This is a genomic window from Azospirillum sp. CT11-132 (assembly GCF_047302835.1).
Taxonomy (GTDB): Bacteria; Pseudomonadota; Alphaproteobacteria; order Azospirillales; family Azospirillaceae; genus Azospirillum.
The window spans coordinates 315,343-370,446 of the sequence record NZ_JBGLZA010000006.1 but is presented as its reverse complement, the minus strand read 5'-3'; the positions used below and the strand labels follow the sequence as shown (position 1 = coordinate 370,446).

The 55,104-nt window shown below is 68.0% G+C and carries 52 protein-coding genes (2 of these 52 cut by a window edge); 25 read left to right on the top strand and 27 right to left on the bottom strand.

Annotated features, from left to right (window positions below):
- The 3 genes in view from ACCD06_RS25540 to ACCD06_RS25530 are tightly spaced (at most 33 nt apart) and all read right to left on the bottom strand, a layout consistent with a single transcriptional unit that may run on beyond the window.
- On the bottom strand, positions 1 to 444 hold the 5' portion of the coding sequence (locus ACCD06_RS25540; RefSeq protein ID WP_413344436.1) for an ABC transporter ATP-binding protein. Its footprint begins 321 nt before the window's first position; only the first 444 of its 765 coding nucleotides appear in the window; its start codon is at positions 442 to 444; its stop codon lies off the left edge, out of view.
- 33 nt (positions 445 to 477) lie between these two features.
- A complete protein-coding gene (locus tag ACCD06_RS25535) occupies positions 478 to 1,455 on the bottom strand; it encodes a YVTN family beta-propeller repeat protein (protein WP_413344434.1) in 978 nt (325 codons plus the stop codon).
- The gene (locus ACCD06_RS25530; protein WP_413344432.1) at positions 1,452 to 2,672 is read right to left on the bottom strand and encodes an ABC transporter substrate-binding protein; all 1,221 of its coding nucleotides are present in this window, start codon (positions 2,670 to 2,672) and stop codon (positions 1,452 to 1,454) included. The genes ACCD06_RS25535 and ACCD06_RS25530 overlap by 4 nt, the downstream gene beginning before the upstream one ends.
- Positions 2,673 to 2,871: 199 nt before the next feature.
- On the opposite strand from ACCD06_RS25530, the gene ACCD06_RS25525 reads away from it, so the two are divergent.
- The 6 genes from ACCD06_RS25525 to ACCD06_RS25500 all read left to right on the top strand — a co-directional run bounded on the left by ACCD06_RS25525 (position 2,872) and on the right by ACCD06_RS25500 (position 8,798).
- Complete coding sequence (locus ACCD06_RS25525; RefSeq protein ID WP_413344428.1) at positions 2,872 to 3,750, top strand: transporter substrate-binding domain-containing protein; 879 nt, start codon at positions 2,872 to 2,874, stop codon at positions 3,748 to 3,750.
- A gap of 38 nt (positions 3,751 to 3,788) precedes the next feature.
- A complete protein-coding gene (locus tag ACCD06_RS25520; RefSeq protein ID WP_413344426.1) occupies positions 3,789 to 4,670 on the top strand; it encodes a quinoprotein dehydrogenase-associated SoxYZ-like carrier in 882 nt (293 codons plus the stop codon).
- On the top strand, positions 4,667 to 5,632 hold the full coding sequence (locus ACCD06_RS25515; RefSeq protein WP_413344424.1) for a quinoprotein relay system zinc metallohydrolase 1: 966 nt from the start codon (positions 4,667 to 4,669) through the stop codon (positions 5,630 to 5,632). Before ACCD06_RS25520 ends, ACCD06_RS25515 begins: the two co-directional genes overlap by 4 nt.
- Positions 5,633 to 5,883: 251 nt before the next feature.
- On the top strand, positions 5,884 to 7,650 hold the full coding sequence (locus tag ACCD06_RS25510) for a methanol/ethanol family PQQ-dependent dehydrogenase (protein ID WP_413344422.1): 1,767 nt from the start codon (positions 5,884 to 5,886) through the stop codon (positions 7,648 to 7,650).
- Between the two features lie 204 nt (positions 7,651 to 7,854).
- Complete coding sequence (pedF, locus tag ACCD06_RS25505) at positions 7,855 to 8,283, top strand: cytochrome c-550 PedF (RefSeq protein ID WP_109156155.1); 429 nt, start codon at positions 7,855 to 7,857, stop codon at positions 8,281 to 8,283.
- A gap of 56 nt (positions 8,284 to 8,339) precedes the next feature.
- On the top strand, positions 8,340 to 8,798 hold the full coding sequence (locus ACCD06_RS25500) for a cache domain-containing protein (RefSeq protein ID WP_109156154.1): 459 nt from the start codon (positions 8,340 to 8,342) through the stop codon (positions 8,796 to 8,798).
- Between the two features lie 148 nt (positions 8,799 to 8,946).
- Here ACCD06_RS25500 and ACCD06_RS25495 read toward each other — a convergent pair whose 3' ends face one another.
- Entirely contained in the window at positions 8,947 to 10,743 is a 1,797-nt protein-coding gene (locus ACCD06_RS25495) for a tetratricopeptide repeat protein (RefSeq protein ID WP_413344420.1), read from the bottom strand.
- Between the two features lie 244 nt (positions 10,744 to 10,987).
- On the opposite strand from ACCD06_RS25495, the gene ACCD06_RS25490 reads away from it, so the two are divergent.
- The 4 genes from ACCD06_RS25490 to ACCD06_RS25475 all read left to right on the top strand — a co-directional run bounded on the left by ACCD06_RS25490 (position 10,988) and on the right by ACCD06_RS25475 (position 14,691).
- The gene (locus ACCD06_RS25490) at positions 10,988 to 11,989 is read left to right on the top strand and encodes a L,D-transpeptidase (RefSeq protein ID WP_413344418.1); all 1,002 of its coding nucleotides are present in this window, start codon (positions 10,988 to 10,990) and stop codon (positions 11,987 to 11,989) included.
- A gap of 101 nt (positions 11,990 to 12,090) precedes the next feature.
- On the top strand, positions 12,091 to 12,960 hold the full coding sequence (locus ACCD06_RS25485; protein ID WP_109156151.1) for a branched-chain amino acid ABC transporter permease: 870 nt from the start codon (positions 12,091 to 12,093) through the stop codon (positions 12,958 to 12,960).
- A complete protein-coding gene (locus ACCD06_RS25480) occupies positions 12,957 to 13,961 on the top strand; it encodes a branched-chain amino acid ABC transporter permease (RefSeq protein WP_136703864.1) in 1,005 nt (334 codons plus the stop codon). The genes ACCD06_RS25485 and ACCD06_RS25480 overlap by 4 nt, the downstream gene beginning before the upstream one ends.
- Position 13,962: 1 nt before the next feature.
- Positions 13,963 to 14,691 carry an ABC transporter ATP-binding protein gene (locus ACCD06_RS25475; protein ID WP_109156149.1) on the top strand — a complete coding sequence of 243 codons (729 nt, stop codon included), beginning with the start codon at positions 13,963 to 13,965 and terminating at the stop codon, positions 14,689 to 14,691.
- A gap of 12 nt (positions 14,692 to 14,703) precedes the next feature.
- On the opposite strand, the gene ACCD06_RS25470 is transcribed toward ACCD06_RS25475, so the two are convergent.
- The 4 genes from ACCD06_RS25470 to ACCD06_RS25455 all read right to left on the bottom strand — a co-directional run bounded on the left by ACCD06_RS25470 (position 14,704) and on the right by ACCD06_RS25455 (position 19,007).
- Positions 14,704 to 15,474, bottom strand: coding sequence for a family 16 glycosylhydrolase (locus tag ACCD06_RS25470; RefSeq protein WP_413344415.1), 771 nt, complete (start codon positions 15,472 to 15,474; stop codon positions 14,704 to 14,706).
- 192 nt (positions 15,475 to 15,666) lie between these two features.
- Complete coding sequence (gene rodA / locus ACCD06_RS25465) at positions 15,667 to 16,833, bottom strand: rod shape-determining protein RodA (RefSeq protein WP_109156147.1); 1,167 nt, start codon at positions 16,831 to 16,833, stop codon at positions 15,667 to 15,669.
- A gap of 194 nt (positions 16,834 to 17,027) precedes the next feature.
- Entirely contained in the window at positions 17,028 to 18,221 is a 1,194-nt protein-coding gene (locus tag ACCD06_RS25460) for a GGDEF domain-containing protein (RefSeq protein ID WP_413344413.1), read from the bottom strand.
- Between the two features lie 156 nt (positions 18,222 to 18,377).
- Positions 18,378 to 19,007, bottom strand: coding sequence for a TetR/AcrR family transcriptional regulator (locus ACCD06_RS25455; RefSeq protein ID WP_247871247.1), 630 nt, complete (start codon positions 19,005 to 19,007; stop codon positions 18,378 to 18,380).
- 253 nt (positions 19,008 to 19,260) lie between these two features.
- Between ACCD06_RS25455 and ACCD06_RS25450 the strand changes: the two genes are divergently transcribed.
- The 3 genes from ACCD06_RS25450 (at position 19,261) to ACCD06_RS25440 (ending at position 22,702) form a co-directional block, all read left to right on the top strand.
- Positions 19,261 to 20,370, top strand: coding sequence for an HlyD family secretion protein (locus tag ACCD06_RS25450; protein ID WP_413344410.1), 1,110 nt, complete (start codon positions 19,261 to 19,263; stop codon positions 20,368 to 20,370).
- Positions 20,371 to 20,519: 149 nt separating this feature from the next.
- Positions 20,520 to 22,073 (top strand): DHA2 family efflux MFS transporter permease subunit, encoded by a 1,554-nt coding sequence (locus ACCD06_RS25445; protein WP_413344408.1) that lies wholly within the window; start codon positions 20,520 to 20,522, stop codon positions 22,071 to 22,073.
- 104 nt (positions 22,074 to 22,177) lie between these two features.
- Entirely contained in the window at positions 22,178 to 22,702 is a 525-nt protein-coding gene (locus tag ACCD06_RS25440; protein ID WP_085083701.1) for a hypothetical protein, read from the top strand.
- A 46-nt stretch (positions 22,703 to 22,748) separates the two neighbouring features.
- Here the strand turns inward: ACCD06_RS25440 and ACCD06_RS25435 are convergent, their stop codons facing one another.
- Both ACCD06_RS25435 and ACCD06_RS25430 read right to left on the bottom strand, forming a co-directional pair.
- Positions 22,749 to 23,963, bottom strand: a complete 1,215-nt coding sequence (locus ACCD06_RS25435) for an E22 family MetX-like putative esterase (protein ID WP_413344406.1) — start codon at positions 23,961 to 23,963, stop codon at positions 22,749 to 22,751.
- 138 nt (positions 23,964 to 24,101) lie between these two features.
- Positions 24,102 to 24,422: a heavy metal-binding domain-containing protein gene (locus tag ACCD06_RS25430; RefSeq protein WP_109086333.1), complete on the bottom strand. Its 321-nt coding sequence runs from the start codon at positions 24,420 to 24,422 to the stop codon at positions 24,102 to 24,104.
- Positions 24,423 to 24,583: 161 nt separating this feature from the next.
- On the opposite strand from ACCD06_RS25430, the gene ACCD06_RS25425 reads away from it, so the two are divergent.
- From ACCD06_RS25425 to ACCD06_RS25400, 6 genes are all read left to right on the top strand, one after another.
- On the top strand, positions 24,584 to 25,219 hold the full coding sequence (locus ACCD06_RS25425) for a hypothetical protein (RefSeq protein WP_109156141.1): 636 nt from the start codon (positions 24,584 to 24,586) through the stop codon (positions 25,217 to 25,219).
- A 290-nt stretch (positions 25,220 to 25,509) separates the two neighbouring features.
- Entirely contained in the window at positions 25,510 to 26,484 is a 975-nt protein-coding gene (locus tag ACCD06_RS25420) for a YqaJ viral recombinase family protein (RefSeq protein WP_413344403.1), read from the top strand.
- Entirely contained in the window at positions 26,472 to 27,341 is an 870-nt protein-coding gene (locus ACCD06_RS25415; protein ID WP_413344401.1) for a hypothetical protein, read from the top strand. Before ACCD06_RS25420 ends, ACCD06_RS25415 begins: the two co-directional genes overlap by 13 nt.
- A gap of 75 nt (positions 27,342 to 27,416) precedes the next feature.
- Positions 27,417 to 27,692, top strand: coding sequence for a hypothetical protein (locus ACCD06_RS25410; protein ID WP_413344399.1), 276 nt, complete (start codon positions 27,417 to 27,419; stop codon positions 27,690 to 27,692).
- 33 nt (positions 27,693 to 27,725) lie between these two features.
- Positions 27,726 to 27,986: a hypothetical protein gene (locus ACCD06_RS25405; RefSeq protein ID WP_085083685.1), complete on the top strand. Its 261-nt coding sequence runs from the start codon at positions 27,726 to 27,728 to the stop codon at positions 27,984 to 27,986.
- A gap of 134 nt (positions 27,987 to 28,120) precedes the next feature.
- Complete coding sequence (locus ACCD06_RS25400; RefSeq protein ID WP_413344397.1) at positions 28,121 to 28,756, top strand: LysE family translocator; 636 nt, start codon at positions 28,121 to 28,123, stop codon at positions 28,754 to 28,756.
- 129 nt (positions 28,757 to 28,885) lie between these two features.
- Here ACCD06_RS25400 and ACCD06_RS25395 read toward each other — a convergent pair whose 3' ends face one another.
- The 5 genes from ACCD06_RS25395 to ACCD06_RS25375 form a co-directional block, all read right to left on the bottom strand.
- On the bottom strand, positions 28,886 to 31,237 hold the full coding sequence (locus ACCD06_RS25395) for a Tex family protein (protein WP_413344394.1): 2,352 nt from the start codon (positions 31,235 to 31,237) through the stop codon (positions 28,886 to 28,888).
- Between the two features lie 373 nt (positions 31,238 to 31,610).
- On the bottom strand, positions 31,611 to 32,057 hold the full coding sequence (locus tag ACCD06_RS25390) for a periplasmic heavy metal sensor (protein ID WP_413344391.1): 447 nt from the start codon (positions 32,055 to 32,057) through the stop codon (positions 31,611 to 31,613).
- On the bottom strand, positions 32,054 to 32,482 hold the full coding sequence (locus ACCD06_RS25385) for a hypothetical protein (protein ID WP_413344389.1): 429 nt from the start codon (positions 32,480 to 32,482) through the stop codon (positions 32,054 to 32,056). Before ACCD06_RS25385 ends, ACCD06_RS25390 begins: the two co-directional genes overlap by 4 nt.
- On the bottom strand, positions 32,479 to 33,033 hold the full coding sequence (locus ACCD06_RS25380) for a sigma-70 family RNA polymerase sigma factor (protein ID WP_246458084.1): 555 nt from the start codon (positions 33,031 to 33,033) through the stop codon (positions 32,479 to 32,481). Before ACCD06_RS25380 ends, ACCD06_RS25385 begins: the two co-directional genes overlap by 4 nt.
- A 455-nt stretch (positions 33,034 to 33,488) precedes the next feature.
- Complete coding sequence (locus ACCD06_RS25375) at positions 33,489 to 34,463, bottom strand: NAD(P)H-dependent flavin oxidoreductase (protein WP_413344386.1); 975 nt, start codon at positions 34,461 to 34,463, stop codon at positions 33,489 to 33,491.
- 411 nt (positions 34,464 to 34,874) lie between these two features.
- On the opposite strand from ACCD06_RS25375, the gene ACCD06_RS25370 reads away from it, so the two are divergent.
- From ACCD06_RS25370 to ACCD06_RS25355, 4 genes are read left to right on the top strand one after another with little or no spacing between them, the layout of a single operon-like run.
- A complete protein-coding gene (locus ACCD06_RS25370) occupies positions 34,875 to 37,094 on the top strand; it encodes an ATP-binding protein (RefSeq protein ID WP_413344384.1) in 2,220 nt (739 codons plus the stop codon).
- Between the two features lie 4 nt (positions 37,095 to 37,098).
- Positions 37,099 to 37,572, top strand: a complete 474-nt coding sequence (locus tag ACCD06_RS25365) for a response regulator (RefSeq protein ID WP_109156130.1) — start codon at positions 37,099 to 37,101, stop codon at positions 37,570 to 37,572.
- Entirely contained in the window at positions 37,542 to 39,119 is a 1,578-nt protein-coding gene (locus ACCD06_RS25360; protein ID WP_413344382.1) for a sensor histidine kinase, read from the top strand. The genes ACCD06_RS25365 and ACCD06_RS25360 overlap by 31 nt, the downstream gene beginning before the upstream one ends.
- A complete protein-coding gene (locus ACCD06_RS25355; protein ID WP_109154978.1) occupies positions 39,116 to 39,484 on the top strand; it encodes a response regulator in 369 nt (122 codons plus the stop codon). Before ACCD06_RS25360 ends, ACCD06_RS25355 begins: the two co-directional genes overlap by 4 nt.
- On the opposite strand, the gene ACCD06_RS25350 is transcribed toward ACCD06_RS25355, so the two are convergent.
- The gene (locus ACCD06_RS25350; RefSeq protein WP_413344379.1) at positions 39,450 to 39,917 is read right to left on the bottom strand and encodes a PAS domain-containing protein; all 468 of its coding nucleotides are present in this window, start codon (positions 39,915 to 39,917) and stop codon (positions 39,450 to 39,452) included. The two genes, ACCD06_RS25355 and ACCD06_RS25350, sit on opposite strands and share 35 nt — an antisense overlap.
- A 322-nt stretch (positions 39,918 to 40,239) precedes the next feature.
- Here ACCD06_RS25350 and kdgT point away from each other — a divergent pair, with 322 nt between their 5' ends.
- Entirely contained in the window at positions 40,240 to 41,259 is a 1,020-nt protein-coding gene (kdgT, locus tag ACCD06_RS25345) for a 2-keto-3-deoxygluconate transporter (RefSeq protein ID WP_413344377.1), read from the top strand.
- A 64-nt stretch (positions 41,260 to 41,323) separates the two neighbouring features.
- Here kdgT and ACCD06_RS25340 read toward each other — a convergent pair whose 3' ends face one another.
- From ACCD06_RS25340 to ACCD06_RS25305, 8 genes are all read right to left on the bottom strand, one after another.
- Positions 41,324 to 41,851, bottom strand: coding sequence for a copper chaperone PCu(A)C (locus ACCD06_RS25340; protein WP_109156129.1), 528 nt, complete (start codon positions 41,849 to 41,851; stop codon positions 41,324 to 41,326).
- Between the two features lie 183 nt (positions 41,852 to 42,034).
- Positions 42,035 to 42,424: a DUF2946 family protein gene (locus ACCD06_RS25335; RefSeq protein WP_413344375.1), complete on the bottom strand. Its 390-nt coding sequence runs from the start codon at positions 42,422 to 42,424 to the stop codon at positions 42,035 to 42,037.
- Positions 42,425 to 42,587: 163 nt separating this feature from the next.
- Positions 42,588 to 43,265 (bottom strand): ABC transporter ATP-binding protein, encoded by a 678-nt coding sequence (locus tag ACCD06_RS25330; protein WP_247871242.1) that lies wholly within the window; start codon positions 43,263 to 43,265, stop codon positions 42,588 to 42,590.
- A gap of 34 nt (positions 43,266 to 43,299) precedes the next feature.
- Entirely contained in the window at positions 43,300 to 44,040 is a 741-nt protein-coding gene (locus ACCD06_RS25325; RefSeq protein WP_413344372.1) for an ABC transporter permease, read from the bottom strand.
- Between the two features lie 18 nt (positions 44,041 to 44,058).
- Positions 44,059 to 45,054, bottom strand: coding sequence for an ABC transporter substrate-binding protein (locus ACCD06_RS25320; RefSeq protein ID WP_413344370.1), 996 nt, complete (start codon positions 45,052 to 45,054; stop codon positions 44,059 to 44,061).
- 124 nt (positions 45,055 to 45,178) lie between these two features.
- A complete protein-coding gene (locus ACCD06_RS25315) occupies positions 45,179 to 45,883 on the bottom strand; it encodes an ABC transporter ATP-binding protein (RefSeq protein ID WP_109156125.1) in 705 nt (234 codons plus the stop codon).
- Between the two features lie 42 nt (positions 45,884 to 45,925).
- Complete coding sequence (locus ACCD06_RS25310; protein WP_413344367.1) at positions 45,926 to 46,663, bottom strand: sulfite exporter TauE/SafE family protein; 738 nt, start codon at positions 46,661 to 46,663, stop codon at positions 45,926 to 45,928.
- Positions 46,664 to 46,667: 4 nt separating this feature from the next.
- Complete coding sequence (locus tag ACCD06_RS25305; RefSeq protein WP_413344365.1) at positions 46,668 to 48,293, bottom strand: acyl-CoA synthetase; 1,626 nt, start codon at positions 48,291 to 48,293, stop codon at positions 46,668 to 46,670.
- A 180-nt stretch (positions 48,294 to 48,473) separates the two neighbouring features.
- Between ACCD06_RS25305 and ACCD06_RS25300 the strand changes: the two genes are divergently transcribed.
- Positions 48,474 to 48,983, top strand: a complete 510-nt coding sequence (locus ACCD06_RS25300; RefSeq protein ID WP_109154987.1) for an RT0821/Lpp0805 family surface protein — start codon at positions 48,474 to 48,476, stop codon at positions 48,981 to 48,983.
- A gap of 12 nt (positions 48,984 to 48,995) precedes the next feature.
- Here ACCD06_RS25300 and pseG read toward each other — a convergent pair whose 3' ends face one another.
- From pseG to ACCD06_RS25285, 3 genes are all read right to left on the bottom strand, one after another.
- The gene (pseG, locus tag ACCD06_RS25295; protein ID WP_413344362.1) at positions 48,996 to 50,090 is read right to left on the bottom strand and encodes a UDP-2,4-diacetamido-2,4,6-trideoxy-beta-L-altropyranose hydrolase; all 1,095 of its coding nucleotides are present in this window, start codon (positions 50,088 to 50,090) and stop codon (positions 48,996 to 48,998) included.
- A 172-nt stretch (positions 50,091 to 50,262) separates the two neighbouring features.
- Complete coding sequence (locus ACCD06_RS25290; protein WP_109156121.1) at positions 50,263 to 50,988, bottom strand: nucleotidyltransferase family protein; 726 nt, start codon at positions 50,986 to 50,988, stop codon at positions 50,263 to 50,265.
- A gap of 192 nt (positions 50,989 to 51,180) precedes the next feature.
- Positions 51,181 to 55,104, bottom strand: the 3' portion of a protein-coding gene (locus ACCD06_RS25285) for a tetratricopeptide repeat protein (protein ID WP_413344360.1). The gene runs 102 nt beyond the window's last position; only the last 3,924 of its 4,026 coding nucleotides appear in the window; its start codon lies beyond the right edge, outside the window; the stop codon is at positions 51,181 to 51,183.

Genomic DNA, 55,104 nt, shown 5'->3' with positions numbered 1-55,104 from the left:
GATCTCCACCCGCCGCCGATGGCCGCCGTTCAGCGCGCGGACCTTTTCCGTCCGCCGTTCGAACAGGGACAGGCGCGTGAGTTCCGCTTCGATCCGGCGGTCGGCCTCGCGCCGGCCGATGCCGTGCAGGGCCGCGAAATAGCGGAGATTCTGCACCACCGTCAGGTCGAGGTCGAGGGTCGGCTGCTGGAACACCACACCCAGATGGGCCAGTGCGTCGCCCGGTGCCTGCGCGATGTCGTGGCCGTGGATGCGCACCCGTCCGGCGGTCGGCCGCAGCAGGCCGGTGGCGAGTGCGAACAGCGTGCTCTTGCCTGCGCCGTTGGGGCCGAGCAGGCAGGTGAAGGCGCCGGGCATCACGCGGAAGCCGACATCCTCCAGCGCGAGGCGGTTTCCGCCATAGCTGTGGCGCAGTCCTTCGACCTCCAGTGCCGGCACCGTCATTCCACCGTTCCTCTCTGCCTCAGCCCTTCAGGGTCAACCCTTGACCGCCACGCCCCAGGGATAGCGGCCGACCTTGACCGTCTTCGTCACCTTCAGGCCGTCGACATCGATCACCGACACGTCGCCGCTGACCCCATTGGTGGTGTAGAGCGTCTTCTGGTCCGGCGTCAGCGCCAGCTGCCAGACGCGGCGGCCGACCAGCAGGTAATCCTTCACCTCGAAGGTCTTGGCGTCCACCACCGCGACATGGTTGGCGGGCCCGAGCGCCACGAAGGCATAGCGGCCGTCGTCGGTCAGCTTGACGCCCACCGGCTGGATGCGGTCCTTGGCGACGCCCTTGATGTGGAAATCGACGACCTTCGTGACCTTGCGGGTGCCGGTGTCGATGACGCTGACGGTGCCGCCGATCTCCGACGAAACCCACAGCTGCGACCCGTCCTTGGTGAACTGGGCGTAGCGCGGGCGGGGGCCGACCAGCGTGTTGTCGACCACCTCGCGCTTTTCCATGTCGATCCAGTGGACCATGCTGGTCGTCTCGGAGGTGTTGACGCCCCAGCGGCCGTCGGGGCTGACGTCCATCCCCTCCGGCTCCACCCCGACATCGACCTGGAAGGCGACCTTGCGTGTCGGCACGTCGACCACGGTGACGATGTTGCTGTCCTCGTTGGCGATGATCAGGCTCTTGCCGTCAGGGCTGAGGGCGAACTGTTCGGGGTCCTCGCCGGAGGGCAGGTTGTTGACGATCTTCTTGCTGGCGAGGTCGAGGACCTGCACCGCGTGGTCGTCGCTGGCGCAGATGAACAGCTGGGTGCCGTCCTTCGACAGGGTGATGCCGCGCGGGCGCTTGCCGACCTTGATCGTGTCGGTGACCGCCATCGTCTTGCCGTCGATCACCGAGAGGGTGTTGTCCTTCTCGTTCGACACATAGATGATCTGGGCCGAGGCGGCGGTCGCCAAGGTGGCAGCGACCAGGGCGGCTAAGGATATGCCGGTGAAGCGGGCGGCGGTCATGGCGTGGTCTTTCCTCGCGACTTGCAAAGCGTTTCCGGTTGGTCGTAGCCCAGGCTGTCCAGTTCGGTGCGCGGGTGCAGGAAACCCTCCTGCGGCGACACCGACACCACGGAGCGGTCGGCCGCCAGCAGCACCGGCTGGCGCAACTGCCCATCCCAGGGCCGCAGGCTGAGCGGTGCGCCGCGGAAGGCCGACATGGTGAAGTCGGGCGACTGGATGAAGGCGATCAGGCGGTCGGGATCGGCCGAGCGGGTACGGGCGGCGGCCTCGCCCACCACGCGGACGGCGGTCCAGTCATTGTGGTCGCGCGCGGTCATCGGGCGCTTGGCAGCCGCCTTGAAGCGGGATTGCAGCTGTGCCGCCCCCCATTGTTCGTGGGTGCGGTGCCAGACGGTGGGGACCAGCCCCTGGGTGCCAGCGACCGGGCGCGGATCGGCGGTGCGGTAGGACAGATAGTCGCCGAACTCCCCGACCTCGTCGGCGACGACCAGCACGTCGTAGGCCTTGGTCTGGGTGAAGACCGGGATTTCGGATTCGGCGGTGCGGTTGACGTCGCTTTCGGCGGTCCATTCCTTCTCCGCCACGATCTGGGCGCCGAAGCGCTTGGCGGTGCGGCGGATCGCGTCGGCGTACAGCTTGTCCTCCGGCCGGCGGCCGGTGACCAGGAACCAGCGCGGCCAGCGCTTCTTCACCAGATATTGGCCGAGAGCGTCGGCCAGCATCGCCCGGCTGGGAGCCACATGGACGAGGTTCGCGGCGCAGGCGCTGCCGCGCAGGGCGTCGTCGGGCGCATTGGCGTTCAGCAGCAGCAGGTTGCGGGCCTCCGGCAGCTTCGACAGGGCTTCCACCGTGGCGCCGGGGGCGTCGACGATGACGAAGCGGTCGCCGCGGCCGGCCAGCTCGCGCAGGGCCGCGGCGGCATCGCCGTCCGGCGGCACCTCCACGCTGTCGAGCAGGAAGGTCTGCTTGAGGAACTTGCCGGTCGTGTTGTTGTCGGCGATGGCGAGATTCGCGCCGGCAAGCCCGTCGTCGGCCGCCGGCTCGTCGGGGTTGGAGACGGAGGGTGGCGGTTCCGGCGTCTGCGACAGCAGGCCGATGCGGATCTCGCCGACAGTCTGGGCTGTGGCACCGGCGCCCGGCGTCCCGGCGAGCAGGACGACGGCGAGGGCGGCCAGCGATGCGCTGCGGAGAAGGCCGGAAAGGCGGGACTTGGTCATCATATCCGTCGGAACGCTAACTGTTTGGTGTGCAGCCTATCGGGCGAACCCGTACGGCGGAATGCGACTATGGAAGGATGGACAGGCAACGGCAGGGGCGGGACCCCGTCTTGTACGAAAGTCCAATTATTGGCGTGACGGAGCGATGGGTATCCTGGCTGCCCGTTCCATGATGAAACCACCACTGCCGGGACTTGCCATGGCGTATGTGACCCGCCGCCGATTCCTGTCCGGACTGGCCGCAAGCTGCGTGTCTGTCGGAATCGCGTCCGCACTCGGCGTTCCGCGGAGTGCCGCCGCCCGGCCGCTGGACGAGGTGATGGAGCGCGGCCGGCTGCGTGTGGCGGTCTATCGCGACTTCCCGCCCTTCTCCTTCCAGCGCGATGGCAAGCTGGTGGGCATCGATGTCGATCTGGCCAAGGCGATCGCGGAGAAGCTGGGCGTCAAGGCTGACATCTACGAGCAGATCCCCGGCGAGACGGTGTCGGACGATCTGCGGGTGGCGGTCTGGCGCGGCAGCCTGTTCGGCGGGGAGCTGGCCGACATCATGATGCACATCCCCTATGACAAGCAATTCGGGCTGATGAATCCGGAAGCCGTGCTGTTCGGCCCCTATCATCACGAGGTATTCGCGCTCGCCCGCGACCCGCAGCGGGTGCGCTCCGCCGTGCTGGCGACCCTGCCGGACGAGCCGATCGCGGTGGAGATCGACAGCGTTCCCGACTTCTTCCTGCTGGGCTTGCAGGGCGGCCGGCTGCGCAGCCGCGTCATCCATTGCCCGACGCCCGAGGCCGCCATCGAGAAGCTGACCTCCGGCGAGGCTGCGGCGGTGCTGGCGCCGCTGAGCCAGGTGCAGGCGGCGCTGGGTGCGCGGGCCGAGCAGTTCCCGGTCACCACCGTGACCCTGCCGGGCATGATGACCTCCAACTGGAACATCGGCATGGCGACCAAGGAGAACTCCCGCGACCTCGCCTACAGCATCGGCGACGCGGTGACGGCGCTGACCGAGGATGGGACCATGGGCCGGATCTTCGCCGCCTATGGCGTCACCCACATGCCGCCGCCGCTGGTGGAGTGAGCGGGAGGGAAAGAACTCGGCCGGTCGGGAGGAGATGGATGGGACACGCCCTTTACCAAGCAGGATTGGCCGGCGCGATGATCGTCGTCGCGGGCACGGCGTTCGCCGCAAGCTCTCCGTCCGACCCCCTAACTCCTGATCCGCTGAACTCGGTGATGTGGGAGGCGTTGCGCGACCAGTATTTCGCCGGTTCGCCGGTGGTGTTCGACAATGCGGTCAGGGTCAGCGCGCCGGCTGCAGCGGAGGACACGCGCGCGGTGCCGGTCTCGGTCGACGCCACGGCGTTGAGCCAGGTGGTGGAGATGGTGGCGATCGCCGACCTCAATCCCTTTCCGCTGGTGCTGCGCTACCATCCCGGCACCGCCGCGCCCTACATCGCCACCCGCATCAAGATCCAGCAGGCCACCGCGGTGCGTGGTGCCGCGCGGACCGCCGACGGGGTGTGGCATGTCTCCGGCGTGATGGTGGATGCGGCGGGTGGCGGCTGCAGCGCGCCGCCGGCCTCCTATGCCCAGAAGGATTGGGCCGACCATGTCGGCGAGGTGCAGGTCCGGCTGTGGCCGGCGGACACCGATGGGGTGGCGCGGCTGCGGCTGCGCATCCGCCATCCCAACGACACCGGCCTCGTCGACGGCATCCCCGCCTATTTCATCGAAACCCTGCAGGTCGAGGCGCAGACCCCCGGCGGGTCGGCGGAACTGGCGAAGATCGACAGTCTGGAGCCGGTGTCGGAGAATCCGGTGTATTCGCTGGACGTCCGTCCGCCGCCGGACGCCACGGCGCTGGTGCTGCGCGGCCGGGACAACCAGGGCGGCGAAATCCGCGCGACGATTCCGATGCCGCCGCCCGGCGCCCTGCCGGCGATGAGGCCGGCGATGTCCTTGAAGCCCGACAATCAGCCCTGGAGTGTCGGGCAATGAGCATGCCGCTTCTGCGCCGGCTGGCGCTGACCACCGCCGTTGCCGCCGCCCTGATGGTCGGTGCGGCGACAGGAACGGCGCGGGCCGCCGGGCCGCTGACCTATGATCTGAAGCCGACGCGCATCGCCCCCGACACCTATGTGTTCGAAGGCTCGACCAAGCATTTCACCCGCGCCAACGGCGGCAACATCCTGAATGCCGGCTTCATCGTCACCGCCGACGGGGTGATCGTCATCCAGACCGGCCCGTCGCGCCGCTACGGCGAGGAGATGCGCGCGGCCATCCGCAAGGTCACGGAAAAGCCGATCCGCAAGGTCTTCATCAGCAACCTGCATCCCGATTACTGGCTGGGCTCCCAGGCCTTCGCCGACGTTCCCATCGCGGCCCTGCCCGGCACCATCGCCGGCATCCAGGAGGAGGGGAGCGGCATCGCCGACAACATGTACCGGCTGGTCGGCGACTGGATGCGCGGCACCGAGGTGACGGTGCCGACCGAGCCGGTCTATGGCTCGACCGTGAAGTTCGGCGACCACCGCCTGCGGCTGATCCCATTGAACGGCCACACAGCCGCCGACCTGATGATCCTGGACGAGTCGACGGGCGTGCTGTTCACCGGCGGCGTGGTCTTCTGCGACCGCACCCCGACGACCCCGCACGCCACAATCGCCGACTGGCTGAAGGAACTGGACGCGGTCGATGGCCTGGACATCCGGCTGCTGGTGCCCAACCACGGGCACATCCGGTCCGACAAGGCCTGCGTCGCCCAGACGCGCGACTGGCTGACCTGGCTGGACGGCACGCTGCGCCATGCGGTGGATTCCGGACTCGACATGGCGGAAGCGTTGGAATTGCCGATACCTGAGCGATTCGAAGTGCTGGACGTGCTGCGCGAAGAGTATCGCCGCTCCGTCGCCCATCTCTGGCCGAAGATCGAACAGGCTGCTCTGCCGCGGGTCAATTGAAGTGCGGGGGTGAAGTGCGGGGGTGAAGCGCGGCCGGCTGACGTTTACGCCTGCTACTATCCGACAATTTACCCAACCGATCATCCGTCTACACTGCCGATATCGTAAAGCGACGCGGTCCCTTCGGCCGCCAAAAGCTTAAAAAGCCGCCCCGATCCCGCTATCGCCCGCCGGACCCGCCCGTCCGGCGGCAACGGACGGGTCATGCCCCGGGCGGTGCCGTCATCATCAGTTTTGGGAGGCAACCGCATATGAAGCGCCTGGTTACAAGTCTCGCCCTGGCAGCCTCGCTGACCGCGTTCAGCGCCACCGGCGTCCTGGCCGCCGACGCCCCGGCCGGCCCGTCCAGCGACGATCTGCTGAAGAGCGCCACCAACACCGAAGCGGTCCTGACCTATGGCATGGGGCCCCAGGCCCAGCGCTTCAGCCCGCTGACCGACCTCAACGCCGACACCGTGAAGAAGCTGGTCCCGGTCTGGTCCTTCTCCTTCGGCGGCGAGAAGCAGCGCGGGCAGGAAGCCCAGCCCATCATTTATGACGGCACCATCTACGTCACCGGTTCCTACTCCCGCCTCTATGCGGTCGATGCCCGCACCGGCCACAAGAAGTGGGAATACAACCACCGCCTGCCCGACGGCATCATGCCCTGCTGCGACGTCGTGAACCGCGGCGCGGCGATCTACAAGGACAAGATCTATTTCGCCACGCTGGACGCCCGCCTCGTCGCGCTGAACCGCGAGACCGGCAAGGTCGTGTGGAACAAGAAGCTGCAGGACTACAAGGAAGGCTATTCCAACACCGCCGCCCCGCTGATCATCGACGGCAAGATCATCACCGGCAATTCCGGTGGCGAGTTCGGCGTCATCGGCATGGTCGAGGCCCGCGATGCCGAAACGGGCGAGCTGGTCTGGCAGCGCCCGACCATCGAAGGCAACATGGGCACGCTGAACGGCAAGGAGTCGACCGTCACCGGCAAGACCAATGCCAGCTGGCCGGGCGACATGTACAAGACCGGCGGCGGCGCCACCTGGCTGGGCGGCACCTACGATCCGGAGACCAAGACGCTGTTCTTCGGCACCGGCAACCCGGCGCCCTGGAACTCGCACCTGCGCCCAGGCGACAACCTCTATACCTCATCCACGCTGGCCATCAATCCGGACAATGGCGAGATCAAGTGGCACTACCAGACCACGCCGCATGACGGCTGGGACTTCGACGGCGTGAACGAGTTCGTGTCCTTCGACCTGAAGAAGGACGGCAAGGTCATCAAGGCCGGCGGCAAGGCCGACCGCAACGGCTTCTTCTACGTCATCGACCGCACCAACGGTAAGCTGATCAACGCCTCGCCCTTCGTCACCAAGATCACCTGGGCCAAGGGCATCGACATCGAGACCGGCCGTCCGATCTACAACGACGACAACCGGCCCGGCGCCCCGGCCACCGGCGATGCGCACGACGCCAAGGGCAAATCGGTCTTCGCGGCTCCCGCCTTCCTGGGTGCCAAGAACTGGATGCCGATGGCCTACAACCCGCAGACCGAGCTGTTCTATGTCCCGGCCAACGAGTGGGGCATGGACATCTGGAACGAGCCGATCACCTACAAGAAGGGTGCCGCCTATCTCGGCGCCGGCTTCACCATCAAGCCGCTGTATGACGATTACATCGGCGCGCTGCGCGCCGTCGATCCGAAGACCGGCAAGATCGTCTGGGAATACAAGAACCCGGCCCCGCTGTGGGGCGGCGTCCTGACCACTGCCGGCAATCTCGTCTTCACCGGCACGCCGGAAGGCTATCTGAAGGCCTTCGACGCCAAGTCCGGCAAGGAAGTCTGGAAGTTCCAGACCGGCTCCGGCGTGGTCGGCAGCCCGGTCACCTGGAAGATGGACGGCGAGCAGTATGTCGCCGTGGTCTCCGGCTGGGGCGGTGCGGTGCCGCTGTGGGGCGGCGACGTCGCCAAGCTGGTGAAGGACATCAACCAGGGCGGTTCGCTCTGGGTCTTCAAGCTGCCGAAGGCCTGACCGCAAGAGCGGCCAAGCGGGATGGGGCGGGCCGGAGCGATCCGGCCCGCCCATTCCCGTGCCTGCCCCTATTTAGATGATTTCGTTATCTTTTCACCGATGTCCTACCATAGTCCAATTATTCGCGCGTCCCACTGCTGATAACGTCTGCTCATGCGAAGCAAAAGCCGCAGGACGGCTAGAAACAGAGGGAACGTCTTTCTCATGAATGCACGGATTATTCGGCTTGCCGCCGCCGTTGGTCTGATCGGCGCCGTCGCTCTCCCCGGTCTGGTCTATGCCCATGGCGATGTCGTTCCCCAGCCGGTCGACACCACGGGTCTGGAGAAGCTGGGCGAGACCTGGCGGGACAGCAATCCCTACCGCGGCAACGAGCGCGCCATCGAGATCGGCTCGTCGGCCTTCAACCAGAACTGCGCACGCTGCCACGGGCTGGGTGCGGTGTCCGGCGGCATCGCTCCCGACCTGCGCTATCTGGAAAAGGGCGACGCCGGGGACGAGTGGTTCAAGGAGCGCGTCACCAACGGCTCGATCCGCAACGGCGTGACCTATATGCCGAAGTTCGGCGAGGCGCTGGGCCAGGAGGCTCTGTGGTCGATCCGTTCCTGGCTGGAAACCGTGCACGAGGAATGACCCCTGCCGGATCATTGGCTCTTCTCTTCCACGCTTCACATCCAAGGTGGTCATCCATGATTCGCAGAACCGCATCCCTGGTCGCCGTCGCGGCCGCCCTGCTGGCCGCTCCCGTCTTCGCGGCCGATCACGCCACGCCGGAACAGGCGAAGTCGCTGGTCGCCGACGCCGTCGCCTACCTGAAGGCCAAAGGGCCGGATGAGGCGACCAAGGCCTTCCAGGACCCCAAGGGCAGCTTCCGCCGTGGTGAGCTGTATGTCTTCGTCTTCGACACCGACGGCCGTTACGTGGCCTCCGGCGCCAACCCGAAGCTGGCCGGGACCGACGCCGCCAATCTGAAGGACGCCGAAGGCAAGCCCATCGTCCAGGCGATGATCTCGGAAACCAAGGAAAAGCCGAACGCCGTCATCGACTATGTCTGGCTGAACCGCCAGACCAACAAGGTCGAGCACAAGCATTCCTACATCACCCGCGACGGCGGTTACATCGTCGGGGCGGGGACCTATGACCAGTGAGCGCGCGTCAGTAGCCGCCTGACGCGCCGTCCCCGGTCGATGCCCTGAGACCTGTTCTTCTGAAACTTGGCCGCCCGGCTCTCCCACGAAACAGTGCTTCGTGGGAGAGCCGGGCGGAACTGTTTCGGGACGCCGGCGGGGCGTCGCCTTAGAAAAGCCCCTGCGCCTCGCGCGCGTAGTCCAGCAGCTTTTCCACCGACCGCGCGCGGTCAGCCGTTTCGGCAAAGCGCGTCCGCGCAGCCTCCGCCGCCTGCGACCGTGCGGCGGAGTCCTGCCCAAGCGCCACGGCGCGCTCCAGGAAGGCCGTCTCGTCGGCGACGGTCATGGCCGGTCCGACGACGCCGGCGACGTCGCCCCGGGCGTAGGTCACCACCGGCAGGCCGTCCGCCAACGCGAATGCGGCACTGCCGCCGCCGCCCTGGCGCGGCGGGTTGAGGTAGGCGGTCGCCACGCCGTACAGCCCGCGAATGCCTTCGACATGACCCAGCGCATGCATCCGCGCCGCGTTGCGGGCGGCGGCGATCCGGCCGGGCAACTCCGACACCGCGCCGGCGAAGGCGACCTGCCCATCCGGCACGCGGTCGAGAAGGCGGTCGAGCGTCTCCAGGAACTCCGGCCCGACCTCCTGGTCCAGGCGGTTGCCGACCACGACGTAAAGCGGCCCGTCAGCGGGCAGGCCGAACTCTGCGCGGCTGCGTTCGGGGCCGGCGGCGGGCAGCGTCCAGCCGAAGGAGAAGGGACGGAAGCGTGCCCGTGCCTCCTCCGGCCAGCCGGCGGCATCGTCCTCCGGCGCATAGCCCAGCAGAATGGTGGCGAGCGAGGGCGACAGGCCGCTGGAGGTCGGCAGGAAGACCACCGGGCGGCTGCCGGCGAACAGGTCGGCCACGGTGTTGGACCCGCCGAAGGCGACGATCACGTCGGGGTCGAACCGATCCACCGCGTCGACGATGGCGGTCAGCTTCTCCTCGTCGAAGCGCGGCTGCGGGAAGGACAGCATGCGGACGTTCGCGCCCTGGGCGGAGATGGTCTGCTCGCCGTCATAATCCTCGGTGACGTTGTAGCTGTATTCGGGGACGAAGCCGTTCTCCCCCTCCACCGCCATGGCGTTGGGGTTGACGATCAGCACCTCGCAGCCATGGTCGTCCTGCAGCCGGCGGGCATAATCGAAGGCATCGGCCGTGGGTTGGTGGCCCTCGCCCAGCATCTGGTTGGTGATCAGCGCCACCCGCTTGACCGCCGTGCGCGGAGACGTCCGGCGCAGGCGGGCGTCCAGGTCGTAGCGGCGCGCGGTCTCCTCCACCAGCAGCCGGTAGAAACGGCGGAACTCGCCATTGGTGAAGGCGCCGACGTCGCCCTTGCGGGCATCGCCCTGGAACAGACGCAGGGCGATTCCCCAATAGGCGTAATGCATGGAGGGCACGGAGAAGCGCAGGGGGTCTTCCAGCGCCGTGTTCACCAGATTGCGGTAATAGGCGATGTCACCGCTCAGCAGGAACAGCAGGGACTGGCGCCGCATCACGTCGCCCATCGTATAGCGGGCATCGACCTCCGCCGCGGCGGCGTCGCGGATGTCGTCGTCATAGCGGCGGATCAGATTCGCAAGCGCGCCGACATTGCCCCAGCCCTCGCCTTCGTTGGTCAGCAGGCTCAGGGCGCGGGCGAAGCTGAGCGCCGCCTCGCGCTGTCGGCCGGAGGCGTGCAGGGCGTGGCCCAGATTGGCGTGAAAGAGGGGAGAGCTGTCGTCGCCGGCCACCGCCTGGGCGATTCGGTCGACCGCCTCCTCCGCCCGGCCGGATTGCAGGGCGATGACCCCAAGCAGATGGAGGGCGTCCGGATGGCCGGGCGAAGCGTCCAGCACATCGCGGTACAGCCGCTCGGCCTCCGCGGTGCGGCCGGCGCGGTGGTGTTCCGTCGCGACGGCCAACGTCTGCTCGATCTGGTCCATGATGCACGTCCTTGCTGTCGGGGCGGCCCCCATCCCCCGGAGACCGTCGTCCCATGCTGTTTACTCTGTTTTAGGGGACACGCGATCAACTTTCCGCATGCGTAGACCTACGACCATTCGGGGAGGCTGCAACCGCGGCGTCATCCCCCGACCGACAACAGCCATTGCGGGCATCCTGGCACGGTGTCTTTTCTGGGGCCTGCTCGCCATTGCGGGCGCCATATCGGGCGCCATGGGGGCCGCCATGGGAGCCGCTGCGTCCCCGCCGATGGAGGGTACGGTCGGGGAGGCCTCCGGCGGGCCGTCGATCGCGATCAGCCTTGCCGACCGCCGGCTGTACCTGACCGGTTCCGACGGCAATGTCCGCAGCTTCCCGGTCGCCATCGGCCGTCCCGGCGTGCCGATCCCCGTCGGCGACAGCACCATCCAGCGCAAGCGCCGCAACCCGACATGGCGGCCGACCGCGCACCAGCGGCGCGACAGGCCGTCCCTGCCGCGGGCGGTGCCGCCGGGGCCGAACAACCCGCTGGGCAAGTTTGCGCTCGACCTCGGGTGGCCGGCCATCGCCATCCACGGCACCAACGAGCCGGACTCGGTGGGCAGACGGGCCAGCGGCGGCTGTTTCCGCATGCTGCCCGCGGACATCGAAACGGTCTTCGCGGCGACCGAGGTCGGCACGCCGGTGCGGGTGGTGCGGGACCCGCTGGGCGGGAGCGTGCCGGAACGGCCGGCGCCCCCGCCTACGCCCTTGCCGGCGAGGACGCTGCCGGCCGCGGTCAAGACGGCCCCGCCGGCCGCAGTGCGCCCGCAGCCGGTGGCCGCCGTGGCCGCTTTCAGCATGCCCGCTTCCTCTATGCCCGCTGCGCCGGTGGCGGAGCCTCCACCCGTGCCGGTTGCCGATCCGCGCTGTGCCACGGTGACGGCGCCGTTGCGGCGGATGATCTGCGACGTCCCCGCACTCGCCCTGCTCGACGGCCGCGTCCGTGGGGCGCAGGAGCGGTTCCTGGCCGGCATCGCCGATCCTGCGGCCCGCGCCGCGGCGTCCTACGACCTGATCCAGGACGAGCGCCGCTTCCACGAGCGGATTGCCGCATTGTGCTGGGTCCGCGCCGGGACCGAGGGCGACCCGGCGGTGGCCGCGGCGGCGCAATCCTGCCTGACCACGGCTCTCGGGCGCCGGCTGACCGATGTGGCGGAACGGATCGCCGGCCTGCGGCGCGGGATGCGGCTGGCCGGAGAGCCATAGCCGGAAAGGCCGAATAGCACCGTCCGCGGTCATTCTGGCTTGCCTGCATGCCTGCGGACTGCTAACCCGCAGGACCTAACCGTTCGGACAATCCGCCGCCCATGCCGATCGACTATTATTTGAACATCGCGGCCTCCGGCCTGCTGACCGGCCTGGTTTATGGGCTGGCGGCGCTCGGCCTGTCGGTCATCTTCGGCGTGGTGCGCGTCGTCAACTTCGCCCATGGCGAGATGATGGTGGCGGGCATGTACGGCGCCGTGCTGCTGGGCGGCTGGCTCGGGCTGGACCCGCTGCTGTCCGCGCCCATCATGGCGGCGCTGCTGTTCGTCTGCGGCTGGCTTCTGCAGCGCGGGCTGGTGAACAAGTTCGTCGAGCGGCCGGAGCACATGCAGTTCATCCTGCTGCTGGGTGTCGCCACCATCCTGGTCAACGCCATGCTGATGCTGTTCGGCCCCGACGCCCGCAATGTCCAGGTGCCCTACAGCTTCGACACGGTGGAGATCGGGCCGATGCTGCTGGACGCCGTGCGGCTGCGCGCCGGGGCGGCGGCCATCGTGGTGGCGGCGGCGCTGTTCGCCTTCTTCCGCTTCAGCCGGACCGGCAAGGCGATCCGTGCCTGCGCCGACAATCCGCTGGGCGCCCGCGTGGTCGGGCTGAACATCGACGGGCTCTATGCACTGACCTTCGGCATCGGCGCTGCGGTGGTCGGGGTGGCCGGCGCGCTGATGACCCTGCTGGTCGATGCCCGGCCGCAGCTGGCGCCGGAATACACGCTGCTCAGCTTCATCATCGTCATCGTCGGCGGGCTGGGCAGCCTGCCCGGCGCGCTGCTGGGCGGCGTGCTGATCGGCATGTCGGAGGCGCTGGCCGGCTTCCTGCTGACGCCGTCCCTGAAATCCCTGTTCAGCTACGGGGTGCTGATCGTGGTGCTGCTGCTGCGCCCGCAAGGGTTGTTGGGGAAACGGTCATGAATGGGCTTTCAGGAGTGACCGGACGAGGGATGGTGCTGCTGGTGCTGGCGGCGCTGGGTCTGGCGGTGGCGCCCTTCGTCGCCGACCGCTATCTGGTGTCGGTGCTGACCACCGTGCTGTGGTTCGCCTATGTCGGGCAGGCCTGGAACGTGATGATGGGCTTTTCCGGCCTGCTGTCGCTCGGCCACGCGCTGTATGTCGGCCTGGGCGCCTATGTCAGCGCCGCGCTGTTCGTTCATTTCGGCATCGGACCGTGGGCCGGCATGGTTCTGGCGATGCTGGTGGCGGTGGTGGCCGGCTGCATCATCGGCTTCCTGGGCTTCCGGTTCGGGGTGAAAGGCGTGCATTTCGCCCTGCTGACCATCGCCTTCGCCGAGGTGGCGCGCATCGGCTTCGACCACATCACCTGGGTCGGCGGGTCCGGCGGCTTCTTCCTTCCGGTGGAGGCGGGGGCGAGCGATCCGCTGAACCTGCGCGGCTCGCCTGTGCTGTTCTATTACGTCGCGCTGGCGCTGGTGGTGGGAGCGCTGCTGCTGTCGCGGGTGCTGCTGCACAGCCGCCTGGGCTACCAGTGGCTGGCGGTGCGCGAGGAACCGGACGCGGCAGAGGCGTCGGGCGTCGATCTGTTCCGCGCCCGCATGACCGCGGTGGCCGTGTCGTCCGCCCTGACGGCGCTGGGCGGGGTGTTCCAGGCCTTCTATTTTAACAACCTGTTCCCGGAGCAGGTCTTCTCCATGGGCCGCTCCATCGAGATCATCCTGCCGGCCATCGTCGGCGGCATCGGCACGCTGGTCGGCCCGATCCTGGGCGCCTTCATCCTGACCCCGCTGGGCGAGGCGCTGACCTTCCTGATCGAGGCCGGCGGGCTGGATTTGCCCGGCCTGAAGCAATTGTTCTATGGCGCGGCGCTGGTGGCGATCGTGGTGTTCCGGCCGGAGGGCGTCTGGCCCTGGCTGGCCCGCCGCCTGCGCCTTGTCCGCCAGCCGGGGGAGGGCGCCTGAGATGACCGCTTTGCTCGAGGTCGAGGGACTGTCGAAGCGCTTCCGCGGGTTGAAGGCGGTGTCGGAGGTCAGCTTCACCGTGCCGGAGGAGCGCATCCTCGCCCTCATCGGCCCGAACGGCGCCGGCAAGACCACCACCTTCAATCTGATCGCCGGCGTCTTCCCGCCCGACGAGGGGCGGGTGACGCTGAAGGGCCGCAATCTGACCGGGCTGAAGCCCAATCAGGTCTGCGCCGCCGGGATCGGCCGCACCTTCCAGATCGTCAAGCCGTTCGGCCAGCTGACGGTGGAGGAGAATGTCGTGGTGGGCGCGCTGGCCCGCGAGAAGTCGGTGGAGACGGCGCGCATCCAGGCCCGCGCGGTGCTGGAGCGGCTGGAACTGGCCGATCAGGCCAACCGCCCGGCCCGCAGCCTGACGCTGCCCGACCGCAAGCGGCTGGAGGTCGCCCGCGCGCTGGCCACCCGTCCGACCCTGCTTCTGCTGGACGAGGTGCTGGCGGGACTGCGTCCCACCGAGGTCGACCGGATGGTCGAGGTCCTGCGCGACCTGAACCGGCGCGAGGGGCTGACCATCCTGATGATCGAGCATGTCATGCGCGCGGTGATGGCGCTGTCCGACCGCGTGGTGGTGCTGGACCATGGCGAGAAGATCGCCGACGGCGTCCCGGCGGAGGTCGTCGCCGACCCCCGCGTCGTCGAATCCTACCTGGGCGCCGAAGCCCTGGACTGATCCGGCCCCCGCTCAGTTGCTGAGGTTCGCCGGATCCTCGCGGTAGGTGACGGAGGCGACCTCGGCGGTCAGGGGATGGCCGGGATAGGTGAAGCGGCGCAGCCACTGGGTGTCGCCGGACGCGCTCCAGAAACGCAGCATCAGCCGGCCCGGCATGCGCGGCAGTTGCTCCGGCCGGCCGGAGACCTGATGAACCGGCTTGCCGTCGACGGTCCAGACGATGCCGTCGGGCTTCCAGTCGAAGCCGTAGCTGTGGAAACCCTTGGCGGCGTCGAACCCCAGATCGACCACCGCATTGCGGTGCCCGACGCCGTTGACGACGTAGCTGATCTCCAGCTTTGTGGTGTCCTTGCCGGCGATGCCCAGCGTGATCTCGTCCCAGGGATCGCCGAAGGGCGGGCCGGTATAGTGGGAGACCGAGGTCATCACCCCGTCGGCTTTCACCGCCTTCAACGCCACCGTGTAGGTGCCATAGCCGTAGAAGCGGTGCGTCGAATATTCACCGCAGGAATAGCGGTCGTAGCCGGTGATGCGGTCGTCCACCGTCAGGGCGAGGTGACCCTTGCTGGCGGTGACGTTGGCGCGGCTCCAGGTGCAGTTCATATGCCCGCCCGCCTTCCAGCCGTCCGACCGCTGCCAGCGCGAGGGATCGAAGGACCCTGATGTTTCGCTGAAACTGCCGCCGATGTGGCTGAACAGCGAGTCCGCCAGCGCCGGCCCACCGCCGGAGAAAAGAGAGCTGGCCAGCAAGGCCGTGAGGCCGGCGCCGATCAGGGCCGTCACCCGCCCACTCCTCCGCCCGCCGTGTCCCGTGGCAATTCTCCGCATGGCCGTTCCTCCCGCTGCTGCCGGGCCAACCCGAAATTTCGGTCGGCCTGCACCCCGATATCGCAAGCGCGGGGCAGGGGGGCAACCGCGCGGGCGGGGTGCGCCCTCCCGCCAGCCGGCGTACCTCAGGGGATGAACATCGGACCGTCAGACGTCGGTGACGCCGCTTTTGGGGATGCGCACGTCGCGGTGGACCGACATGCTCAGCAGCAGGCCGACGCCGATCATCAGCGTCATCATCGCCGAGCCACCGTAGGACACCAGCGGCAGCGGGATGCCGACGACCGGGATCAGCCCCATCACCATCGCCACGTTGACGAAGACGTAGAGGAAGAACTGCGCGGTCATGCCGACCGCGACCAGCCGGCCGAACTGGCTGCGGCTGTTCAGCGCGATGACCCAGCCATAAATGAACAGCAGGACGTAGAGCGCCAGCAGCGTGGCGGCCCCGACCATGCCGAACTCCTCCGCCAGGACGACGAAGATGAAGTCGGTGTGCTTTTCCGGCAGGAACATCAGCTGGCTTTGCGAGCCGGACATGAAGCCCTTGCCGAACAGCCCGCCGGATCCCAGCGCGATCTTCGACTGCAGGATGTTGTAGCCGGCGCCGAGCGGATCGGTCTCCGGATCGAGGAAGGTGTAGACGCGCTGCTTCTGGTAATCGTGCAGGAACTCCCAGGCTATGGGGATGGCGCTGAGGCCGCCGCCGATCACCAGCAGGAACTTCCACACCCGGACACCGGCGGCGAAGAAGATGGCGCCGCTGCCCATGATGAGCAGAAGCGAGGTGCCGAGGTTCGGCTGCATCAGCACGAAGGCAACCGGCGTGAAGACGAGCAGCAGGGGCGGGATCAGCAGAAGCGGCCGGCCGATCTGGTCCAGCGTCACCCCATGGAAATAGCGGGCGAGCGCCAGCGTCAGCGCCGGCTTCATCAGCTCCGACGGCTGCAGCTGGAAGAAGCCGAGGTCGATCCAGCGCTGGGCGCCCATGCCGATGCGGCCCATCAGCTCCACCGCGATCAGCAGGCAGAGAACGACGAAGAAGATGACGTAGGCCGATTTCATCAGGTGGCGGATGTCGATCAGCGCGATGCCCAGCATCAGGACCAGGCCGGGAATGGCGCGCACCAGCTGCGGCTGGGCCCAGGGCTTCCAATGGCCGCCGGCGGCGGAATAGAGCAGCCCGACGCCGACCCCGGTGATCGTGCAGACCAGCAGGACCAGCCCCCAGTTGATGAGCCTGAATTTCGTGCCGAGCGTCAGCTGCGACCGCTGCGGCTCCAGGCCGCCGGAGCCGAGATTGGAAAGAACCACGACCTTACGCCGATGTTGCCGGAAGGGACGGAGCCGGATCGGGCCCGGCGGCTCGGACCCCGAAAGATCGGACGGGGCAAACCGTCCGGAGGGGGACCGGCGCGGATAATGCGGCAAGCGGTCCCGCGGGTAAAGGCGGCCGTGCGCCGGCCGCTTTTTCTAACCGGCTCCGCTTGCCGGATCGCAGGCGGATATCAGGCGGGCAGGGGCACCGGATGGGCCGCTTCGGGGAAGAAGCGGACCTGATTGCGCCCGGCGTGCTTGGCGTCGTAGAGGGCGGTGTCCGATTGGGCCATCAGATCGGAAAACTCGCTGTGCTCCCTGGTCAGGCTGACGCCGCCGATGCTGCAGGTCACCGTCACCCCGGCTTCCGCGCCGAGCTGGGCCAGCTGCCGTTCGATGGCGCCGCGCAGCCGTTCGGCCAGCATCCGGCCGGCCTCCGCCCCGGTTTCGGGCAGCAGGATGGCGAATTCCTCCCCGCCGATCCTGCCCAGGGCATCCTCGTGCCGGATCTGCCCGGTGCAGCAGTCGGCCACCGCCCGGATCACCCGGTCGCCGAAGGGATGGCCGGCGTGGTCGTTGATCGATTTGAATCGGTCGATGTCGAGCACCAGCACGGTCAGCTCGCGCCCATATCGGCGGGCCCGACGGAATTCGACCTCGCCCATTTCGAACAGGCGGCGGCGGTTCAGGGCGCCGGTCAGCCCGTCGGTGTGGGCGAGCTTGGCCAGCTCGCGGTTGAACTCGTCGCTGGCCATCAGGACGTAATTGATCGCCCCGATGACGGTCCCCAGCAGCGACAGCAGGAAGGTCGCCCGTTCGACGCGGTCATCCAGCATATAGGTGGTCGGGGCGTCTTCCTGCGCCATACCGGCGGACATGCGGACCAGATAGACGACGGCGAGGGAGGCGCACAGCAGTCCGGTGACGTAGTGGGGGATGCCGCGCCCCTGGTAACGGACCAGCACCTCGAAGGCGATCACCAGCAGCACTGCCGACGTCGCGAAGCTGACCAGGGCGCGCACCCAGGCGATGCCGCCGCCGGCGAACAGCAACAGGAGGCAGGACAGGCCCACTGCCGCCCCCACCGCCGCCGGCACGAAGGGCCAGACCGGTCGGTTCTGAAGATGGCGTACACTGGTGTAGTTCATCGACAATCCGGCGAGCCCAATTCCGTTGGCGAGCGGAATCAGAAGTTCCGGCGCCTGGCCCCCGCGAAACCCGGCGATGAGGAAGGCGGAGCCCAGCAGGAATTTTCCGTAAGAATAGGCCCGCAGGGATCCGCGGATGTGACGGGGGTAGCGGCCGGAGGCCACAACGATGGACAGCCCGACCGCAAAGCCTATGACAGTGATGACCTGCGCGATGAAGGTGGTCTCGAAATCCATCGGCAAGCCCGTTACGCACCGTTACGCCGGTATGTCTGGGCACGCTATACGAAGCCTTTGCCGGTGACAAGCCGCGGGGGTCAACTCTGCGCCGGGTTTCCTGATTATTGCAGCAAGATTGCTTCTGGCGCCAATTTCGGGTTGTGAACGCTTGGGTCAGCCCTTGTTCGGGGCATAGCCCTTGGCGAACAGGTCGACGGCGGCGTCGACGTAGCGCTCCAACTCGTCGTCGCTCGGCCGCTCGCTCAGGCACAGCAGCAGCTTCATGTGCATGTTCGCCTTCAGCAGCCCGAAGAACTGGTGGGTGGCGAGATCGCAGTCGGTGATCGCCAGTTCGCCCTTGTCCGCCATATGGGTCATGAACTGGCGGGCGCGCTGGAAGGTCTCGGCCGGGCCGCTTTCATAGAAGGCCTGGGCGAGCTGGGGCTGGCGCAGCACCTCGCCCAGCACCATCCGATAGACGCCCAGCGCCTTCGGCGAAGCGATGAAGCGGACGAAGGTGCGGCCGATCAGGCGCAGGCCGTCCGCCGCCGGCAGGTCCATCGCCTCGCTCCAGACGCTGCTCATGACGGAGTTCGCGCATTCGCAGGCGACCATCGCCCGGAACAGCTCCTCCTTGCTGCCGAAATGCGCGTACAGGGTCGCCTTGGACACGTTCGCCTTCTTGGCGACGGCATCCATGCTGACGGCGCTGTAACCATGTTCCAGGAACAGGGTGCCTGCGGCCTCCATGATCTGGGCCTGCTTCGATCCTGCTTCGGGAGTGGGGGCAACCAATGTGGTCATGCGCGTCTCGCCGGAGTCCATGCTGCCTCGGTCCATGTTCCTGGCCCCTACCGCGTTCTGCATCGCCCGACAAGCCTCCTGACACCAATTGCCAAAAACTAAACCGTTCAGTTCGGTCTTGACAACAGATAGGTCGTCCGCCATCTTCCGACAAGACTAAACTGAACGGTTCAGTTCCTTTTCCGTGACGGCGCCGGAAAGAGCGCATCGGCGGAAATGCGGATCGGACCGCAGTGGATTGGGGATAGAGACAATGGCGAATGGCGTACGGAAGATCGTGCTGTCGGGCGTTGCGCTGGCTGTGCTGGCAGGTGGCGCCGTCGCCGGCGAACATTGGTGGACCACGGGCCGGTTCCTGGAGTCGACCGACAATGCCTATGTGCAGAGCGACATCACCGTCGTCAGCCCGAAGATTTCCGCCTATGTCCGCGACGTGAAGGTCGCGGAAAACCAGCTGGTGCGGACGGGCGACGTGCTGGCGGTGCTGGACGACCAGGATTTCCGCGCCAAGGTGGCGGAGGCCGAAGCCGCCGTCACCGCGCAGAAGGCGGCGCTCGGCACGCTGGACAGCAAGCTGGAGCTACAGCGCACGGTGATCGATCAGGCTGCCGCCACGCTGGCGAGCGCCGAGGCCGAACAGCGCCGTGCCCAGCAGGAGTTCGAGCGCAGCCGGTCGCTGGCCAGCGACAGCTGGACCAGCCGGCAGAAGCTGGAGACCGCCGACGCCGACCTGCGCAAGGCGGTGGCCCAGGTGGCGAAGGCGCGAGCGGCGCTGGCGTCGGAGAACGAGCAGGTCAATGTCCTGCACGCCACCCGGACCGAGACGGAGGCCCATCTGGCCCAGGCCCAGGCGACGCTGCAGACCGCGCGCAACGATCTGGACAACACCGTGATCCGCGCGCCGGTCGACGGCGTGATCGGCAACCGCGGCGTCCAGGTCGGCCAATATGCCCGGCCGGGCGTGCAGCTGCTGTCGCTGGTGCCGCTGCCCGACGTCTATGTGGTCGCCAACTTCAAGGAGACCCAGCTGGCGCACATGCGCCCCGGCCAGCAGGTCAGCATTTCCGTCGATGCCTTCCCCGACCGCCATCTGACCGGCACGGTGGAAAGCTTCGCCCCGGCGTCTGGGTCCAAATTCTCGCTGCTGCCGCCGGAGAACGCGACCGGCAACTTCACCAAGATCGTGCAGCGGGTGCCGGTGCGGATCGCCCTGCCGCGCGACAACGCGCTGGCCGGCCTGCTGCGTCCCGGCCTGTCGGTGGTGGCGGAGGTCGACACCCGCGGCGCCACTGCCCAGCCGCATGTGGCGAGCGGCGGCGTGTTCGGCGCGCTGTCCGACAAGCAGGCGGTGGCCGCCAAGTAAGCGGCGGTCACGCTCCGGCGGGGCCGCCGCCCCTTCTCCCCCTTCGGGGGCGGCGTTCCCGCCATCAATCAGAGTGACATTCAGGCCGGAGCCGCGCCCCCTCCTTTGGGGGCGGCAGTCGTTCGGCCGCGACGGAAGGCAGCGGTTCCATGGCGACACCGGCCCAGGGCATGCGCCCGCTCACATCCCGCGACATCGCCGGCTTCTTCGCGATGGTCGTCGGCATGTTCATGGCGATCCTCGACATCCAGATCGTCTCCAGCTCGCTGTCGGAAATCCAGGCGGGGCTGGCGGCCAGCGCCGACGAGATTTCCTGGGTGCAGACCTCCTACCTGATCGCGGAGGTCGTGATGATCCCGCTGTCGGGCATCCTGTCGCGCATCCTGTCGACCCGCGTGCTGTTCACCGTGGCCGCCGCCGGCTTCACCCTGACCAGCGTCGCCTGCGCCTTTGCCGGCGGCATCGAATCGATGATCGTCTGGCGCGCGCTGCAGGGCTTCATCGGCGGCGCCATGATCCCGACGGTGTTCGCCACCAGCTTCATGATCTTCCCGCCGGAAAAGCGGGCGGGCGTTTCGGTGATGATGGGGCTGGTCGCCACGATGGCGCCGACCATCGGCCCGACGCTGGGCGGCTATCTGACCCAGCACATGTCCTGGCACTGGCTGTTCCTGGCCAACGTCATTCCCGGCATCCTGGTGACCTCGCTGGTCTGGTTCCTGGTCGATGTCGACCGGCCGAACCCGGAACTGCGCAAAGGCTTCGATTTCGTCGGGCTGGCGCTGATGGCCGCCTTCCTGGGCAGCCTGGAATATGTGGTGGAGGAGGGGCCGCGGAACGACTGGTTCGACGACGAGGCGATCTTCGGGCTGGCGGTGGTGGCGGCCGTCTCCGCCGTCGGGTTCTTCTGGCGGGTGCTGTCCTACCGCAACCCCATCGTGGAACTGCGCGCCTTCGCCGACCGCAACTTCGCCATCGGGTCGCTCTACAGCTTCATCCTGGGCATCGGCCTCTACGGGTCGGTCTATCTGCAGCCGCTGTTCCTGGCCCGCGTGCGCGGCTTCAACAGCCTGCAGATCGGCGAGATCATGTTCGTGACCGGCGCCTTCCAGTTCATGTCGGCCCCCATTGCCGGCGCCCTGTCGAAGCGGATGGATTTGCGCGCCATGCTGGCGCTTGGACTGATCCTGTTCGGCACCGGCGTCTGGCTGAACAGCCACTTCACCGCCGAGACCGGCTTCTGGGAGCTGTTCCTGCCGCAGGCGGTGCGCGGCATGTCGCTGATGCTGTGCTTCATCCCGATCAACAGCGTGGCGCTCGGCACTCTGCCGCCGGACAAGCTGAAGAACGCGTCGGGCCTGTATAACCTGATGCGCAACCTGGGCGGCGCCATCGGCCTTGCCGCGATCAACACGGTGCTGACCGACCGCAACGCGCTGCACCTGAACCGACTCGGCGACAACGTCAACCTCGCCCGGCCGGAGGTGCAGCAGATGGTCGACAACCTCAGCCAGCGCTTCGACGGGCTGGTGGCCGATCCCACCGCCGCGGCGATGGCCCGGCTGGTCGGGCTGGTCCAGCGCGAGGCGCTGATCCTGACCTTCAACGACGCCATGCTGCTGATGTCGGCGGTGTTCTTCGGTGCGCTGCTGTTCATGCCGCTGGTGCGCCGGCCGGGAGCGCCGGTGAAGGCAGATCACTAAGCGTGATAGGTTGCTGCCCTGGGGTTGTGCTATAGCTTGACCGATCGTCCGAACGCACGTCCGAATCCTGCCGAGCCCCCCGTCGAGCCCCCCTGCCGAGCCCCATGAGCAAGCGCCAATATACCCGAGCCGAGGTCAAGGAACTGCTGGGCGCGCTGGAGCGCCAGTGCCGTGAAGCGTCGAAGCTGGCCCAACTGGCCGAGCATGAGGCGAGCAAACACAGCTTCGGCGCCTATCGCGACTTCCGCGACAAGGTCGGCGAGTTCCAGGCGCTGGTCATCCTGATCGAGCAGCGCATGCGCAATCTGGTCGACGCCCGTTCGGACGACCTGCGCGACCAGTTCGAGAAGCTGGACATGGTGATGCTGGCGCTTCTGGTGCGCGCCAGCATGCGCTTCTTCTTCGTGCTGTCGGCGAATCCGATTCTGCCGATGGGCGCCCGCGAGATCTTCGTGGCCGAGCTGCGCAGCCTGCACGACGCGGCGGAAAAGCTGAAGCGGCCCAACTATGCCGGCAAGCTGGGACCGGACCTGGACCGCGATCTAGAAACCGCCTCGCTGATCCTGGAAGAGATCATCGACAAGGCGCCGAGCCTGCTGAACTTCCGCGGGGCGCCGATCGGAGAGTAGGGGGGCGGGGAATAGGGGGGCATCCGCAAAAGCGCCCCCACACCACTCACTTCGCCAGAAACTGCGCGATCGTCTCGCCGGCCTTGCCGATGTTCACCACGCCGTCGAGATGGCCGAGGGTCGAGGTGATCGACTCGGTGTACTCCACCGTGTTGCCTTGCTTCTCCAGCCGGTCCTTCAGCGGGCGCATGTTGCGGTCGGGCGGGAAGACGAGGTCGTCGGCCGACGGGATCAGCAGCACCGGCGCCTTGATCTTCGCCAGGCCATCCTCCAGAGACGCCCCGTTGCCGGTGACGAAGGTCTGGTTGGCCTTCACCAGATAGAGGAAATGGTTGGCGTCGCTGACCGCGGCGCGACCGGCGGCGGCCTTGTCCAGCCAGGCTTCGATGGCGTACTGGTTGCCCATCGCCGCCTTCGGATCCTTGCCATCCTCCGCCCATTTGCGGCCGAAGGCGGCGTCCGCCCATTTCCAGTGCCGCGCCTGCAGGGTGACCAGCTTCAGCGCCTCGGTCAGGCCGGCCTTCGGCTCCGCCTTGCCGTAATAATCGCCGTTGTTCCAGTTGGGGTCGAGCTTGATCGGCGCGGCCCACAGGTTGAGCCAGCCGATCAGGAACGGATCGGTTTCCGGCCCGCCGATGGCGGCGATGACGCGCTTGACCATCTCCGGATGGTCGGCCCCCCATTCGAAAGCCTGGAGCGAGCCCATCGAGCCGCCCATCACCGCCTGCAGCGTCTTGATGCCCAGGCTGTCGATCAGCGCCTTCTGGACATTGACGAAATCCTGGATGGTGACGACGGGGAAGCTCATGCCATAGGGCTTGCCGGTGTCCGGATTGATGCTGGCCGGGCCGGTGGTGACGACGTTGGGGTCCTTCGGCGACAGGTTCACCAGCGTGTCGGAGCTGATGATGAAGTATTTGTCGGTGTCCAGCGGCTTGCCGGGGCCGATGATGCTGTCCCAATAACCGGGCGCGGCGTCGTCGGCCTTGTATTTCCCCGCGGCGTGGCTGCTGCCGCTGAAGAAGTGGGTGACGAGGATGACGTTGTCCTTGGCGTCGTTCAGCTTGCCGTAGCTTTCCCAGCCGATGCGGACGTTCTTGATCGTCCCGCCGCCGGTGGTGGTGTAGGACGGCATCTCGAAGACCTTCTTCTCGACGATGCCGTCCAACGCCAGCGCCGGCAGGGTGCCGAACAGACAGGCCGCCATGGCGAGGCCGCCGAGGCAGCCGGACCAGATGGAACCGCGGACAACCCCACGCATAAGCATCCCCCTCCAGAATTGTTCGCCTGACACTCTATTCCGGTGGCGCAGTCTACCCATAAGGTTGCGGCTGTCCAGCCGCCATCGGTGACGCTTACGGTCAGGCAACCCGGGCAGGCGGGTGGGAGGGGCGGGGCGTCAGCGCAGCCGGACGGCGGTGCCGTTCACCGACACCATCAGCATGCCGTTCTCCTTGCCCAGCACCTCGTAATCGACGTCGACGCCGACCACGGCGTCGGCGCCCAACGCGCGGGCCGACTCCTCCAGGTCGGCGAAGGCCGCCTCGCGGGCATCGCGCAGCGCCGCCTGATAGCCGCCGGCCCGGCCGCCGACGATGTCGCGCACGGAGGAGAACAGGTCGCGGAACACGTTGACGCCCATGATCGCCTCGCCGGCGACGATGCCGAGATACTGGGTGATCTGGCGGCCCTCGACGGAATCGGTGCTGGTGACGATCATGGAGGCTTCTCCCGGGTGATTTCGCTGCCGCACAGATGGGGCCTGCATTGCCGAGTCCAAGGCGGCACTGCGAAATCGCGGCGGCCTTTAGTCCTTCGCGCCTTCCCCCACCCCGTCCGGACCGTGTAGGACAGGGGTGGGGGACGGCGAGGGGGAAAGCGATGGACGACACGCGGCGAGCCATCCTGCGCTGGATGACCGGCGTCATGGAGGCGAAGGGCTGGAGCGCCGGCGGCTGGGCGCGGCTGGCCGACGTTACCGCGACCAACCTGACCCGTTTCCTGCGCGATCCGGTAATGGGCAGCGTGCCCAGCGCCGACACGCTGGCCCGGCTGGCCCGCGTCGCCGGGTCGGAGCCGCGCTTCCTTGACGACCACGCCTATGCGCCGGTTTCCCGCGTGCCGGTGCTGACGCTGGAGCAGGCGCACATCTTCCTCGACCTCGGCCGCCGGGCGGGGGAGGCGTTCCTGGCCGGGGCGCTGAAGGACGGCGCCGCCTCCGTCGCCATGGATGGCCGCACCTCCCGCCGAGCTTTCGCGCTGCGCATCCTGTCCAAGAGCCTGGACGCCGCCGGGGTGCTGCCGCGCGACTGCGTGGTGCTGGAGCCGCTGGACGTGCTGACCCCGCAGACCGGGGACGTGGTGGTGACGGTGGGCGAGGGCACGATCTGCGGCTACCGCTTCTTCCCGCCCCACCTGATGCCGGTTTCGACCGATCCCGACTGCCGCCCCACTGCCTTCGACCGCGCCCATGTGGCCGGAGTCGCCGTCCACGTGGTGCGAGCGCTTCGCATGTAAAAGGCTGCTGCGGCACGAGTCGCGGCGCGCGTTCCAATCCCCCGCGACTCGCAAAAACGGACGTCTCTACTCCGTCCGTTTTGTCTTGTGATGACTCTCGTCAGAAGACACCAAATATAGCGTGTTTTCAGGACTTTGAGCTGGTCTACGGCCAAGCCATAGGTTCACGTTTTGTTCTTGAAAGCTGCGTGTTCGCATCCCATATTCAGGGTCCGGTGAGGCCGTCCGAAAAACATGCTGCGAAGTCGCAGCGACGGTCACGCTTCGGGGTTCGGAAAGTCGGGAAAAGCATGGCGATCACTCAGGCACAGCGGGACTTGCGGGCGGGGCGGATCGGGTCATCGGACGCAACGCGCGTGATGGCCGGCGACTGGCTGTCGCTGTGGCGCGAGAAGACCGGCCGGGTCGAACCCGAGACTCTGGATCTCGTCGCCGCGGTGCAGATCGGCATCGCGACCGAGCATCTGCACCCGCGCTTCGTCGCCCATGCCACCGGCCGCGCTTGCGTGGAGGCTCCCGACACCTATCGCCATGCCGAGCATGACTGGATGGTCGCCCACCCCGACTTCCTGACCAGCAGCGTGGCCGATGGGGCGCTCGACACCATCGTGGAGGCGAAGTTCAACAGCGGCTTCCAGACCGATGCCGACCTTGCCCGCCGCTACCACTGGCAGGTCCAGCATCAGTTGGCTGTGGTCGGGCTGGATCGCGCTTTGCTGTCGATCCTGCGCCCGACCGGCCACAGCCTGATGACGGTGGATCGGCGCCCGGACGACGTCGAGCGGCTGGTGGAGACGCTGGAGGCCTTCTGGTGGCACGTCGTCAACGACGTCGAGCCGTCGGATCCGCTGCCGATGGACGCGCCGTCCTATGAGCAGGGCCGCGTCTTCGACATGGGGCGGCACAACCGTTTCCGTGCGTTGGCCGACCGGCTGGTCGCCAACCGGGCGGCGGCGCTGGCGGTGAAGGAGGACGAAGCCGCTCTGAAGGCGCTGATGCCGGACGATGCCCGCATCGCTTTTGTTGCCATCGATCAGGCTGACGGCCGGTCAGGTGGCCTCTATCTCGCGCGCGACCGCGAGGGCCGGCTCAGCCTGCGCTATGGCGCGCCGCCGCGCCGTTCCCTGGCAGAGGCGCAATCCTGGGGACCCTCCGCTGACCCGAACGCGGTGGAACTCAGCCTGGAAACAGTGCTGACCGCCGGCTGGGGTGAGGGGAGAGCCGAAACGTTTGGACAAGAAGGACCCAAATCATGGGACGCATGAGCAAGACCGACCACGTCGTTGCCGACACCGAAACCCCCGAATCGAGCGTAACCGAGTCCAACGTGACGGAGACCACCCAGGCCGAGCCGAAGACCGGCGGCAGCCGCGGCTCCCACGGGTCCAAGGGGTCCGCCGGCGGCAGCCGGGCTGAGGAGCCGCAGCGGATCGACACCATGTTCCTGTGGAACCGGCTGAAGCGCACCGATCCGAAGGCGACCAAGCCCTTCACCCGCTCCGGCGGCTTCCGCGGCACGCAGATCGACCCGACCTGGCGCTTCCAGATGATGACGGAGGTGTTCGGTCCGATCGGCAAGGGCTGGGGCTATGAGCAGGTGGACTGGACCATCGCGGAACGGATGATCTTCATCTGCGCCCGCGTCTGGTACATCGATCCGGAGACGAAGGAGAAGTGCTTCACTGGCCCGCAGTGGGGCGGGACCGAGATGGTCCGCCGTCGCAACGGCATGGAGATGCCGGACGACGAGTGCTTCAAGATGTCGATGACCGATGCGGTCGGCAAATGCCTGCTGCAGTTGGGGCTGGCCGCCGACGTCTATATGGGCCAGTTCGACGACAGCAAGTACCGGGAGGAGTCGGAGGCCTTCTACGCCGCCAAGGCCAACCCGGACCTGCAGCCCGCCGCCGTCGAGTCTTTCGAGGCGGAGGTCAAGCGCCGGCTGGGGGCCTGCCTGGATCTGGACGACCTGGAGGAGGTCTGGCGGTCCGGCGTCGGCACCCGCCTGCGCGAGATCGGCGCCATCGACCGCGCCGCCCAGCACCGCATCACCGGCCTGTTCGCCCAGAAGAAGGCCGAGATTCTGAAGCGCGAGGAAGAGGACGGGCGGGAAGCCGCCTGACGGAACGCCATGACAAGGACGACTCCTAGGGCGACTCACAGCACCAGCGACCGGTCGCCCAGCGGTCTTTTCCGCATGAGCGCCTGGGAAAGCGAGTTCGAGCGTGCCAACGCCCAGCTTCCGCGCTGGTACTGGAATCGCGATCAACGCCGCCGCCACTACGCCCGCTGGGTGGAGGCGGAGGCCGAAACGCTGGCGATGCGGCTTTCGGGACTGCTGCGGTCCGACACCCCGGCGGAAACCGAAAGCGCTGCCCGCGTCCTCGTCGAGTCCCTGTCGCGTGACATCGACTGGGCTCGCCGGTTGGAAGACTCGGAATTGGAAGACAGGACGTTCGCCCACGCCGCCTGACCGCAGACGGCATCAAGGGAAGGATATCATCTCATGACGATAGAAGAGGTCCAGGCGCGTCTACGCGCCGCTCAAGCCCGCATCGGGCGTGAGGGCCGCTTCGCCCTCACCCTCAGCCTGGATGGGCGCGAGGAATGCTACATCACCCATTGGTTCCGCCCCGAGCCGCACGCCTTTGAGGATTGCCGCGCGGTCGGTTCCGGAACTCTGGCCGAATGCCTGGACGCGCTGGACCGCTATGTCGCGGTGAACCGGGTGCGTGACGAGGCTCCGGTGCTGATGGCGGCCGAATGACATCCCCGTAACGGCAAGGCCATCGGCCTTCGTCCCCTCGTTCCCCCCGCGGACGAGGGGACTTTTTTGTGCAGCATTCGCGCAGCGTCTCGGTTGTGATATCGTCTCCGCCTTCAAGCGGAAGGGGAGCGATCATGGATCCCGTACTTGCCTTCGTCAGCATCGCCGGTGCCATCGCGGTCGGCGCCGCCAGTCCGGGACCGAGCTTCGTGCTGGTCGCCCGCACCTCCATCGCAGTATCCCGCCGGGCCGGTCTGGCCACCGCGCTCGGCATGGGAATCGGCGGCGTGTTCTTTGCGTCCCTCGCACTGTTGGGGCTGCATGCCCTGCTGTCGCAGGTCGGCTGGCTTTATGCGATTCTGAAACTGGCGGGCGGCGCCTATCTGCTTTACCTCGCGGTCAGAATCTGGCGCGGAGCCGCGGAGGCTCTGGTGGTGGTGGAGGAGGGGAAGACGGCACCCGCCGGGCTGATGCGGCCGCTGCTGTTCGGGCTGCTGACGCAATTGAGCAACCCGAAGACGGCGCTCGTCTATGGCAGCATCTTTGCCGCGCTGATGCCGGCCGACCCGCCGCTCTGGCTGTTCGTTTTCCTGCCGCCGGCGATCTTTTTCATCGAAGCGGGCTGGTACGCGATCGTCGCCGCGGCTTTTTCCGCCGGCCGGCCACGCGCCGCTTATCTCAGGTCCAAGCGCTGGGTCGACCGGGTTGCCGCCGCTGCCATTGGCGGGCTCGGCGGCCGTCTGATGGCGGACGCTCTACCCCCTCCCTGACCCTCCCCCACCTTGGGTGGGAGAGGGGACTGCCGCCTCTATGCAAATCCTCCCTCTCCCGCTGAAAGCGGGGAGGGGGGAACCCGCGGCGAAGCCGTGGGAGGGAGGGGGCATCACCCTACCCAAACCTCACTTCTTCTTGCCCGACTGCGCCCTGGCGAACGCCTCGGCGAAGGCGCTGTTGATCGGCTCCGGCGCCTTGGCCGGCTTTGGTGCTGCCTTGGGCGCAGGCGCCGCCGGGCGGCGATCCTGCTGCTGCGGCGGACGGGCAGGCCCCCGGTCCTCGCGGCGCTCTTCCCGACGGGCCGGGCGGGGCGCTTCCTCGCCCATGCGCATGGTCAGGGCGATGCGCTTGCGGGGAATGTCCACCTCCAGCACCTTCACCTTCACCACGTCGCCGGCCTTCACCACCGTGTGAGGGTCCTTCACGAAGCTGTTGGCAAGCTGGGAAATATGCACCAGCCCGTCCTGATGGACGCCGATGTCGACGAAGGCACCGAAAGCGGTGACGTTGGTGACGACGCCCTCCAGCATCATCCCCGGCTGAAGGTGCTTCAGTTCCTCCACCCCCTCCTTGAAGGTGGCGGTCTTGAACTCCGGACGGGGGTCGCGGCCGGGCTTCTCCAGCTCCTTGATGATGTCCTCGATGGTGGGCAGGCCGAAGCGCTCGTCGGTGAACTCCTCCGCATTCAGGCCGCGCAGGAAGCGGGCGTCGCCGATGACGCTGCCGAGGTCGCGGCCGGTGGTCTTCACGATGCGCTGGACCACCGGATAGGCTTCCGGATGGACGGCGGAGCCGTCGAGCGGATTTTCGCCGTCGCGGATGCGCAGGAAGCCGGCGGCCTGCTCGAAGGTCTTCGGCCCCAGCCGCGCCACGTCGAGCAACTGCTTGCGCGAGCGGAAGGCGCCGTTGCGGTCGCGATGCTCGACGATGTTGCGGGCGATGGTCTCGTTCAGTCCCGACACGCGGGTCAGCAGCGGGATCGACGCGGTGTTCAGGTCGACGCCGACGGCGTTCACGCAATCCTCGACCACCGCATCCAGCGAGCGCGCCAGCTTGCCGCCGGCAACGTCATGCTGGTACTGGCCGACGCCGATCGACTTCGGCTCGATCTTCACCAGCTCGGCCAGCGGGTCCTGTAGGCGACGGGCGATGGAAACCGCGCCGCGCAGGCTGACGTCCAGGTTGGGGAACTCGTGCGCCGCTGTTTCCGACGCCGAATAAACCGACGCGCCGGCCTCGCTGACCACCAGCTTGGTCAGGGACAGCTTGGGATGGCGCTTCATCAGGTCGGCGGCGAGCTTGTCGGTCTCGCGCGACGCGGTGCCGTTGCCGATGGAGATCAGCTCCACCTTGTGCCGCGCCGCCAGCGCCGCCAGCACGGCGATGGAGCCGTCCCAGTCGTTGCGCGGCGGATGCGGGTAGATGGTCGTCGTCTCCACCAGCTTGCCGGTGGAATCGACGACGGCGACCTTCACGCCGGTGCGGATGCCGGGATCGAGCCCGATGGTGGCGCGCTGGCCGGCGGGTGCGGCCAGCAGCAGGTCGTGCAGGTTGCGGGCGAAGACGCGGATCGCCTCGTCCTCCGCCCGCTCACGCAGGCTCCCCATCAGATCGGTCTCGATATGCGGGCCGATCTTCAGCTTCCAGGTCCAGCGCACCACGTCGGACAGCCACTTGTCGGCCGGGCGGCCCTGGTCGCGGATGCCGGTGTGGACGGCGATGGTGCCCTCCGCCGGGTGGGGCTGACCCTCTTCGACCGGCAGATCCAGGCGGATGTCGAGCACGCCCTGAGCCCGGCCACGGAACAGCGCCAGTGCCCGGTGCGACGGCAGCTTCGACCAGTTCTCCGAGAAGTCGAAATAGTCGGAGAATTTGGCGCCCTCCGCCTTCTTCTCCTCGATCACCTTGGAGGTGACGACGCCCTTGTCGGCCATAGCGGTGCGCAGGCGGCCGACCAGTTCGGCATCCTCGCCGAAGCGTTCCACCAGGATATGGCGGGCGCCGTCCAGCGCCGCCTTGACGTCAGCAACACCCTTGTCGGCGTCGACGAAGGCGGCGGCCTCGGCGTCCGGCTGCTTCTTCGGGTCGGCCAGCAGCGCGTCGGCCAGCGGCTCCAGTCCGGCTTCGCGGGCGATCTGGGCCTTGGTGCGGCGCTTCTGCTTGTAGGGGAGGTAGAGGTCCTCAAGCCGGGTCTTGGTGTCGGCCTGTTTGATCTGGCGTTCCAGTTCGGGCGTCAGCTTGCCCTGCTCCTGGATGGTCGACAGGATGCTGGCGCGACGGTCCTCCAGCTCCCGCAGGTAACCCAGACGCTCCTCCAGGGTGCGGAGCTGGGTGTCGTCCAGGCCGCCGGTCGCCTCCTTGCGGTAACGCGCGATGAAGGGAACGGTCGATCCTTCGTCGAGCATGGCGATGGCGGAAGCGACCTGGGACTCGCGGACCGACAGTTCGTCGGCGATGCGCTGGCTGATGGACAGCATGAGGCAGGGATCCTGCGGACTTGTGACGAACAAAAGGGTGTCTGTCATAGCGCGTCGGGGCGGGGGGACGCCACCCCGGCCTTTCGGCAGAGGGACGGATAGCCCAAGCCGAAGCGCAACCATTCGCGGCAGTTTTTCACAAAAAAGTGGTAGGGGGTGTTTTCTTCCCACCATTCATCGGCCGTTAACCATATCGGCCCTATACCTCTGCGTGCAACTTGGTTGCGTTTCCTCCCGAACCGACTTAGGGGCGGCCCGGCGGTGATACCGTCAGGCCGCCCTTTCTTTTTTCGGCAAGGAAAAAGGGCCGGGACGGACATGCCATCCCGGCCGGACCCCAAAAAGTGTCTGCCACCGGTCCATACCGAAAGGATCAGGGAAGGCGGCTTTCGGCCAGACGCAGGCGGCCTTCGGGGGAAAGGCGGGACAGGGTGTCGACGACGCGCGTCTCGATCTCGCTACGCAACGCCGCGTCGTTGGCGTGGACGCTGTCGAACAGGGCCTTGAGGCCGGCTGAATCGAAGGGTTGGGCCATCAGGGCCATGCGCAGGCGCGGCGCGAATTCCTCGCGGCTGACATGCATGCGGACGAACAGAGGACGGGCATCGTCAATCGCTTTGCGCAGGATCGCAGCGTCGGCCGGCGACAGGTGCCCCGACACGTCGTCGACGAAGCGCTCCAGCAGATGCTCGGGCCCGCCGGGCGGCGGAGGTGGCGGGCGGAAAGCGTGGGCGACGACGAAGCCGCCGGCCAGCATGTTGAGCGCAAGGGACCCGACCAGAAGGAACCAGGGCCAGCGGCGCCGAATGGCCGGCGTCATCTCACGTCTCCCAGATAGCTGACGATCATCACGCCGGACAGGGCGGGCGTGCTCGTCTTTTCGAAGGAAATCAGGCCCTGGCTGTAGCTAAGGAAGCCGACCAGCGCCATGCTGGCCAGGAAGCCGGCGAGCGGGGCAGGGCGGAAGGGCGGCCGCGACAGGAACCAGGGAACGAAATCCGGCACGATCCGCTGTGCCAGACAGTCGGCGATGCGGTCATAGACCTGCGCCTCGCGCCGGGCGGAGACCAGCGGGGTCGAGGCGGCGTCCAGCAGCGCGTCGGTGATGGCGGCGTCGGCCAGCAGGTCGCGGGCTTCGGCGCTGCCGTCCAGCAGGGCCAGCGCATCCACCCTGGCGGAGCGCGGCCAACGGTCCAGATCGGCGCCGTAGGCGGCGGCATTGCGTTTGAACTCTTTGAGCGTCATGACCGTGCACCGTCCTTCTGACGGATCAGGGGTTGAAGCCGGGCCCGCACGACGCGGCGCGCCCGGACCAGCAGACTTTCCATAGCCGAAACAGACACCTGCAATATTTCCGAAGCCTCAGCGCACGTCATCTCCTCATGGTAGCAGAGACTGAGCGCCGCCCGTTGCCGTTCCGGCAAGGCGGCGATCGCGGCATCCACCGCGGCACCGATCCGCATGCCGTCGATCACCGTCTCGGCGCTCCAGGCCGGATCGGCGATCTCGCCGGCATCGTCCAGGGGGGCGAAGCTGCGCCGCCGCTTGTAGTCGATGGCGCGATTCACCACGATCCTGTACAGCCAGGTGGTGAAGCGGGTTCCATCGCCGCGCCAACGGTCGGCATTGGCCCAAATCTGCAGGAAGGCGTCCTGCGCAACCTCTTCGGCGTCGGCGGCGTTCCCGACAACCCGTTGGGCCAAGGCGATGCTGCGGCGCAGATGCCGGCGCGTGAGTGTTCCAAATGCTTTCCGGTCACCGGCCGCAGCGTCCGCCATCAACGCCTCGTCGGTCACCGTTTCCTCGGTAGGCTCCACGCCGTATTCCGCCCGCTCCCGGTTTCTGTCAGCGGTTTATACGCGGCCGGAGGTGGAAGTCCTGCGCAGCGAGCGGCGATTTTCCGATCAGGGATTTCCCCAATGCCCGGCCCTCCCCGCCATTTTATTTCCATAAGAATGCTTATGTGTTTTTTGGGCCCGCTGAGGTGGGCGTTCCATCGGGACGGTGCGCGATGAACATCTTTGCCCGTCCTGCGGGAACCGCTTCGCCGCGGATCGGTTGATCCAAGCATGACCGTGGCAACGCCGGATGATCGGCGGCGTCATGAACGAAGCGACTGAAGGGACCGACACCATGCTCAAGATTTTCGGCTGGGCCATTCTGATCATCTTCATCATCGGCCTGCTGGTCGTCACCGGAATCCTGAAGCTGATCTTCTGACCGAACTTCCGACCTGCCCCGCCCTGCCCGGTCATTCCTCCGCCATCGCCAGGGCGCGGCGCAGGTGGGCGCGGCAGTCGGCGACCATGCGGCGGATCAGGTCGTCGCAGGTCGGGATGTCGTCGATCAGGCCGATCACCATGCCGGCCGAAACCACCCCATCCTGGACATTGCCGGACTGGAGCGCGGTTCGGCCGCGCTGGCCGGCGACGAGCGGCCGAACCTCTTCGAACTGCGCGCCGCCGGGACGTTTTTCCAGCGCGACGACCTCGTCCGACACGGCGTTCTTGAACACGCGGGCGGTGTTGCGCATGCTGCGAAGGATCAGGTTGGTGTCGCGCTCGCCGGCGGCGACCAGTGCCTGCTTGATGCTGTCATGCACCGGCGCCTCCCGCGTGCAGAGAAAGCGCGTGCCCATGTTGACGCCCTGGGCGCCGAGGGCCAGAGCGGCGGCCATGCCGCGCCCGTCGGCGATCCCGCCCGAGGCGATCACCGGGATGCGCAAGGCCCGCACCGCGGCCGGGATCAGGATCAGACCGGGGATGTCGTCCTCGCCCGGATGCCCGGCGCACTCGAACCCGTCGATGCTGATGATGTCCACGCCGGCCCTCTCCGCGCTCAGCGCGTGGCGGACGCTGGTGCATTTGTGCAGGATGCGGATGTCGTGCGCCTTCATCCGCTCGACGAAGGCGCGCGGGCTGTTGCCGGCGGTCTCCACGATGGTGATGCCGCTGTCGATGATGACGTCGAGATAGCGCTCGTAGGGCGGCGGTGTCACCGCGGGCAGCATGGTCAGGTTGACGCCGAAGGGACGGTCGGTCATCGCGCGGCAGCGCGCGATCTCGCGCGCCAGATCCTCGGGCGTCGGCTGGGTCAGCGCGGTGAGGATTCCCAGCCCGCCGGCATTCGACACGGATGCCGCCAGTTCGGCCAGCCCGACCCACTGCATCCCACCCTGTACGATCGGGTAATCGATGCCGAGCAGGCGCGTCACCTCGGTTTTCATGGCGTCCCCTTCCCTACCCATTCTGTTGGCCCCTGACAGTCGCGGATTCCCTACGGCATGTTTTCTTATAAGCGGAACCAAGCTTGATTGCGGAATATGATCTTCGGCGTATGATAAAAGAGCAAGGCATTGGAAAATCTGAGGACAAGCAAAAAACTTAACCTATGATAATGAAAGTATAGGGTCTAAAGGGACATGCTGTCGCCTCGCTCACCTCAAGGCGGTGCGCGCGGCGGACGCAGGGTTTCTATACCGCTGATTATGCTGAATACCGTTGGAAGCCATCGGCATATGTCAGTGGAACCCGATTGAAACGGGTCCGTTTCGGGAAGATCCCGTCGGACTCGTGACCGAGATGAGCAAAGGACGACCGTGACGCCTGCAACCGGACCTGAACCGTGGCCCCCGTCCATGGCGGGCACGCTTGATCTCGACGCCTGCGCGCGCGAACCGATTCACATTCCCGGCAGCATCCAGCCGCACGGCCATCTCCTGGCCATCGACGTGGACAGCCTTCGTCTCGTCTGCGCCAGCGCGGAAGCGGGCGCGGTGTTGAACCGTCCGCCCGCCGATGCGTTCGGCATGCCGGTCGACCAGCTGATCGACGCCGGCTCCCTGGCTTCGCTGCTCCGCGGGCTGCGTGCCGCCCCTGCCGAACCGGTGCAACTGGACATCCTGCACCTGCGCGGCGGCGGGGATTTCCAGGCGATCGCCCACCGCTCCGGGGATCTGGTGATCCTGGAGCTGGAGGAACTGCCCGCCACCGGCGCCGGTACGCTGGAGGCGCTGTATCCGCAGATGCGCGAAGGCATCCGCCGCATGCAGGCGGCCCATGACTTCGATGCCCTGCTGGCCAGCACGGCGGAGGAGGTGCGGGCGCTGACCGGCTTCGACCGTGTGCTGATCTACCGTTTCGACGAACAATGGAACGGCACCGTCATCGCGGAGAACGGCAACGGCCGCCTGCCCTCCTACCGCGGCCTGCGCTTTCCGGCCTCCGACATCCCGCAGCAGGCCCGGCGGCTCTACGCGCTGAACCGCCTGCGGCTGATCGCAGACACCCGTTATCAACCGGTTCCGATTCTGTCCGACAGGCGGGATGCGCCGCCGCTGGATCTCACCTTTTCCGTGCTGCGCAGCGTGTCGCCGGTTCATCTGGAATATATGCGCAACATGGGCACGCCGGCCTCCATGTCGATCTCGGTCATGGACGGGGACCGGCTGTGGGGCTTGATCTCCTGCCACAATGCCGAGCCGCGGCAGGTCTCCTTTGCGGTGCGCACCGCCTGCGATCTGCTGGGGCAGGTGCTGTCCAGCCAGATGATCGCGCTGGAACGGGCGCTGGATGCCGACCACCGAATCCGCTCCAAGAGCACCCAGGCGCGGCTGCTCGCCCATATGGCGGCGGCGGAGCATTTCATCGACGGCCTCAGCGAGGATCGCGAGGATCTGCTGGCCCTGGTCAATGCCGACGGCGCCGCGATTCTGTTCGACGGCGATTGCCGGCTGATCGGCCGCACCCCGCCGCAGGAGGTGGTCGAGGCCATCGCCGCGGAACTGGCCGGCCAGGGCATCAAGGATCTGTTCGCCAGCCACCAGCTTCCCCTTGAGATCCCGGCCGCCGCCGGAATGGAGCGGACCGCCAGCGGCCTGCTGGCGATCTCCATCTCGCAGCTCCATCCCAGCTATCTGCTGTGGTTCCGGCCGGAGATCGTGCAGTCCATCGACTGGGCCGGCGATCCCAACAAGCCGCTGGACGCCAGCGGCCGGCTTTCCCCCCGCAACTCCTTCGAAGCCTGGAAGGAGACGGTGCGCGGCCAGTCCCTGCCCTGGCGTCATGGCGAGATCGAGGCGGCCGGCGATTTCCGTAACGCCATCGTCAGCATCGTGCTGCGCAAGGCCGAGGAGATGGCCGCCCTGAACGAGGAGCTTCGCCGCAGCAACGGCGAACTGGCCGCTTTCTCCTACTCGGTCTCGCACGACCTGCGGGCGCCCTTCCGCCACGTCACCAGCTATGCCGAGCTTCTGCGCTCCCGCGCCGCCGACAAGCTGAACGAGCGGGAGCGCCACTATCTGGACAGCATCATCGAGGCGGCGAGTTCGGCCGGCCGGCTCGTCGACGGGCTTCTGCATTTCTCGCAGCTGGGGCGAACGACGCTGGCACGGGTGGAGGTCGATGTCGGCCGGCTGGTGGATGAGGTCCGCCACCTGCTGGAACCCGACCTGCAGGGCCGCGACGTGCGCTGGACCGTGCATCCGCTGCCGGGCGTCAACGGCGATCCGACCATGCTGCGGCTGGTGGTGCAGAACCTACTGTCGAACGCCATCAAATACACCCGCGACCGCGCCGCGCCGGAGATCGAGGTGGGCTGCCGCACCACCGCCGACGCCCATGAGTTCTACGTGCGCGATAATGGCCGTGGATTTGACATGGCCTATGCCGGTAAGCTCTTCGGCGTCTTCCAGCGCCTGCATCGCGAGGAGGAGTTCGAGGGCATCGGCATCGGCCTCGCCAATGTCCGCCGCATCGTGGAGCGTCACGGCGGGCGGGTCTGGGCGGAAGGCAGGCTGGACCACGGTGCAACCTTCCATTTCTCCCTGCCGCGGTCATCAGCCGCCGAATCGAGGTAGCCCCATGGCCACGCTGAAACCGATCCTGCTGGTCGAGGACAACCCGAAGGACCTGGAGCTGACGCTGGAGGCCTTCGCCGAGGCCCAGCTCGCCAACGACATCGTCGTCGCCCGCGACGGGGCGGAGGCTTTGTCCTACCTGTTCCACGAGGATGGGCAGGCGGTGTCGAAGCCGACCGACCCGAAATATCCGGCCGTCATCATCCTCGACATCAAGCTGCCGAAGGTGGACGGGATCGAAGTGCTGCAGCGGATCAAAGCGAACGACAGCACCCGCGCCATTCCCGTCGTCATGCTGACCTCGTCCAAGGAGGAGCAGGACCTCGTCCGCAGCTACCGGCTGGGGGTGAATGCCTTCGTGGTCAAGCCGGTCGGCTTCAAGGAGTTTTTCGACGCGATCCGCGACATCGGAAGTTTCTGGGCGATCCTGAACGAGCCGCCGCCCGGATGTCATCCCCGCAGGCCGCGCGGCAGCTGATGGCGCAGGTGATGGAACCTTTCGCCGGCCAGTCCGCCGGTTCTCCCTTGGCCGGCTCCCCCTTCACGGACAGTGGACCGGCCGATCCGGGCCGGCCGATCCCGTGCCGTGTCCTGCTGCTGGAGGACAGCGGCATGGACGCCGATCTGGTGCGCGAACATCTGATGATGATCGACGACCACGCGTTCGACATTCACCGGGTCGAGACGCGGCAGGCCTTCATCGACGCCATCGCCGACGGCGGTCCCTACGACCTGATCCTGTCGGACTTCGACCTGCCGGATTTCGACGGCATGTCGGCGCTGGCGATCGCGCGCGACCGGCTGCCCCGCGTCCCCTTCATCTTCGTTTCCGGCATGCTGGGCGAGGAGAATGCCATCGAGGCGCTGAAGAAGGGCGCCACCGACTATGTGGTGAAGCTTCGCATGGAGCGCCTGCAGGTCGTGGTCCGCCGCGCCCTGGTGGAGGCGCGCGACCGCAACGAGCTGGCCGACAAGCGGGCGGCCCTGGCCGAGAGCGAGGCACGTCTGCGCTTCGCGCTGGAGGCCGGGCGGCTGGGGTCCTGGGAACTCAATCTGGCGACCAACCGGCTGCGCGTCTCGGCGATCTGCGCCGCCAACCTGGGGCTTTCCGATCCGGCCGATATTGCGACCTATGACCGGCTGCTGGAGCGCGTCCATCCCGACGACCGCGACTCTCAGCAGGCGATGGTCCGGCAGGCGGTGACCAGCGGTTTGCCGCTGGATATGGAATACCGCACGATCTGGCCCGACGGCAGCGTCCAATGGGTCCAGGTGCGTGGCCGCGCGATCTACGACAAGAACGGCGCGCCGACCGGTCTGGCCGGCGTCTCGCTCAACATCACCGACCGCAAGAAGGCCGAGGAGCGGCAGCTTCTGCTGCTGGAGGAACTGAACCACCGGGTCAAGAACACGCTGGCAATGGTGCAGTCGATCGCCAAGCAGACCCTGCGCGCCGCCCCGTCGGTGGAAGCCTTCCCCGATGCCTTCCAGTCGCGGCTGCGCGCCCTGGCCCAGGCACACGACCTGCTGACCCGCCGCCATTGGCAGGGCGCCTCGCTGACCGAGATCGCCGCCCTGACGCTGGAGCCCCATGTCGATGCCGGCCGTGTCCGGGTCGGCGGCCCGCCGGTCAACCTGACCACCGGCGTGGCGGTGTCGCTGCACCTCGCCTTCCACGAACTCGCCACCAACGCCGCGAAATACGGCGCCCTGTCGGCGGAGAGCGGCCGTATCGATCTGGATTGGGAGATCACGCCGCCGGCCGGGCCGGCTGCACGGGACGGGGCGGCGAGCCATGCCGGCTCCGGGCATCCCTCCCGCGCTGCCGCGGGCGCGCTGGTGCTGCGCTGGCGCGAGAGCGGCGGACCGCCGGTGGTGCCGCCGACCCGTCGCGGTTTCGGCTCCCGCCTGATCGAGCGCGGCCTGGCGCATGAGTTGGAAGGCGATGTTGCCCTTGCCTTCGACCCCGCCGGCGTGCGATGCCGGCTGGTAATCCCATTGTCGTCGCGAGTGAGCCCGCAGTGACCGACGCGAACCTGTCGAACCTGACCGTCCTGATCGTCGAGGACGAACCGTTGATCGCCATGAGCCTGGAGGATGCCCTGCTCGACCAGGGCGTCACCTGTATCGGTCCGGCCGGTTCGGTTTCGGCGGCCTTGGAAATAATCGAGGCGGGCGGCTTCGACATCGCGCTGCTGGACGTCAACCTGCGTGGCGAGCGGGTCGACGCGGTGGCCGACCGTCTGGCCGCCGCCGGCATCCCCTTCATCTTCACCACCGGTCATGGGGCGGAGGGGCTGCCCGATGCCCACCGTGAGCGGCCGGTGATTGGAAAGCCGTTCCGCGACCTCGACATCACCGACGCACTGGCCCGCCACCGCCCGCGCTGAGCGTCAAACCACGCGGGCCGGACACAGGGAGGGATGCCCTGAGCGGTTCCGATATGACGAGCCAGTGGGTCTGGCGCGAATCCGCATCGACATAGCGGACGCCCGTTACCGCGAAGCGGTGGTAGCTGCCGTCATGCCGCCGGTAGCTCAATTGCAGGTCATAAGCGGCCTCGTCATAGACCGCCTTCAGCCAGGCGTCGGCCGCGGCCATCTGGTGGTCCGGATGGACTGCCGACACCCAGCCGCATCCCAGCATCTTGCTTGCCAACGGTCCGAAATACCGCCGCGTCGTTTCGCTGAGCGCCAGATTGCTGCCGTCGGGACCGCACAGTACCAGCAGCGCCTCTCCGGACACCCCCATTCGCGAAAGCTGATCCCGGAGAGGCTGATTCCGCATGATGCTGCGGCTGATCGGATCAAGTGACGCTGGCATGGGCTCGCCCTAGGTGCACTCTCCTGCCCTCGATGGCCGAAAGCCTCGATATAGAAGCATTTTATGCTGAAAATGTAATAAATCGAGCCCTAATCCTCTGCGGCTCCGTCCCTATCCTGCTGTCTCCGTCTTCATTCCCCTTCGGCGCGACAACGTGTCGCGTCGGACAATCCGCCGCTTTGACAATGGCCGGACAACTTGTATACTAGTATACACAAAGCGGCGCATGGCTGCCGTCCTGACAAAATTGATGGCCGCTGAATTATGCCCGATGGCGAAGGGGCGCGGCGGCGACGGGATGAAATTCGAAGGAGTGTCTTCCATGAACATCAAGTCCCGGATCGACCGCATCCCCGGCGGGATGATGATCGTCCCCCTGTTCCTCGGCGCCTGCCTGAACACGTTGGCTCCCAACACGGGCAAATTCTTCGGGTCCTTCACCAACGGGCTGATCACCGGCACGCTGCCGATCCTGTCGGTGTGGTTCTTCTGCATCGGCGCCAGCATCAGCCTGAAGGCAACGCCGCTGGTCCTGCGCAAGAGCGGCGTGCTGGTGTCGGTCAAGCTCCTCACCGCCGCCATGGCGGGCGTCATCGCCTCGTGGTTCATCCCGGCGGAAGGCATCACGTCCGGCTTCTTCTCCGGCCTGTCGGTGCTGGCGATCATCGCGGTGATGAACGACACCAACGGCGGCATGTACATGGCGCTGATGCAGCAGTACGGCACCAAGGAGGAGGCCGGCGCCTTCTGCCTGATGTGCCTGGAATCGGGACCCTTCATGACCATGGTGACGCTGGGCATCGCCGGGCTGGCGGCCTTCCCCTGGCAGACGATGGTCGGCGCCCTGCTGCCCTTCCTGATCGGCTTCGCGCTGGGCAATCTGGACAAGGACCTGCGGGCCTTCTTCACCCAGGGCGTCTCGGTGATGGTGCCGTTCTTCGCCTTCGCGCTGGGCAACAACCTGAACTTCTCGACGATCCTCAACACCGGGTTGCTGGGCATCGTGCTGGGCCTGACGGTGATCGTCGTCACCGGTTTCATGCTGGTTTTGGCCGACGTCCTTCTGGCGAAGGGCAACGGTACGGCCGGCATCGGTGCCGCCTCCACCGCCGGTGCGGCTGTGACGGTCCCGCCGATCATCGCTTCGATCGAGCCGACCTTCGCGCCGGTCGCCCCGTCGGCCACGGCGCTGATCGCCACCAGCGTGGTGGTCACGGCCCTGCTGACGCCGCCGCTGACGGCATGGTGGGCGCGTCGCTTCGGCGTGCTGTCGCCCCGCTATCAGGCCGCCGAAGCTGCCAAGCTCTCCCCCCAACCGGTGGGAGCCGCTCCGGCGGAGTGACCGGGACGAGCGTATTTCCGTGAAAAGAGGCCGCCGGCGGTTCCCCTGCCGGCGGCCTTCCGCATTACTGCTTCTTGGCCGGTTCGGCGTTGTGGCCGTGGCCGGCGCCGCCCATGGCGCCCATATGCCCTTCGGCCTGGGGCGCGCTCTGTCCGGCCGCCTCGACGGAGATCTCGACTTCGACGGTGCCTGCCTTTTCGAAGTGCAGGGTCATAGGGATGTGGGCGCCCTTCTCCAGCGGCTTCTTGAGGCCCAGCAGCATGATGTGCAGGCCGCCGGGCGCCAGCTTCACCTCCTCGCCCGGCGCCACCGGAATGGCCGGAACCTCCCGCATCTTCATCACGCCATTCTCGTTCAGATGGGTGTGCAACTCCGCCTTGTCGGCGGCCGGGGTAGAGGCGGAAACCAGACGGTCCTCCGTGCTGCCGGTGTTGGTCAGCGACAGATAGGCGCCGCCGTTCGGGGCCGCCGGCGCGGTGGCGCGCGCCCAGGGATGGCCGATCTCGATCGGGCCGGCCTTGTAGCTGTGGGCCAAAGCGGGGACGGCACCGAACAGGGCCAGGGCGGCGGCGATGCCGAGAATGCGCTTCATGGACTCTTCTCCTGGAATGCGGATGTGAACAGCAGGGGGGAGCCGCCGCGGCGGGTTATGCCGCGGGACGTGAATTGGAAGGTTGCACGTTGGAATGTGTGGATAGACCGCCAAGCGCACCGATCCGGACGGAGAGTGGGCGTGGCGATGCGCGTGGCGGCCTTGGCTGAGCAGCCGCGAAAATCAGGCGAGCGACGGCGGAGCGCGGGCCTGGAGGGTCGACAGGAACCAGCCGGCGGCGATCCGTTCGCCCGGCAGCAGGCGGGAGTCGCTGGCCATGGCAAGGGCCGGGCCGACGGTCAATGGCGGCGGCGGCAAGGCCAGCCCGGCCACCAGCGGGCAGAGCGGGCAATGGTCGGTGTTTGACGGCGCGTGATCCGGCGATTTTTCAGGGTCGCCGTCGTCGGAGGCGAGCCCGAACTCGCCGATTCCATAAACGGCGGCATCGACCTGGAGGGTGGTCAGGCCGCCGGAGGAACAGATCGGCAGCGAGGCGGTCTCTCCGGCCCGGGCGGTCCCCGGAACCATCGGCATCCAGCCCCAGGCAATGACCTGCAGCAACAGCGCGGCCATCCCGGCCACCAGGCCGAGCCTCCGCACCCGCCGCACTGTCGATCGACCGAAGGGCATTCGGTTCCGCCGCCTTTGCAATCGCCGGACGTACCCGGCAGCGGAGCAGGATACCGCAGCATTCGTAAACGGACGAGCGGCAAATGAACGCACAAATCGAGAAGGGTCAGGCCAGCAGGCGGAAGGCCGGTTCCGGCCTGGACAGCAGGTCGTGGCGCAAGGCCTCGATGGTGGCGTCGTCGCGGGCGGCGCGGGGAACGGTCACCGGCACCTCCGCCACCACCCGGCCGGGCGACGGCGCCAGCAGAAGCAGCCGGTCGGCCAGCGCCAGGGCTTCGCGCAGGTTGTGGGTGACCAGCAGGACGGTGGCCGGCCGCCGGTCCAGCAGTTCCGACAGCAGCGTGCGCAGCCGAAGCGCCGTCGGCTCGTCCAGCGAGACGAAGGGTTCGTCCATCAGCAGCAGGTCCGGCTCCACCAGGAAGGCACGGGCCAGCGCAACCCGCCGCGCCATGCCCAGCGACAGTTGGGTCGGGAAGCGGTCGGCGAAGGGCGACAGCTCCAGCGCGTCGAGCATGGCGTCGACCGCCGGGCCGCGGCGCTGCGCACGCGGCAGGACCAGCGCCAGATTCTGCCGCACGGTTCGCCAGGGCAGCAGGCGCGGTTCCTGGAAGACATAGCCGAGCCGGGCCGGCCCGCCGTCCGGCCGCGCCCCGACCTCCACCACGCCGTCGAAGGCGCGGTCCAGCCCGGCGACGATGCCGAGCGCGGTCGTCTTGCCGCAGCCGCTGGGGCCGACCAGCGCCACGACCTCCCCCGCCGCGGCGGACAGGGTCAGGCCGCGCACCGCCTCCACCGCGCCGAAGCGCTTGGAGCGGATCTCAAGCTTCAGCGGGCATCCGCCGCCAGCGCTGGCAGTGGCGCTCGACCGGTTGCAGGATGCCGTATTCCAGAAGCTGGACCACGGCCACGAACGCGATGGTGTAAGCCAGGATTCCTGCGACATCGAAGGTCTGAAATAGGAGGTTGATCTGGAATCCGACACCATCGCTGCGGCCCAGCAGTTCGACCACCAGCACGATCTTCCAGATCAGCGCCAGGCCGGACCGCGCAGCCGCGGCGATGGTGGGGGTGAGTTGCGGCAGCAGCACATGGCGAAGCCGGTCCGCGGGCGACAGGCGGTAGACGCGGGCCATGTCGATCAGCCCCTCGTCGATGGCGCGGGCACCGGCCCGCACCAGGACCACCGTGTTGGGAATCTTGTTGACGGCGACCGCGCCGATGGCCGCCGCCTCGGTCAATCCGAACCAGACATAGGCCAGCACGATGACCACCAGCGCCGGCAGGTTCAGGAAGAAGACCAGCCAGGGGCCGAACAGCCGGTCGATGAAGGGCGACCGCCCCATCGGCAGACCCAGCCCGACCCCGATGGACATGGCGAGCGCGAAGGCCGCCAGCACGCGCAGCAGCGTGACGCCCATGTGATGGAACAGCGCCCCGCTCTCCGCCTCGCGCAGCAAGGCCTCGGCCACCACCACCGGTCCCGGAAGCAGGCGCCCGCCGACCGTCAGCGCCGCCGCCTGCCAGACGGCCAGCAGCAGCAGGATCGACGCAACAGGCATCAGGGCGCGGCGCACCGGTCAGGCCCCACCGATCCAGAAGGTGCCGGGGGCGATGGTGGGCGCGTCACCGACCAGTTCCCGCCCACCCAGCCGCGCCAGCAGCGCGTAGAGCTTTGCGGCCCCTGCCCGCTCCTCCTCGGTCCAGCGGCGCGGGATGCCGTCGCGGTAGCGGTCGCGCAGGATGCGGAAGGTGGCGTCATCCTCCGCCTGCATCAGCGGGGCGAGCCGCTGCCACGCGGCGTCGGACTGTGCCAGCAGGGCTTTCGCCTTGTTCGTCGCCGCCTGGAATCCGGCGATGGCGGCCGGGTTGGCGCGCGCCCATTCCTCGCGGAAGACATAACCGATGGAGGGCACCGTCGCCGGCTGGCCCAGCGCCTCCAGCATGTCGGACACCGTCATCGTCACGCGCATGCCCTTCGCCTCCAGCCGGGCGGCGAAGGGCCAGAAGGTCAATACCGCATCCAGGTCGCCGCTGGCGATCTTGCTGTTCAGCAGAGGCGGTGCGGCGAAGAAGGGCTGCGCATCGCGGTCTAGCGACAGTCCATGGCGGTCGGCGGCCAGGGCCTTCAGCAGGAGCCAGCTCTTGTCGAGCGGGCTGCCGGCGACCCCAATGCGCTTGCCGCGCAGGTCGCCGATCCCGGCGATGGCGGACTTGGCCGGAACCACCAGCGCGCCGACGGCGGTCGAGTAGGGGATGAAGCACAGTGCCTCCCCCTTGCTGCGCATCCGCGACACCCACAGCCAGTCGGAAACGATGACCTCGACCCCGCCCGCCTGGAGCGCCACCTGGGTGGCGGGGTTGCCCGCCAGCTCCACCAGTTGCAGGTCGATGCCGGCTTGGCGGTCGAAGCCGTTGGCGCGGACGGTGTCGAGTTCCCAGCTGACCGTGCCGAACTTCAGCACCCCGGCGCGGACAACCGTCCGGTCGGCGGCAGCCGCGTGCCGGAGCGTTGCAGACGCCAGCAGCGCGCCGGCCGCCAGCAATGTCGTCCGTCTGGTGCAGCCTGCCGCCATGGTCCCCGCCCGGTGTTGAATGGACTGCCAGCTTAGGGGGACTGTAGATGGTTCGTATATTCAACGATAGGAGGATAAGGGGGGTAGCGCCGGCTGGACGGCGGCCGGTTTGGAGGGGGCGGGATCACAGTCCCAGATAGGCCTGCTTCACCGCCGGGTCGGCCAGCAGCGCCTCCCCCGTGCCCGACAGCACCACCCGGCCGTTCTCCAGCACGTAAGCCGTCTGGGCGATGCGCAGGGAGGCGGCGACATTCTGTTCGACCAGGATGATCGTCATGCCCTCGGCCGCCAGTGTCCGGATGATGCGGAACAGCTCCTGCACCAGGGCGGGCGACAGGCCGAGCGACGGCTCGTCGAACATGATGAGGTCCGGCTTGCCCATCAGGCAGCGGCCGATGGCCAGCATCTGCTGCTCGCCGCCGGACAGGGTGCCGGCCGCCTGGTCCAGCCGTTCGCGCAGGCGCGGGAACAGGTCCAGCACCCGGTCGTAGGTCTGGCGCGCGCTGGACCGGGCGCGTGGGATGACGGCGCCCATCTCCAGATTCTCCCGCACGCTCAGCGTCGGGAAGATCTGCCGCCCTTCCGCCACCTGCCCGATGCCGAGGTCGCAGACGACATGGCTGGGCAGTCCGGCGATCTCGCGGTCCTTGAAGCGGATGCTGCCACGCGCCGGTTTCAGGATGCCGGAGATGGCGCGGATCAGCGAGGTCTTGCCGGCCCCGTTGGCGCCGACGATGGCGGTGGTCTGCCCCGCCGCCACCTGCAGCGTGACACCGTCGAGCGCCTGGGCGTCGCCATAGTACAGGTCGAGATCGGATACGGTCAGCATGGCGGCAGGTCCAAAAGGCGGGGAGCGCCCTCTATAGCGCGATCATTTCAGGAAGAACACCGCACTCATCACCAGACCGACGGCGATGATGCCGGTGCGCAGGATCGGCTTGGGGATCTTCCGCCCCAGCCGGGCGCCGACATAACCGCCGGCGACCGCGGCCACCACCATCAGCAGCGCCTTCGGCCATTCCACCGCCCCGCCAGCGGCATAGGCCACCACGGCGATGGCGGTCAGCACGGCGGAGAACAGGTTCTTCAGCCCGTTCATGGCATTCAGGTCGGTCATGCCGAACAGGCTCAACTGCGCCAGCAGGAGGATGCCGAGCCCGCCGTTGAAATAGCCGCCATAGACGGAGACGGCGAACAGCGTGCCCAGCATCGCCCCGTTGCCGTGCAGACCCAGGCTGCGCAGCCGCTGCGCCAGCATGTTGCCGAAGGCGAACAGCCCGGTCGCCAGCAGCAAGAGCCAGGGCACGATGCCGCGGAACACCGAATCCGGCGTCACCAGCAGCAGCCCTGCCCCGACCAGCCCGCCGACCAGACTGACCGCCGACAGCAGCGGCAGGCTGAGCGTGCCGACCGGCGTCAGGTCCTGACGGTAGCCGTAGACGCCGCTGGCATAGCCGGGGAGCAGGGCGACCGTGCCGGTGGCGTTGGCGGCGACCGGCGGCACCCCGGCGTAGATCAACGCCGGCAGGGTGAGGAAGCTTCCCCCGCCGGCAACGGCATTCATTGCTCCAGCCAGAAAGGCCGCGGCCAATAAAATCAATTCGATCATGATATTACGAGCGGTTCCTCAACTCCCGGCGAATGATCTTGCCGGTGGTGGTCATGGGAAGGCTTTCCATGAATTCGATCGAACGCGGATATTCGTGGGCGGCCAGCCGGGTCTTCACATGCTCCTGGATCGAGGCCACCAGCGCGTCGTCCGGCGTCACCCCCTCCTGCAACACGACGAAGGCCTTGACGATCTCCGTGCGCAGCGGGTCGGGCACGCCGACCACCGCCGCCATGCGGACGGCGGGATGGCCGATCAGGCAATCCTCGATCTCGCCGGGGCCGATGCGGTAGCCGGCAGACGTGATGACGTCGTCATCACGCCCGACGAAGCGGATGTAACCGTCCTCGTCCAACTCCCCCTGGTCGCCGGTGACCAGCCAGTCGCCCCCAGGCCCAACGAATTTTGCCGCGGTGGCGTCGGGGTTGTTCCAATAACCGAGGAACATCACCGGATCCGGCCGATGCACGGCGATCAGGCCGAGCTTGCCCGGCGGCAGCCGGTTGCCCTGCCCGTCGATCACCGCCACGTCATGGCCGGGGACCGGACGGCCCATGATGCCGGGCTTCGGCGTCATCAGCGTCGCGGCCGAGGAGACGATCATGTTGCATTCGGTCTGGCCGTAGAACTCGTTGATTGTCACGCCGAAGGTCTCGCGCCCCCAATCGAGCAGCCCGGCACCCAGCGTCTCGCCGCCGCTGGCGACGGAGCGCATGTCGATGCGATGGCGCGCCCGAGGGTTCTTCACCGCCCGCATCATCTTCAGCGCCGTCGGCGGCAGGAAGGCGTTGCGCACCTGGAATTCGGCCAGCAGGGCGAAGGCGGCCTCCGCATCGAACTTCTCGAAGCGGTGGGAGACCACCGTCACACCATGGTGCCAGGCCGGCAGCAGCACGTCGAGCAGCCCGCCGATCCAAGCCCAGTCGGCCGGCGTCCAGATGCGGTCGGCTGGCTGCGGGAACAGGTCGTGCGACATCTCCACGCCCGGCAGATGACCCAGCAGCACCCGGTGCGCATGCAGCGCGCCCTTGGGTTGGCCGGTGGTGCCGGAGGTGTAGATGATCAGCGCCGGATCGTCCGGCCCAGTGTCGGCCGGGGTGAAGCTGTCGGACGCCGCGTCGCACAGCCCATGCCAGTCCAGGCAGCCGGGACCGGACCCGTCGACGCGGAAGACAGCACGCAGGTCGGGCAGGCGGTCGCGGATCTGGGCGATCTTGGCGGCCCCGGCGGCGTCGGTGACCACGGCGCGGGCGCCGCAGTTGGCCAGCCGGTATTCCAGCGCCTCCACCCCGAACAGCGAGAACAGCGGTACGGCGATGCCGCCCAGCTTGTAGACCGAGACATGGCTGATCGCGGTTTCCGGCGCCTGGGGCAGCAGAATGCCGACCCGGTCGCCGCGCGCAATACCTTGCGCCGTCAGCGCATTGGCGAAGCGGTTGGACAGGGCGCGGATGTCGGAGAAGCGGTATTCCTCGGTCCCGCCGTCGCGCCGCTTGTGGATCAGGGCGATGCGGCCGGGGTCCGTTTCCGCCCAGCGGTCGCAGACGTCGACGCCGATGTTGTAGCGGTCGGGCACGCGCCAGGCGAAGGCGCGGGACACCCCTTCATAGCTGTCCGCGTTGGGCAGCATGTTCGTTCCCTCCCAAGGGCTTGTCGTCGATTCCTTCGTGGAACCGTTGGCACGATCATAGGGGCAAGCGAGGCACCGCGTCACGCATCGGGAATAAGATGCGGGTCAGCCATGTTGATGGCGTCAGGAACGAACAGTTTCGTGCCGATCCAAACAGGACCCAACAGGACGAGAGCCACCATGAAAGCCAGCCCCTTCCTCGCCGCCGCGCTGTCCGCCAGCCTGCTCGCGGCCCCGCTTGCCGGCTGCGCACAGCCCGGCTACGGCGACTCCTATGGCGGCGTCAGCGCCAACAAGCAAACGGCCGGCACCGTTCTCGGCGGCGTGGTCGGTGGCTTGGCCGGCTCGCGCTTCGGCGGCGGCAGCGGCAAGCTGGTGGCGGTGGGCGTCGGCACGCTGCTGGGTGCGGCGCTGGGCAATGCCGCCGGCGCCTCGCTCGACCGTGCCGACCAGAACTATGCCCAGCAGGCGGCGGTCAACGCCTACAGCGCGCCGACCGGCAGCACCGTGCGCTGGAACAATCCGGACACCGGCAATTACGGCAGCTACACGCCTGTGCGCGAGGGCACCGGGCCGCAGGGTCAGCTCTGCCGTGAATATCAGACCACCATCGTGGTCCAGGGCCGCACCCAGCAGGGCTTCGGCACCGCCTGCCAGCAGCCGGACGGCACGTGGCGCGTGGTCAGCTGACCGGAACTGCCGTCAGGCAAGCGCCGTCCGCCGCCGGGCGGCGCTGCCGGATTTCGGCGGCGGGCCGGTGAGGGCGCTGGCGATGCGCACCGCCCCGTCGCCGTCCAGCGGCAGTGCCGTGGCGGCATCCTGCATCCGCTGCCGTTGCCCGGCGTCGGCCCACAGGGCGAGCGCCCGCCCGGCGATGACCGCCGCCGCCTTGGCGGGATCGCAGCCACGGGCGTCCAGGGCCGTGCACCAGCCGAGATCGGCGGCGTCGCCGCTCGCCATCGCCTGATTGTCGGCGGTGACCACCAGAAGGGTCGGCACCGCCAGCGCGGCAAGTTCCCCCATGGTGCCGCCGCCGGCCGACACCGCCAGACCGCAGTCGGCCATCAGCGCGCCCATGCGCGGGCAGTCGATCTCCACGGATACGCCATCGGCAGCGAGCGCCGCCACCTCGGCCGCCACCTCGTTTGCCCGCGGGTTGCTGCCGCCGACGACGGCGACGATCCGGCAGCCGTCGGGCCGCTCCGTCGCCAGCGCCTGCAGAACCGGCCCCGTCAGGCCGAGCGGGTCGGAGCCGCCGAAGGTCACCAGCAGCACCGGCCGGTCGGCGATGGTCCGCCGCGGCGCCTGAGCCGCCAGCCGAACCTCCCGCCGCAACGGGGCGTAGCCGGGGCCGAGCAGCAGGACGGCGCCGGGCGCCATCGCATCATAGGGAAGGGCCACCGCTTGCGGTGCGGCGTTGACGACGAGGTCGGCGTGCAGCGGCGTGCCGTCGCCCAGATCGTCCCAGGCCAGCACCCGCGCACCGGCGGCCTGCAGCCCGACGCGGTAGGCTTCGCCAAAGCGGTAGCCGTCGAGCATCACCGCCGTGCCATGCTCCCGCCGCAGGAGCGAGCGGGTGGCGGCCAGATCCGCCGCCTGCCCCACCGGACCGGCGATGGAGACATGGCGGAAGCCGTCCGCCGACAGCCGGCGGTCGATGGCGGGGGTGGATTCGACGGCGGCGAACAGCGCCTCGTGCCCCTGGTCGCGCAAGGCTTCCGCCACGGCGAGGCAGCGCATGACATGGCCGGTGCCGATGGTCGGCGACGCGTCGGCGCGGATGAGGATGACGGCCATGGCACTGGTCCGGAGAAATCGGCGTTGTGGCCCGGCCCCGGCGCAAGCACCCACTGCGCACGGTGTCGAGTCGGTGCGCATCTTGGCCCGGCACATTGCGCGAGTCCAGTGGCAGACGGTCGCGTGCGCGGAGGTAAATTGCGGCCGCCGGGGCTCCCGACGGACCTCCCCGTCAGGACTCGCGGCCGGCGATGACGCTGGCGGCGGTGGCGAGGCTCTCCGGCGTGCCGATGTCGAGGAAGCGGGCCTTGGCGACATGGGCGTTCAGCGTGCCCGACGGCAGCTTTTCCAGCACGTCGCGTTCCAGCGACACCGCGCCCGCCGCGATGAAGCGGTCGAGGAAGGCGGCGGAGAACAGATAGACGCCGGCATTGATGGTGCCCGCCCCCGGCACCTTGTCCAGGAAACGGCGGACGCGGCTGTCCGGCCCGATCTCCACCCGCACGAAGCGGGAGGCATCCTCCACCGTCACACACAGGACCGACGCCTCCGCCCCCGACAGCCGGTGCGAGGCGATGAAGGCGCGCAGGTCGGCGTCGAGGAAGGTGTCGCCGTTCACCACCAGGATGGTGCTGCTGCGCAGTTCCTTGCGGACATAGCCGAGCGCCCCTGCGGTGCCGAGCGGGCGCGGTTCGATCTGGCAGACCACGTCGATGGTGCCGGCGGAATCGCCGCGGGCGAGCCATGCGGTCACCCGATCGGCCAGATGGCCCAGGCACAGCACCACCCGGCGCGATCCGTAGGTCGACAGGTAATCCAGGAGATGGCCGAGGAAGGCACGGCCCGCGATGGGGGCCAGGACCTTCGGCGTGTCACCCAGAACGCCCCGGATGCGTGTGCCCAGCCCGCCGGCAAGCACCGCGACGTCTATGTTGGCAAGAGCGTCCTCAGACCGCACCGACCGTCCTTTCCCTAAAACCGCGCCCCGAAACCCTGTCCTGAACCCATCTGTCGCCGTCCGGCAGGAAGCAGCTTACGACGGCGCGGGCGCCGGGTCATCCACCCTGCGCGGCGCCCGGCGGCCATAGTCGATAAAGGGGGCGCTCCGGAATCGCAATGCGGAATTGCGTGGGCCTCCCTCCTCCGATGGTCATGGGACCCCTTTGGCGAGACACCGCAGGCGTTGCGCGACCGCCGCCAGGGTCACGTCGTGGTCACCGGCATGGCCGGCCAGCGCCATGGATGGGAACCAGGGCCGCACCGCCGTCCCCAGGGCCGACCAGTCGCCGGCCCCCCCGATCCGCCAGACCGGGACCCCGAGGGCAGCGGCCAGTTCCCCCACGGCGGTCGGGGCGGAGATCACGAGGTCAAGGCCGGAGATGAGCGCCGCCACCCCCTCCAGATCCCGGCGCTGGTCCAGATCGGGCCAGTGGTGCAGCACCGTGCCGAAGCGGTGCAGGGCGTCCTCCCGCTCCGCCTCGTGCCCGTCATATTGCAGGCTGACGAAGGTCACGCCCGGCACGGCGAGGATCGGTCCCCACTGGTCGATCCGGCTGTATGCGCCGGCCCGGTCGGCCGTCATGCGGCTGCTTCGCCAGCAGATGCCGACCCGCAAGCCGGGACCGAGGTCCGCCAGCCGGCCGCGCCAGTCCGCCGCCAGCCGTGGATCGGCGATGAAGAGTGGAGCGGTTGAAGGGAAATGCCGCAGGGCAGGCCGCAGCCGCGCGGCGATGTTCCCCATTGGTGCATGGCAATCGGCATCGCGCGGATTCGTGGTGGGCGCCCGCACCTCCGCACCCGGCAGGGCGCGGGCGAACAGGCCGGTCAGGCGCGGGTCGCATTCGACGATCAGCCGGCCGGCTTGACGGAGCAGGTCGGGCAACGCCGTGCCGAACATGATCTCGTCGCCCAGCCCCTGTTCGCCCCATACCAGGATACGGCGGCCGGCCAATGGTTCGCCCTGCCATTCCGGGATATTGAGGCGGCGTGAAACGGCTTCGCCGGTGGCGAAGCGGTGAGCGTAATCGTCCCAGCCGCCGGTCAGGTCGCCCTCGGCCAAGCGCAGCAGGGCGCGGTTCATCCGGGCGTCGGCCCTGCCCGGCGTCAGCCGCAGGCTCCGTTCGGTCCAGTCGCGGGTGGGGTGACGCTCTCCCCGCATCAGCAGCCCGTGGCCATGGATGACCAATACGTCCGGCAGATCGGGAGCGAGTGCCGTCGCGCGGCGGTGAGCGTACAGGGCGTCGCTCCAGCGTCCGAGCCCCGCCAGCGCCATGCCCAGGTTCGACCAGCCCTTGGCCGAAGTGGGCGTGATGCGCAATGCACGGCGGCACTGGCGAGCGGCCTCGGCGAAACGCCCCTGCCCCTTCAACGCCGCGGCGGCCGTGATCAGCACCCCGGCTAGGCTCGGTGCCAGGGCTGCCGCGCGGATGCAGGCGGTCTCGGCCTCGGCGAAGTGCCGGGTGGCGAGCAGGGCGGCGGCGAGGTTGCCCCAGCTTTCCGCCTGCAATGGGCGAAGCCGGACGGCGCGGCGGTGCAGCGTCGCGGCCTCTGCCGCGGACGCACCGGCCTGGAGTGCCACACCGAGGTTACCCAGCGCTTCTGGAAAGGCCGGGTTCAGCGCCACTGCGCGCCGGTGCCAGAGAATTGCGGCCTCGACGCGGCCAAGCCGGAGCAGCGTGAGACCACCGTTGGTCCAGGCGGCCGGGTGGGTCGGAGCGGTTGCCACGGCCTTGCGGTGAAGGGTTTCCGCGTCGAGCAAGCGGCCTTGCCGGTGCAGAGCGACCGCCTGCGCCGCCAACGCCTCTCCCGCTGCGGGTACCCTCTCCGCCCCGGGGAGAGGGCTGGGTGAGGGGGGCGCATGGCGTGACGTGGCCGATAATCGGGAGAGCGAACGCAATGCGCCGGCCATATCGGCCATCGTCGCCGACAGCGGCTCGCCCGGCCGGGGCTGGAAGAGGCGCATCGACGGATACCAGGGGCGGACCCCGGCCCCCAACTGCGTCCAATCGCGGGTGCCGAAGCGCCAGACCGGGGTGCCGAGCGCGCCTGCCAGCTCACCAACCGACATCGCCGGCGAAATGACGAGGTCCAGCCCGGCAATCAGGGCGGCGACGCCATCGAAATCGTCCTTGCGGTCGAGATCGTCCCAGCGGTGCAGGCGGATGCCGAAACGCTGCTCGGCCTGCCGGACCTCCTCCTCCACCTCGCCATATTGCAGCACCACCCATTGGATGCCGGGCAGCGCGAACAGCGGCGCCCAGACGTCGAGCGCCAGATAGGCGATGCTACGCTCCACGGTCATCATCTGGCTGCGCCAGCCGATGCCGATGCGCAATCCGGAGCCGAGAGCCGCCAGCCGGTCGCGCCAACGCTCGACCAACCCTGCGTCGGGCACCAGCCAGGAGGGGCGCGGCGGAAAATCGGCCAGCCGGCGGCGCAGGACGCGGGGCAAGGAGCCCATCGGCACGTGGCGGTCATAGTCGGGGATCGCCATCGCCTCCCGACCCTGCGCGTCCAGCGCCTCCGCCCGCACCCGCAGGGCCGGGAAGGAGCGGGCGAACAGGGGCACCAGCCGGCGATCGACCTCAAGTGTGGTCGAAACGGCGCGTCCGGCCAACTCGGGGCAGAGGGCGGAGAACAGGATGGTGTCGCCCACGCCCTGCTCGCCCCAGATCATCAGGCGGCGGCCGGTCAGGTCCTCTCCACGCCATGGCTGGGCGCGCGGCTGGCGCCCCTGCCCGACCTGCCCCGAGCCGAAACGCCAGGCATAACCGGGCCAGCCATGGTCGAGATCGCCGGCCTCCAGCCGCAGCAGGCCCTTGTTGAAGTGCGACAACGACATGTCGGGTCGCAGCGTCAGCGCCCGGTCATAGCAGCGCTCCGCCCCCGTGCCGTCGCTCAACCGTTGCCGGGCCAGCCCCAGGTTGCTCCAGGCCTCGCCATAGGCGGGGTCCAGCGCCAGGGCGCTGCGGTAGCAGTCGGCGGCGCCGGCATGGTCGTGCCGGCCTTGGCGCAGGTGGCCCAGATTGTTGCGGGCAGGCGCCTCCAGCGGCGCAAGCCGGATGGCGCGACGTTGCGACCGCTCGGCCTCGGCGAAACGCTCGGCGCTGCGCAGGGCGTTGCCCAGGTTGGTGTGGGTTTCCGGCAGGGTGGGATCGAGCGTCAATGCAACATGCCATGCCGTCCAGGCGTTGGACGTGCGGCCGGCGGCATGGCGGGCATTGCCGAGATTGTTCCAGGCGCCGGCGAAGTCGGGCCGCTGGCGGATCGCTTCCCGGTGCAGGGCCTCCGCCTCGGCATGGCGGCCCTGGGCGTTGCGGATGCTGCCGAGATTGTCCAGCGCGTCGGCATGGTCTGGCTGGATGGCGGTGGCCGCATCGAAGCAGGTGGCCGCATCATCCAGTTGACCAAGAGCCTTAAGACAGAGCCCTAGACCGTTGAGAGAAAACGCATCGCGTGGCGCAAGGCGCAAGGCGTCGGCGTAGCGCTCCGCCGCATCCTCCATCCGCCCGGCGGCATGGAGCGCGGCGGCGAGAGCGGACAGGGCCGTGGGGTCGGAGGTTCCACCGCCTAGCGTCGCCGCCATCTGCAAGGCGTCGGCGGCCTCCCTCTTGCGGCCGAGTTGCTGAAGGCTGACCGCCCGGTTCGTCCAGGGGCGCGGGTCGCCGGGAAGCAGTTCCGCCGCGCGGGCATGGGCAGCCAATGCTTCTTCCGCCCGACCGATCCCCTGTAGGGCGGCGCCGAGGTTCAGGTGGGCGTCGGCCAAATTGGGAGACAGCCGGGCGGCTTCGGCATAATGGACGGCGGCCTCCGCCAACCGATCGAGCGCGGCCAGCACCAGCCCCAGATTGAAATGGGCGCCGACATGGGTGGGGATGCATTGGAGTGCACGACGTTGCGCTGCTTCGGCTTCCTCCAGGCGGCCAAGCCGTTGCAGAACGATGCCCCTGTTGGCGTGGTAATCCGCCACCTCCGGCGCAAGTTCGACCGCTTTACTAATTAAGTGAATGGCTTGAACGTTGTCGTTGCGCTGGTGGTTCAGGACGCCCAGCAGATGCAGGGCATCGGCGTGACG

Excerpts from the sequence above, each read along its gene's own strand:
- kdgT (WP_413344377.1), top strand. The coding sequence starts at position 40,240 with ATGAACATCAAGTCCCGGATCGACCGCATCCCCGGCGGGATGATGATC.
- ACCD06_RS25370 (WP_413344384.1), top strand. The coding sequence starts at position 34,875 with ATGGCGGGCACGCTTGATCTCGACGCCTGCGCGCGCGAACCGATTCAC.
- ACCD06_RS25485 (WP_109156151.1), top strand. The coding sequence starts at position 12,091 with ATGCCGATCGACTATTATTTGAACATCGCGGCCTCCGGCCTGCTGACC.
- ACCD06_RS25365 (WP_109156130.1), top strand. The coding sequence starts at position 37,099 with ATGGCCACGCTGAAACCGATCCTGCTGGTCGAGGACAACCCGAAGGAC.
- ACCD06_RS25455 (WP_247871247.1), bottom strand. The coding sequence starts at position 19,007 with ATGACCACATTGGTTGCCCCCACTCCCGAAGCAGGATCGAAGCAGGCC.
- ACCD06_RS25525 (WP_413344428.1), top strand. The coding sequence starts at position 2,872 with ATGGCGTATGTGACCCGCCGCCGATTCCTGTCCGGACTGGCCGCAAGC.
- ACCD06_RS25335 (WP_413344375.1), bottom strand. The coding sequence starts at position 42,424 with ATGGCCGCGCTGTTGCTGCAGGTCATTGCCTGGGGCTGGATGCCGATG.
- ACCD06_RS25510 (WP_413344422.1), top strand. The coding sequence starts at position 5,884 with ATGAAGCGCCTGGTTACAAGTCTCGCCCTGGCAGCCTCGCTGACCGCG.
- ACCD06_RS25360 (WP_413344382.1), top strand. The coding sequence starts at position 37,542 with ATGTCATCCCCGCAGGCCGCGCGGCAGCTGATGGCGCAGGTGATGGAA.
- ACCD06_RS25445 (WP_413344408.1), top strand. The coding sequence starts at position 20,520 with ATGGCGACACCGGCCCAGGGCATGCGCCCGCTCACATCCCGCGACATC.
- ACCD06_RS25320 (WP_413344370.1), bottom strand. The coding sequence starts at position 45,054 with ATGGCGGCAGGCTGCACCAGACGGACGACATTGCTGGCGGCCGGCGCG.
- ACCD06_RS25515 (WP_413344424.1), top strand. The coding sequence starts at position 4,667 with ATGAGCATGCCGCTTCTGCGCCGGCTGGCGCTGACCACCGCCGTTGCC.
- ACCD06_RS25415 (WP_413344401.1), top strand. The coding sequence starts at position 26,472 with ATGGGACGCATGAGCAAGACCGACCACGTCGTTGCCGACACCGAAACC.
- ACCD06_RS25435 (WP_413344406.1), bottom strand. The coding sequence starts at position 23,963 with ATGCGTGGGGTTGTCCGCGGTTCCATCTGGTCCGGCTGCCTCGGCGGC.
- ACCD06_RS25440 (WP_085083701.1), top strand. The coding sequence starts at position 22,178 with ATGAGCAAGCGCCAATATACCCGAGCCGAGGTCAAGGAACTGCTGGGC.
- ACCD06_RS25410 (WP_413344399.1), top strand. The coding sequence starts at position 27,417 with ATGAGCGCCTGGGAAAGCGAGTTCGAGCGTGCCAACGCCCAGCTTCCG.
- ACCD06_RS25425 (WP_109156141.1), top strand. The coding sequence starts at position 24,584 with ATGGACGACACGCGGCGAGCCATCCTGCGCTGGATGACCGGCGTCATG.
- ACCD06_RS25495 (WP_413344420.1), bottom strand. The coding sequence starts at position 10,743 with ATGGACCAGATCGAGCAGACGTTGGCCGTCGCGACGGAACACCACCGC.
- ACCD06_RS25395 (WP_413344394.1), bottom strand. The coding sequence starts at position 31,237 with ATGCTGTCCATCAGCCAGCGCATCGCCGACGAACTGTCGGTCCGCGAG.
- ACCD06_RS25305 (WP_413344365.1), bottom strand. The coding sequence starts at position 48,293 with ATGCTGCCCAACGCGGACAGCTATGAAGGGGTGTCCCGCGCCTTCGCC.
- ACCD06_RS25520 (WP_413344426.1), top strand. The coding sequence starts at position 3,789 with ATGGGACACGCCCTTTACCAAGCAGGATTGGCCGGCGCGATGATCGTC.
- ACCD06_RS25325 (WP_413344372.1), bottom strand. The coding sequence starts at position 44,040 with ATGCCTGTTGCGTCGATCCTGCTGCTGCTGGCCGTCTGGCAGGCGGCG.
- ACCD06_RS25300 (WP_109154987.1), top strand. The coding sequence starts at position 48,474 with ATGAAAGCCAGCCCCTTCCTCGCCGCCGCGCTGTCCGCCAGCCTGCTC.
- ACCD06_RS25385 (WP_413344389.1), bottom strand. The coding sequence starts at position 32,482 with ATGACGCTCAAAGAGTTCAAACGCAATGCCGCCGCCTACGGCGCCGAT.
- pseG (WP_413344362.1), bottom strand. The coding sequence starts at position 50,090 with ATGGCCGTCATCCTCATCCGCGCCGACGCGTCGCCGACCATCGGCACC.
- ACCD06_RS25490 (WP_413344418.1), top strand. The coding sequence starts at position 10,988 with ATGGGAGCCGCTGCGTCCCCGCCGATGGAGGGTACGGTCGGGGAGGCC.
- ACCD06_RS25350 (WP_413344379.1), bottom strand. The coding sequence starts at position 39,917 with ATGCCAGCGTCACTTGATCCGATCAGCCGCAGCATCATGCGGAATCAG.
- ACCD06_RS25475 (WP_109156149.1), top strand. The coding sequence starts at position 13,963 with ATGACCGCTTTGCTCGAGGTCGAGGGACTGTCGAAGCGCTTCCGCGGG.
- ACCD06_RS25310 (WP_413344367.1), bottom strand. The coding sequence starts at position 46,663 with ATGATCGAATTGATTTTATTGGCCGCGGCCTTTCTGGCTGGAGCAATG.
- ACCD06_RS25390 (WP_413344391.1), bottom strand. The coding sequence starts at position 32,057 with ATGACGCCGGCCATTCGGCGCCGCTGGCCCTGGTTCCTTCTGGTCGGG.
- pedF (WP_109156155.1), top strand. The coding sequence starts at position 7,855 with ATGAATGCACGGATTATTCGGCTTGCCGCCGCCGTTGGTCTGATCGGC.
- ACCD06_RS25450 (WP_413344410.1), top strand. The coding sequence starts at position 19,261 with ATGGCGAATGGCGTACGGAAGATCGTGCTGTCGGGCGTTGCGCTGGCT.
- ACCD06_RS25535 (WP_413344434.1), bottom strand. The coding sequence starts at position 1,455 with ATGACCGCCGCCCGCTTCACCGGCATATCCTTAGCCGCCCTGGTCGCT.
- ACCD06_RS25500 (WP_109156154.1), top strand. The coding sequence starts at position 8,340 with ATGATTCGCAGAACCGCATCCCTGGTCGCCGTCGCGGCCGCCCTGCTG.
- ACCD06_RS25530 (WP_413344432.1), bottom strand. The coding sequence starts at position 2,672 with ATGACCAAGTCCCGCCTTTCCGGCCTTCTCCGCAGCGCATCGCTGGCC.
- ACCD06_RS25405 (WP_085083685.1), top strand. The coding sequence starts at position 27,726 with ATGACGATAGAAGAGGTCCAGGCGCGTCTACGCGCCGCTCAAGCCCGC.
- ACCD06_RS25460 (WP_413344413.1), bottom strand. The coding sequence starts at position 18,221 with ATGGATTTCGAGACCACCTTCATCGCGCAGGTCATCACTGTCATAGGC.
- ACCD06_RS25315 (WP_109156125.1), bottom strand. The coding sequence starts at position 45,883 with ATGCTGACCGTATCCGATCTCGACCTGTACTATGGCGACGCCCAGGCG.
- ACCD06_RS25375 (WP_413344386.1), bottom strand. The coding sequence starts at position 34,463 with ATGAAAACCGAGGTGACGCGCCTGCTCGGCATCGATTACCCGATCGTA.
- ACCD06_RS25480 (WP_136703864.1), top strand. The coding sequence starts at position 12,957 with ATGAATGGGCTTTCAGGAGTGACCGGACGAGGGATGGTGCTGCTGGTG.
- ACCD06_RS25420 (WP_413344403.1), top strand. The coding sequence starts at position 25,510 with ATGGCGATCACTCAGGCACAGCGGGACTTGCGGGCGGGGCGGATCGGG.
- ACCD06_RS25430 (WP_109086333.1), bottom strand. The coding sequence starts at position 24,422 with ATGATCGTCACCAGCACCGATTCCGTCGAGGGCCGCCAGATCACCCAG.
- ACCD06_RS25400 (WP_413344397.1), top strand. The coding sequence starts at position 28,121 with ATGGATCCCGTACTTGCCTTCGTCAGCATCGCCGGTGCCATCGCGGTC.
- ACCD06_RS25340 (WP_109156129.1), bottom strand. The coding sequence starts at position 41,851 with ATGAAGCGCATTCTCGGCATCGCCGCCGCCCTGGCCCTGTTCGGTGCC.